Here is a 57,671-nt window from a genome sequence, read left to right as displayed (position 1 = left end):
CGCGAGAGGCAATGGGTGGATTTCGACCCATAAGCACCTATTCATGGGTGGAAATCCACCCACTACACCTCGGTCATGTGCCGGTGCAGCCCGTATTTCTGCATTTTTTCATAGAGCGTTTTGCGCGAAATGCCGAGCGCCTCATAGACGGATTTCAGATTTCCGCCGTGGGCGGCAATTGCATGTGCGATCAGGCTTTTTTCATAAGCCGCGACCCTTGCAGCAAGAGCCGCTTTTCCGTCAGCCTGAAACGGCAACGACCCTTCGGAAACGTCGCTTTCCAGGCCGAGAACGAAACGGTCCGCGGCATTGCGCAATTCACGCACGTTGCCCGGCCACTCACGAAGGGAGATGGCCGAGAGCAGATTTTGCGGCACCTCCATGTCTTCCCGCCCGTAGCGCGCAGCAGCTTCCCGCACGAGATGCAGGAAGAGGAGCGGTATATCGGCACTGCGCTGCGAGAGAGATGGCACGAGAAGTGTAGCCACGTTGAGCCGATAAAGAAGATCGGCACGGAACCGGCCAGCCGCGACTTCCTGTTCCAGATCCACCTTGCTTGTGGCGATGAAGCGAACATCGAGTTCGACCGTTTCATTCGAGCCCAGACGGGTAATCACCCGTTCCTGCAGGACACGAAGGAAGCGGCCCTGCAATTCGAAGGGCATGGAGCCGATCTCGTCCAGCAGGATGGTGCCGCCGCGGGCATGTTCGAACTTGCCGTAGCGCGGGCGAAGCGCGCCGGGAAACGCACCCGCCTCATGACCGAACAATTCGCTTTCGATCAACGTCTGCGGGAGGGCGGCGCAATTGATCGCAACGAAGGGCCGGTTGCTTCTGGCACTGATATCGTGAAGCGCGCGCGCCACGACCTCCTTGCCCGCGCCGGTATCGCCAACGATCAGCGTATCGGCGTCCGTCGCGCCAATCGCGCGGATGCGGTATCGCAGATCGACCATGATCTGGGTTCTGCCGGGCAGACGTGTTTCGAGATCGTCGTGCTTGCCCGCCACCGCCTTGAGGCGGCGGTTTTCCAGCACCAGCGCCCGCCGGTCATTCGCCCTTTTGATGATGCCGGCGAGATATTGCGGCGTGAACGGCTTTTCGATGAAATCATAGGCGCCGTTGCGCATGGCGTTGACCGCAAGCTGCACATCACCATGGCCCGTCATCAGGATGACAGGTATTTCCGGATCGAGCTCGCGCACCTTCTGCAGCAACGTCATGCCATCCATGCCAGGCATCCTGATATCGCTGACCACGACGCCATCAAAGCTGTAACCGATGAGTTCGAGCGCATGCTCGGCACTCGCGAGCATGGTGACGGCAAAGCCGGAAAGCTCCAGCGCCTGCGCGGTGGAAAAGCGCAGCTCCTCCTCGTCATCAATCAACAGAACCCGCGACATGGTCATTCCGCAGCCGCCTCCACGCGCCAGGCGGCGGCTGGCAATTCGATCTCGAACTCCGCCCCGCCCTCTTCATGGTTTCTCACCCGCAGCTGACCGCCAAAATCCTTGATGATGTTGTAGGAGATGGACAGGCCAAGGCCCAGGCCGCGTCCCACACCCTTGGTGGTGAAGAAGGGATCAAAAATGCGCTCCGAAATCGCCGCCGGCACGCCGGGACCACGATCGCGGATGAAAATCGATACCATCTGGCCATGCTGGACGGCTTGCAGCGCAATATGGCGATCCTCGCGCCCTTCCACAGCATCGGCCGCGTTGGAGATGATGTTGACGAGCACCTGCTGCAATCTCACCGGGCCGGCTTTCACCGCAAGCTGCACCGGCCCGAGATCAACATCCAGCACCGCATCGGCGGCCTTCAACCGCGCACCGACAATTTCGAGCGTATCCCGAAGCACCGCCTCCAGACCCACCGCTGCCATTTTTTCGTTGGGCTTGCGGGCGAAATTCCTGAGATGCTTGCTGATCGACGCCATGCGGTCGATAAGGCCTGAAATACGCCTGAGGTTTTCCGTCACCTCTTCCAGCCGCCCGCGCTCCACGAGAAGCGAAGCATTTTCGGCATAGTTCTTGGCCGCGGCAAGCGGCTGGTTGAACTCATGCGACAGTGCCGCCGACATCTGCCCGAGGGCTGCAAGCTTGCCGGCCTGCACCAGATCGTTCTGCATCTTGCGCAGCTGTTTTTCCGTCTGGCGGCGTTCGGCGATTTCGTGTTCGATCTCCTGGTTCACCCGCGCCAGATCGGCAGTGCGCTCCTCCACCCGGCGTTCCAGTTCCGCCTGCGCCTCTGCCTGATGGATCAGCCGTTCGCGCAGACGCCGCCGTCTTTGCAGCATGGCCGCAATCACGGCGGCGGCCAGACACAGGCACAGGATTATCGCGATCATCGCGGTCTTGACCTGCGTCCTGAGCGAACCTGTATCCATCAGCACGCTGACCGTCCAACCGGCATCGGGCATGGGCTGTGACAGGAGCATATATTCCCTCTCGCCGTCGTCCTGGACGATCGTCATCAGCTGATGCGAACCGAAATTGCCGTTTTTCAGCGGCAGTTCCTTGAGGGTGGCATTGGCATACCGGCGGGAAGCCTCCGTTCGTGCCAGCCGTTCGGGCGTCAGCGGCATCAGACCGGAATAAAGCCATTGCGGCGTTCCGGTCATGAAGATGATGCCCTCAGGGTCCGAGACCAGAATTCGGTTCTCACCATCGCCGAATGAGGCCTCTATGCCTTCAATATCGACCTTGAAGACGATGACGCCCTTGATTTCCTCATTGAAGAGGATGGGCGCGGAAAAATAATAGCCGCGCTTATGGGAGGTGGTGCCAAGCGCGAAGAACCGCGACTGCAAGCCCTTCGCGGCATCCTGAAAATAAGGGCGGTAGCTGAAATTCTCACCAACGAAACTCGTCGGACCATCATAGTTGCTGGCGGCGATAGTCTCCCCGTCGAGCGTGATGATGTAGATATCGGAGGATTCCAGCAGGGTGTTAATAGATTTGAGGTAGACATTGGCGCGCTGGCGCAGCTCGGCATCCTTGGGATGTGCGACCAGTTCCTCAATGTCGTCGTGATCGGCGATCAAGGCGGGCAGCGGCTCGTAACGGTTCAAAAGCCCGCCGAGAGCGGAGACAGCCAACCGGAGGGTCGTGCGGCCCTGCTCGGACATTTCGCCGAAATAGCTTTCCGCAATGATGCCGCCGCCTCTCGTCACGGCGCCATAACCGAGACCGAAGCTGAGAAGCATCAACAAAATCCAGCGATATTTCACCGAAGCTCCCCTCCTGTTGCAGGCATCAAACCTGCTCTCCCTAAAAGAGTGTAGGTGGAGCGGCCGAATTTTCCAAGTGAGCGGAAAAGGCAGCCAGACAGTCCCAAAAACAAAAAACCGGCCACGAGGACCGGTTTTTTGCAAAGATGATTTCAGAAAAGCTTATGCGCTTTCCTTCGGCGTCAGAACCTGACGACCGCGATACATACCGGTCTTCAGATCGATATGGTGCGGGCGGCGCAGTTCGCCGGAGTTCTTGTCTTCAACGTAGGTCGCAGACTTGAGACCGTCAGCCGAGCGGCGCATGCCACGCTTGGACGGGCTTGTTTTTCTTTTTGGTACAGCCATTTTTGTTACTCCACTTAAGCGGCGAAACAACGGAACCGGCCAGAACCAAAGGCCGAATGTCGGATGTCTCGATATCGGAAATTTGGCGCGCTTATACATGCCCAAACGGGCTTTGACCAGCCCTGACGCGCATTTTTTCCGATTCAGCGGAATAAGCGCAACAAGCGATCGTCAGGCATCGCAAATCATGGCTCACGTCTTATCGAAAATGACGCGCTCCTTGAAGTGGTTCATGTCCCGGAATTCACAGAAAGCTGGCGGACGCATCTCAATGACCGGCGCTGCGGCGCGCAGCTTTTCCAGTTCCTCGTCGAGCATCACCTGCCAGCGCGGCAAGCATTCCGGCTCGAACCAGCTGATGATGTAGGACAAGGTGATATGAAACTCATAAGTGCCGTGATCAGGATGTCGGTAGCCGAAGAAATCGGCGAATGTATCCCGCCAGAGAGCCACGATCCGATCGTCCTCTACGGTTGCACCCTTCATGACCAGTCCCACCGGGCGCAGACCCGTAACCTGCATGTTGAACGCCGGCAGGGCCGGAAAGGCGGAAAGACGCTGGCGATAATATTCCGTCATCACGTCGATCGGCGTATCGAGCGGCATGTTCTCCGGCCAGTAGGGCAAAGCGCGCCGAAATTCGATAATGCCCTGAAACACCGTCATGTGCAGGCTGGAAACCGGCGTGAAGGCAAGCTGCGGCGCCTCCGGCGTATCCAGAAAACGCTGGCGGGTTGCAATGATGGCTTTTTCGGTCTGCGACCCTTCGACAAGATGGCACACAACCGTATTGCCCGGCTCTGGCAGGAACTCACCATCAGCATTGTAGCGGCTACCCAGATGGCGCGGCGGCTGATCGTGATCAGCGGCAGAAATATACTCAAGATCTTTCGAGACGAGCGGGGCGTGCATGGGAAACTCCTTGTAAGAATTTCCCCCTAGTACCTGCACGCAACAAGGCAATGACATCGACCGCCTGAAGAGCGATCAGTGCGCCTCATCCCAATTGTCGGCCGCGCGGGCATCCACTTTCAGTGGCACCTTCATCGAAATCGCCGGCATGGCCGCGTTTTCCATGACAGAGACGACGACGGGCAAGGTCTTTTCGATCTCCGCTTCCTCGACTTCGAAGATGAGTTCGTCATGCACCTGCAACAGCATGCGGGCGGAAAGTTTTTCCGCCTCCAACGCGGGCTCGATGCGGACCATGGCACGGCGGATGATATCGGCAGCCGAGCCCTGGATCGGCGCGTTGATGGCCGCGCGCTCGTTGAATGCTTTTACCGAAGGATTGGAAGAGCGAATTTCCGGATAATGCGCGCGGCGGCCGAAAATCGTTTCGACATAACCGTTTTCGCGGGCGAAGGCCTTGGTCGCCTCCATGTAGTCGCGAATACCGGGAAAACGCTCGAAATATTTCTTGATATAGTCGCCTGCTTCGGAGCGGGCGATGCTGAGCTGATTGGCAAGGCCAAAAGCGGAAATGCCGTAGATGATGCCGAAGTTGATGGCCTTGGCGCGGCGGCGCACTTCCGACGGCATGCCTTCGACAGGCACGCCGAACATTTCCGATGCCGTCATCGCATGAATGTCGATGCCGTTTTCGAAAGCGTTGCGAAGCTGCGGAATGTCGGCGACATGCGCCAGCACGCGCAGTTCGATCTGGCTGTAGTCGGCCGACAGGAGCTTGTGACCCGGCGTGGAGATGAAAGCCGTGCGGATCTTGCGCCCTTCCGCCGTGCGGACCGGAATGTTCTGAAGGTTCGGTTCCGAGGAGGACAGGCGTCCCGTGGTGGTGGAGGCGAGCGCATAGGACGTATGCACCCGCTTTGTCTCGGGATGGATATATCCCGGAAGTGCATCCGTATAGGTCGATTTCAGCTTCGTCAGCTGCCGCCAGTCGACGATCTTGCGCGGCAGTTCGATACCTTCCGCCGCGAGATCTTCCAGAACCTGTGCCGATGTCGACCATTGACCGGTCTTGGTCTTGGAACCACCCGGCAGACCCATCTTGCCAAAAAGGATATCGCCGAGCTGCTTTGGCGATCCGATATTGAAACGCTCGCCTGCCAGCTCGTAGATTTCCTCTTCGAAGGACGCAGCCTTCTGCGCGAGTTCGCCGGAAAGGCGCGAGAGAATCTGCCGGTCGATGGTGATGCCGCGCTCTTCCATATGCGCCAGAACCGGCACGAGGGGGCGCTCCAGCCGCTCATAGACCTTGGTCAGCCGTTCCGACACAAGCCTCGGCTTCAGCGCCATCCATAGCCTTAAGGTGACATCCGCGTCTTCCGCCGCGTAGGCTGTCGCCTTGTCGATATCGACAAAATCGAAGGTGACGCTCGACTTGCCCGATCCCGCCACGTCCTTATAGGCGATCGGCGTGTGGCCAAGCCAGCGTTCGGACAGCGAATCCATGCCGTGCGTGGCCTTGCCGGCCTCGAGAACATAGGAAATCAGCATCGTGTCGTCGAAGCTCTGCATGACGACGCCGTGGCGTTTCATCAGCAGATAATCATATTTGAGGTTCTGGGCGACTTTCAGGACAGCTTCATCTTCGAGCAGGTCCTTCAGGCGCGCCAGCGCCTCGGCAAAGGGCACCTGCCCCTCCGCCATTCTGATGCCATCGCTGAAGAGATCGCCGCCGGAGCCGGTCTTGTGCGTCAAAGGAACATAAGCGGCCCGGATATCGGTGCCCGTGGCATCCTTGCCATTATCGGCAATGGCCAGCGAAAAACCGACAAGTTCGGCCTGCATCGGATCGAGCGAGGTCGTTTCCGTATCGAAGGCGACAACGCCCGTCTCCCGGGCCGCCGCAATCCAGCGGTCGAGCGTCGGAAGATCCCTGATCGTTAGATAGGCTGTCGTATCGATCTTGGCGGCGGAAAAAAGCGCCTGTCGCGCTGCGGCCAGATCGGCGGGCGCGCTGCCCTCCCCCGTTACTTTTCTTGCCGGAGCGGCGGGCGAAGCCGCGGCGCCAGCGGTGTTAGTGGCCACTTCACCAGCCTGAACGGCAGGGGCTGGCGCATCAAGATCGGGACCATGGGCATCGGCACCCCATTGCACTGGCACATTGGCAGGGTCGATGGCAGAAGCGTCGGTTTCGGTCGCCTCGGCCACCCGGCGTGTCAGCGTCGTGAACTCCATCGCCTTCAGGAAGGCGATCAGTTTCGGCCCGTTCTGCGGTTCGAGCACCAGAGCTTCAAGCGACTGCTCCAGCGGCACATCAGTCCTGAGCGCCACAAGCTGTCTGGAAAGGCGGGCAAGTTCCGCATTGGCGATGATATTCTCCCGCCGCTTCTGCTGCTTGATTTCGCCAGCACGGGTCAGGAGGGTATCGAGATCGCCATATTCCTCCAGCAACTGCGCCGCCGTCTTCGGGCCGATGCCGGGAATGCCGGGCACATTGTCGGTGGAATCGCCGGTCATCGCCTGCAGGTCGATCATCTTTTCAGGGCCTACGCCCCACTTCTCGATGACATCAGGAATGCCGATCTGCTTGTCCTTCATGGCGTCGTACATGTGTACATTGGCCGTGACGAGCTGCATCAGATCCTTGTCGGAGGAGATGATGGTGACATCGGCGCCGATCGCTTCGGCCTGCCGGGCATAGGTGGCGATGATATCATCAGCCTCGAAGCCTTCCGTCTCGATGCAGGGAAGGTTGAAGGCCCGCGTCGCTTCGCGGATCAGGCCGAATTGCGGCACCAGATCTTCCGGCGGTGCGGTGCGGTTGGCCTTGTAGAGATCATAAAGCTCGTTGCGGAAGGTCTTCGATGAATAGTCGAAAATCACCGCGAAATGAGTAGGCGTCACGCCGACATCGGTATTGCGCGCATCCCTCAAGAGCTTCCACAACATGTTGCAGAAGCCGGAAACGGCGTTGACCGGCAGCCCGTCCGACTTGCGGTTCAGCGGCGGGATTGCATGGAAGGCCCGGAAAATGAAACCGGAACCGTCAACGAGGAAGAGATGATCGCCTTTTTTCATGGGTAGCATGGATAGCGCGGGGCCGTTTTGACGTCTACCGAAACTTCGCACAACGCACCGTAAAGAGCGGGGAATGGGGCTCCAGCACAGACCTGCAAAATTCACCTGAACGTTACCGATTTGTAATCCGCCCTTCCCTTGAAAAGCCGCATTTGCAGACACATTTCATAAGGGACGGCGCCTGATCACGCCGTAGTCTGATAGCTGGCTCGTCCCCCGCCGCGTCAGACCGGACAAAGGCCTTTCCCCCTCTCCGGGCCTTTGTCCTCCAATATGACCGCCATGGCCGACCCCTCCCGGCCATGGCGGTTTTATTTTATGCGCCGTTTCGGGCTGGCCTAAACATATCATGCGATATATATCGCGCTATTGAATTGCCGGGCTGAGCCGGCCGTGATGTTTTATGGGCGGAAAAATGGGTTTTTCCCGGGACGAATCGGCGATCTATCTCGCCTCGAAAATGGCGCGGGAATTCACCATGGCGCTGCAGAAAAGAGCCGCCGCCCTGGGTTTCTCGCCCGGACAATTCCCCATTCTCATCGAACTTTGGCATGAGGACGGCCTGACGCAGCGACAATTGCTTGATAGAATCGATGTCGAACAGGCGACGCTCGCCAATACGCTCTCACGCATGGAACGCGACGGGCTGATCATCCGCAAATCCCATCCAAGCGACCGCCGTGCCCAGATCATCGAGCTGACACAGCGCGGCAGGGATCTGGAAGCCAATGCCATTGCAGCTTCCGAAGCCACCGAAGATGCACTGCTCAAGGATTTCCGGCGTTTCGAGAGACAGCTTTTGCTGGAATATATGCGCCGGGCGATCGAAAGCGCCAAAAAAGCGAAATAGCATTTACAGCCCGAAACCACTTCGCACTTTCCCTGAACTGCTCTATCGTTCCGGCGGCCGCACGTTTGCCGATTCACGACGCGCCGGCCCCCTTGTTTCCCGCGATGCGCGATGCCCGGATGTTTCGTCTTATCGCCGGGTCACGACAGACATGACAGGATCAGCGATGACAGACGTTTCCCCCATTCTTTCCACCGCCGACGACAATCTCACCTCCAGCCTTGAGCGACTGTTCGAGCTCGTACGCATTCCGTCGATTTCGACGGACCCCGCCTACAAGGCGGAATGCCGCAAGGCGGCGGAGTGGCTGGTCAGGACGCTTTCAGCGCTCGGCTTTACGGCCTCCGTGCGCGATACGGCCGGCCACCCCATGGTGGTGGCGCATCATGATGCGGCCACCAAGGACGCGCCGCATGTGCTTTTTTACGGCCATTATGACGTACAGCCGGTTGATCCGCTCGAGCTCTGGGAAAACGATCCGTTCGAACCCGCCGTCAAGGATATCGGCGCCGGCCGCCAGGTGATCACGGGACGTGGTACGGCAGACGACAAGGGCCAGCTGATGACCTTCGTCGAAGCCTGCCGCGCCTATAAGGCAGTGAATGGCGGCCTGCCGGTGCGCGTCACCATTCTTTTTGAAGGCGAAGAGGAATCCGGCTCGCCGTCGCTGAAGCCTTTCCTCGAAGCCAATGCGGAAGAACTGAAGGCCGATTATGCGCTGGTCTGCGATACCGGCATGTGGGACCGGGATACGCCAGCCATTGCTGCGGCCCTTCGCGGCCTGGTCGGCGAAGAAGTCGTCATCACAGCAGCCGACCGCGATCTGCATTCCGGTCTGTTCGGTGGTGCTGCCGCAAACCCCATTCACATCCTCACCGATATTCTCGCCGGCCTGCATGACGAGACCGGCCGGGTAACTCTTTCAGGCTTTTATGACGGCGTGGAAGAAACGCCAGCCAACATCAAGGCCTCCTGGGAGACGCTGGGCCGCACGGCCGAAGCCTTTCTCGGCGAAGTAGGCCTTTCGGTTCCCTCGGGCGAAAAGGGTCGCTCCGTGCTTGAGCAGACCTGGGCGCGGCCGACGGCGGAAGTCAACGGCATTATCGGCGGCTATACCGGCGATGGTTTCAAGACCGTGATCGCCGCGAAAGCCTCCGCCAAGGTGTCTTTCCGTCTCGTCGGTGAGCAGGACCCTGCGGCCATTCGCGAAAGCTTCCGGGGCTATGTGCGCTCGAAAATACCCGCCGACTGCTCCGTGGAGTTCCACGAACATGGCGGTTCACCCGCCATCCAGCTGTCCTACGACTCGCCCGTACTGACCAAAGCCAAAAATGCGCTTTCGGAAGAGTGGCCAAAGCCCGCCGTCGTCATCGGCATGGGAGGCTCGATCCCGATCGTCGGCGATTTCCAGAAGATGCTGGGAATGGATTCGCTGCTTGTGGGCTTCGGACTTACCGATGACCGCATTCATTCGCCGAATGAAAAATACGACCTGCAGTCGTTCCACAAGGGCATCCGCTCCTGGGTCCGCATTCTCGACGCACTCGCGGCAAAATAATCCGGAAAAAGAGGAGGCGCCGAATATTCGGCACCTCCTCGGTACATAAACAAAAAGGCCGGGCAAGCCCGACCTTTCCATCCGTTTTTCGTCAATGCCAGTACATCCGTGGTCAAAGCGTTCAAACGGTCTGATGCTCCAGAGCGCGCCAAAGATATCGACGCTGCTTTCCGGCTCAGGATCGGCTGCTTTGGTTAATCTTTGGTTAACGCAACAGCAGCGGCACTTTTAAAAGCGCCATTCCCGGCAGTTCCGATCCGGAGCACTGTTGAACCCTATATTGGTATGTCGTCCGGCTTTTTCAAGAGTGGCCGGCCCAGTCCCTTCCTGCAAAAGAAAAAGGCCGGAAAAATCCGGCCTTTCCATTCATGCGAATGACCCTTTCGGGCCAAAGCGCTTATCAGGCAGCAACGAGGTTGCCTGCGGACATCTTGCCCGAGCGACGATCCTGCATCAGCTCGTAGGAGAGCTTCTGGCCGTCGTTGAGGGCGGTCAGACCAGCGCGCTCAACAGCGGAGATGTGAACGAATACGTCCTGCGAACCGTCGTCAGGCTGAATGAAGCCGTAGCCCTTGGTTGCGTTGAACCACTTTACTGTACCAGTCGCCATAACGATTTCCTTCCGTTGGCAATTGTATTTGCACTGCGAGCAGTGCGGACTTAGGTCGAATTTGAAGGAAAGATCGTCGTGTGCACCCAAAAAGGCGCCGAAGCTCTGGTCGTCAAACAAATATCGATGGCCGAACACCTAGGTTGGCAGGGGCGAAAAGTCAAGTTTCTTTGAAAAACGCGGCGATCTTTGTGAGCCGCCGGCCACCCAAATCCGTTGGAAACAGGGCCCTAAACAGCAAAAACCCGGCGCGGGAGGAGGTGCGCCGGGTTCTTGAAACTGACTGACAATTGGGAGGAGGAGTATTGTCAGTCCAATCGGGCGACGCTGGGAGGAGGAGTGCGTCGCTTCGATGGTTTGAAGATACAGGATATCAGCTTAAAAAACAGACGTTTCATCGCAGCGCAGCATTGCGCATGATGCATAGCTACTTCAGGGTGACTTGAAGCTTCTCCGCGTAACGCCTAATAAATACGCATGTCTATCGAATCCGTCAGAGCCTTCTTCACCGAAAAGTCGCCCGAAGTGACCGTGATTGAAACGGAAGCGAGTTCAGCGACGGTGGCGCTGGCCGCCGAAGCACACGGCGTCGACCCCGACCAGATTGCGAAAACGATCTGCCTGAAGGCGGGCGACACCATTCTTCTCGTCGTCGTCGCCGGCACGAAACGCCTCGACAACCGGAAATTCCGCGATCATTTCGGAGCAAAGCCGCGCATGCTTGGACCGGATGAGGTGGTTGCGGTGACCAGCCATCCCATCGGCGGGGTGTGCCCTTTCGGCCTGCCCTCTGCCCTCCCGGTGTTTTGCGACATATCGCTGAAAAACTATCATGAGGTGGTTCCCGCGGCCGGCGCCACCAATGCGGCAGTGAAGATTTCACCCGATGTGATGGCCGAACTGACGGACGCGGAGTGGGTCGACGTCTGCCAATGACGCTGATTTGATGCGGCCGGGACTTAACCCCGCCTTAAATTGCCGCATTTAAACTCTTCATCCTGGATTAAGGATCGCGCAGGCATAGAAGCCTGAAACCCGAATGGGATGCGCGCGGTTTCGCGAATAGGAGCGACTTCGGCTGGATGGCAGGCAAGGGTAAATCACGCGAACGGGTAGAACCTTCCTTCGGGGATTTCCATGAGTCCGGTGACGACCTGCGCCTTGACGCCAGCGAGCGCATCAGCGGAACCACAAAGCAGCAGGCCAGGAAACCGAAGCCGGCATCCGGCCGCACCAAATCCAGCAAAAAAGAAAAGCGCACCCGCAGTTCCGGCCGTGGCGCGACGGGCTTCCTCCGCTCCCTCGTTTATTGGTGTATCGTACTCGGCATCTGGGGCGGCATCGGCGTTGCCGGTCTTGTCCTTTATTATGGTGCGCGCATGCCGAGCGCCAGCAGCTGGTCCATTCCCGAACGCCCGCCGAATGTGAAGATCGTTTCGGTGAATGGCAGCGTGCTTGCCAATCGCGGCACCACCGGCGGCGAGGCGCTCGCGCTGGAGGACATGTCACCCTATATTCCGCAGGCCGTGATGGCGATCGAGGACCGGCGGTTCTATTCGCATTTCGGCGTCGATCCGCTGGGTCTTGGACGCGCTATCGTAACGAATGTCCTGACGGGGCGAACGGTGCAGGGCGGCTCGACGCTGACACAGCAGCTGGCAAAAAACCTGTTCCTCTCGCCGGATCGCACGCTGGAGCGCAAGGTTCAGGAAGTGCTGCTGTCTTTCTGGCTGGAGCATGAATTCACCAAGGACCAGATTCTCGCGATGTATCTCAATCGCGTCTATTTCGGCTCCAATGCCTATGGCGTCGAGGCGGCCTCGCGGCGCTACTTCAACAAATCCGCGCGCGACGTCAATCTGGGCGAAGCGGCAATGCTGGCCGGGCTTCTTAAAGCGCCCTCGCGCCTTTCGCCGGCGCGCGATCCGCAGGCGGCGGAAGAGCGGGCGCAGGTCGTGCTGCAATCCATGCGCGATGTCGGCTTCATCACGGACGACGAAATCAAGACCGCCATGTCGCAGCCGCCAACCAAGGCGAAACGTTTCTGGTCCGGCGCCGAACATTACGCCGCCGACATGGTGCTGGAGGAGGTGCGCAACCTGGTTGGCGAGGTGAAGCAGGATATCGTCGTCGACACGACGATCGATCCCAATCTCGAGCGCGATGCCGAAAAGGCGCTGACCCACGTGCTGCATGGCGACGGCAAGAAACAGGGCGCCTCGCAAGCGGCCCTTGTTTCCATTGATGGCACGGGTGCAATCCGGGCCGTGGTAGGCGGGGCTGATTATGCCGAAAGCCAGTTCAACCGCGCCGCCAAGGCAAAACGGCAACCCGGCTCCGCATTCAAGCCCTTCGTTTACGTCGCCGCGCTCGAATCCGGGCTTACCCCCTATACCATCCGTAATGACGCGCCTGTTCGTATCGGCAACTGGACCCCGGAAAATTACGAGAAGAAATATCGAGGCGAAGTGACACTCGCCACCGCGCTCGCCAATTCGCTGAACACCATTGCCGCGCAGCTGGTGATGGAAGTGGGGCCTGATCGTGTGACCCAGGTGGCACATCGCATGGGCATCGAATCCGAGCTGCAGAACAATGCCTCCATCGCGCTCGGCACCTCGGAAGTGTCGCTGATGGAGCTGACGGCCTCCTACGCCCCCTTCATGAATGGCGGCTACAAGGCGACGCCGCATATCGTCAAACGCATCACCGACGCCGACGGCAAAGTGCTTTACGAAAACAAATATGACAATCCGCCTCGCGTTCTGAGCGAAGAGATCGCCGCGACCATGAACAGCATGCTGTCGCGCGTTATCACCGAAGGCACCGGCAAGGCGGCGAAGCTGCAGGGCTGGCAGGCGGCTGGAAAATCCGGCACGACGCAGTCCTTCCGCGATGCACTTTTTGTCGGCTACACAAGCAACCTGACCACCGGCGTATGGTTCGGCAATGACGACGGCACATCAATGAAAAAGGTCACCGGCGGCGGGCTTCCGGCAAAGGCGTGGAAAGATTTCATGACCGCCGCCCATTCGGGGCTTTCACCCTCGCCGCTCTTCGGGCTTGGCGCAGGCGGCGTGCCGCCGCTTGGGGAAATGCAGCAGCCGGCACCGGAAAACCCGCCCTCCTCCATCGGCGATATCATTTCCAATGCGCTCGGGGGCGGGACGCCGGATACGCGCGCCTATCCCCAAGCCCCCATTGCGCCGAACCCGAATCAGCCGGATGTGCCGATGCCGCCGGCAAATATCCCTTCCCGCGATATCGAGCCCGGCTATTCAGCCGGCAACGGGCCTGTACCACCCGCCGATATCGGCGGTCAGGCGCCATCCGGACCAAAGCAGACGACCCTGCTCGATATTCTGATGGGAAACTGACGGCATAGCGTGGCCGGCAGGCGCTGATCTCACGGGCGGTGACGATGACGTCATTGTCGCGCTAAATTCCCGATTTAGCAGGATTTGGCTCCATGGAGACTGGTCGTCTCGGCAGCTACGAGCGGAGAGGATGCTCGCCCTGCAACATCCGCGTGCAGTCGCATTAACCGTAGATTGCCATTTGCTCCAGAGCGGTTACATTTCGGATGACTTTTTACGGTAAATGAATTATTAATCGTTCATATAAATTAATTTTCTTCTATCAAAATAACTTTTCAGGGCTTTATATTATGCTGGGTACTAAAGGCTCATCGCATGCCGTTTTTTACGGTGCCTCCTATTCCGCAGCCACAACTTTCGAATCGCCGGAAACGCAACCTTCCTCTTCGGAAAAAACCGTCTCCGCATTTTTGCGCGGCCAGTTCGCGCTCAAAAGAACGATGGATATTGCAGGGGCGTCCATCGCCCTTGTCGCGCTCGCGCCGGTGTTGCTCACCGTAGCGGCTCTGGTCAAACTCGATAGCAAAGGGCCGGTCCTGTTTTCGCAGGTCCGCTGGGGTATGAACGGGCGGAAAATCCGTGTCTATAAATTCCGCTCCATGAGAACCGACCTTTGCGATGCCACCGGTGTGGCGCAAACGGTGAAGAACGATCCCAGAATAACCCGGATCGGCGCGATTCTTCGCCGCACGAATATCGACGAACTGCCGCAGCTTCTGAATGTGCTGAAAGGCGATATGTCGCTGGTCGGGCCCCGCTGCCACGCCATCGGCATGCTGGCGGCCGGCCGTCTTTATGAGGAACTGGTGCCGCACTACCATATGCGGCACCGGGTGCGGCCGGGCATTACCGGCCTCGCACAGATGCGGGGATTACGCGGCCCGACGGATCGCAGCGACAAGGCGCGCGCCCGAATCGTCTCCGATCTTTATTACGTCGAAAATTTTTCGATCTGGCTTGATATCAGGATCATGGTCGGAACGGTGATTTCCGAATTGCGCGGCGGCAAGGGTTTCTGATTTTTCAGACGCCATTCCCGCAGCTGCAGTCCATCCGTTATAAAAACAAAAGCCCGGCAGCGATGCCGGGCTTTTATCATGAAATCATCATGACAATCAGTTTGTCGGCGCGGGAGCCGCTGCCGGATCCGGAAGCGGTGCCGGGTTTGCCGAAAGCGTGCGCAGATAAGCGATGAGATCGGCGCGTTCCGTCTCCTTCTTCACACCCGCAAAACCCATGGCCGTGCCGGGAACGTGTTTCTTGGGGGATTCGAGGAAGTAGCTGAGATGATCGTAGTCCCAATGCACGGAACCGCCCTTGGAGAAATCCTTCATCCCGGCGGAATAGCTGAAACCTTCATGGCTGGCGATCGGCCGGTTGACGATATCGAAGAGATTGGGGCCGACCTTGTTTGCACCACCACTCTCTCCGGTATGACAGCTCGTACACTTCTTGAAGACTGTTTCGCCCTTGGCGGCATCGGCGCTGGCAAGCAATTGCGCGATCGGCGTCGCCGCGGCAGCGGCTTCACCGCCACCCGCTTCGCCGCCGCTCTCTGCCGCAGCAATGGCGAAACCTTCCTTTTCGGGCGCAGGCGCATGGAAAATGCCCTCAGACGCAATCGACACCGACATCAGGACGAAAACCGTGCCAAGCAACGCCCCAACGCCCATATTTACATAAGAATTCATCTATATGCGCTCCCTCGCATCCGCTTGATATAACGGGCATCTTGAAATTGCTCGAAAGCTATGGCTTTTGCACAGCCTGCGCAACTTGAATAATGCTCCCCACACCGTGACGTTTTGACACTTTTCGGGCGGGATTTGAAGGGTGTCGGATGAAGAATCGGGAATTCGAGAAAGCTGTCGTCCTCATACCGGCGCGGATGGCATCCACACGCCTGCCAGGCAAGCCGCTCGCCGACATAGGCGGCAAGCCGATGATCGTGCAGGTTGCGCTGCGGGCACGCGAGGCCGGTGCGGAACGAATCGTTGTTGCCGTTGATGACGAACAGGTGTTTTCGGCCGTGCAAAATGCCGGTTTCGACGTGATGATGACCCGCGACGACCACCAGTCCGGCTCGGACCGCATTTTCGAAGCGCTGCAAAAGGCCGACCCCTATGGAAAGGCGGAATATGTCATCAATGTTCAGGGCGACCTGCCGACCATTGAGGCGGAAACGATCCGCGCTTCGCTGCGCCCACTGGAAAATACAGAGGTCGATATTGCGACACTGACGGTCGAAATCACCGACGAGGAAGAAAAAACCAATCCTAACGTGGTGAAAGTGGTGGGCAGCCCGCTTTCCGAGACGCGATTGCGCGCGCTTTATTTTACCCGCACCACCGCACCCTATGGCGATGGCCCGCTTTATCATCACATCGGGCTTTATACCTATCGCCGCTCTGCGCTCGAGACATTCGTGAGCCTGCCGCCCTCGCCGCTTGAAAAACGCGAACGGCTGGAACAGCTGCGCGCACTGGAAGCGGGGATGCGCATCGACGCTGAAATCGTCCGTTCCGTGCCGCTCGGCGTCGACACGCCGCACGATCTGGAAAAAGCCCGCAAAATTCTCGCAAGCAGAACCCTCTAACGGACAGTCCCATGACCTTGAGCACAAATCGTATTGCCTTCCAGGGCGAATTCGGCGCGAATTCCGACATGGCCTGCCGCGACATGTTCCCGGATATGGAGCCTTTGCCCTGCCCGACCTTCGAGGATGCCTTCAACGCCATTGAAAACGGCGAAGCTGATCTCGGCATGATCCCGATTGAAAATACACTGGCCGGCCGCGTTGCGGATATTCATCACCTGCTGCCGGAATCGCGCCTGCACATCATCGGCGAATACTTCATGCCGATCCGCTTCCAGCTGATGGTGATGCCCGGCGTGAAGAAGGATGAGATTCGCACCGTCCACAGCCACATCCACGCGCTTGGCCAATGCCGCAAGATCATCCGTTCCAACGGCTGGAAGCCCGTCATCGCCGGCGATACGGCAGGCTCCGCAAGGCTCGTGTCCGAACAGGGCGACCGCAGCATGGCGGCCCTTGCGCCACGTCTTGCCGCCAGCCTCTACGGTCTCGATATTCTCGCTGAAAATGTCGAGGATTCGGACAACAACGTCACGCGCTTCGTGGTGCTTTCCCGCGATGAAAACTGGGCCAAGCGCCAGTCGAGTGACGAAATCGTCGTCACGACCTTCGTTTTCAACGTTCGCAATATTCCGGCAGCACTTTACAAGGCCATGGGCGGCTTTGCGACGAACGGCATCAACATGACGAAGCTCGAAAGCTACCAGCTCGGCGGCAAATTCGTGGCGACGCAGTTTTATGCCGATATTGAAGGCCACCCCGATGACGAGCCGGTGCGGCATGCGCTGGACGAGTTGCGTTTCTTCTCGGAAAAAGTCCGCATTCTCGGCGTCTACAACGGTCACGCGATGCGCGGCAAGCTCAACCAAAGCTGAGCCTGCCGCAGCCCATTATTTTAGCCATTCCACCCAGTCGCGCATCAGCCGATGCGCGATGGCTCCCATTGGCGGCGCGGAAAAACCTTCACCCGTCGGGGCCTCCAGCATCTTTGCTACCTCTTCCCGCGTGAACCAACGGCAATCCTCAAGCTCGATCTCGTCACGCGCGATCTCAAAAGAGAGCGCCTCGGCATAACAGCCTATCATCAGCGTATGCGGCATCGGCCAGGGCTGGGAGGCGTGATACCGCACACGACCGATTTCAACGCCGGATTCCTCATGCGTTTCGCGGCGGACGGCCTGTTCGATGGTTTCGCCCGGCTCCACGAAGCCGGCAAGGCAGGAATACATGCCCGGCGCAAAATGCGCACCGCGGCCAAGCAGGCAGAGATCACGCTCGATATCGATGGTCATCATGATGACAACGGGATCGGTGCGCGGAAAAATAGTGTGGCTGCAGGCGCCGCAGATGCGCTTGTAGCCGCCGATTCGCAGCTCCATGGTTCCGCCGCACTTACCGCAAAAGCGATTGTCACCATTCCAGTGCGTCAGGCTGACTGCCTGCGCAACCTCGCTCAGCAGTTCCTCGTCGAGAAGATGATCGCGATAAAGCGTGCGGGCATCGGCCAGCTTGTAATGGCTCGCCAGCTGATCCTCGGCCACGGCGACCGGCACCGCAATTCTCGGCTCGCCGGTTTCGCGGTATCCGAGCAGCACGGCATTGTCGAAATCCGGCTGCAATTCGGCCAGCTCATAGGCGGAAAACAGGGGATCGATGACCTGCTCATCATGTTTCAGGACCAGCCGGTTGCCCGAGAAGGCAAAAATATGGGTGCCATCGACTTTCAGTGCATCGGCAACACACTCCTCCGTCCGCTTTTCGGCGAAACGGTCGAGGGCATTTTTGGAAAAGGCCGTCAGCAGGCTTGCTTCAGGATGGGGGGCAGTGGTTTCAAAAATTTTCATGGAAATCATCAGAGCGCGCCGGAGATTTTTTTCATCAAAGTTTCCTTTTCGCCCGCAGCATAGGGCACCGCCGTTCCGTAACCCCAGATGGGGCCGGGCCAGCAGGTGTCGCCTTCATTGCGGGCGATAATATGGACATGCAATTGCCGGACGATATTGCCCAAAGCACCGACATTTATCTTGGTGGCCCCCGTGATCTCCTTCAAGGCGGACGCGACGAGATTGGTCTCGAATGTCAGCACGGCCTGATCAAGCGGGGTGAGATCGAACAATTCGCTGACGCCGTCTCGCTGCGGCACCAGCACCAGCCAAGGCCAGCGACTGTCGTTTTGCAAACGCAGTTCACATAGCCCCAAACGCGTCACAAGCACACTGTCGCGCGCCAGCCTGTCGTCCAGCCGGAATGTCTCCAAGGTGTCCTCCATGTTTGTTTTCATCGTGATAGCAGTTTTTTGAAGGCTTGGCTTGCATTTGCTGTCGATATTGCCGATATGTGGCCCCGGGAGGTTGGTGGTGGACGAGCCACTCGCCAACCGGGTCAGGTCCGGAAGGAAGCAGCCCTAACGAGCCCGGCACGGGTCGCCGTGCCAGCCTCCCACCTTTTTAAAAGACGTGCTCAGCTTTCGCCGGGCCAGTTCAGCGCCCCAAGACAAACTGGCAAAACAAACTGGCGAGGCAATGAGCGATACCGTACCCACCACAACAAGCGAATCCCAGGTCGGGACCGGCTACCGGGTACTGGCACGCAAATATCGCCCGAAAGATTTTTCCGATCTGATGGTCGGCCAGGAGCCGATGGTCCGCACGCTGACCAACGCGTTTGAGACCGGCCGCATTGCCCAGGCCTATATGCTGACCGGCGTTCGCGGCGTGGGCAAAACGACCACGGCACGCATTCTCGCCCGCGCGCTGAATTACAAGACCGACACCATCGACAAGCCGACCATCGACCTTCGGATCCCCGGCGAACATTGCCAGGCGATCATGGAAGGCCGGCATGTCGACGTGATCGAGATGGACGCCGCCTCCCATACCGGCATCGACGATATTCGCGAGATCATCGAACAGGTGCGCTATCGCCCGGTCTCGGCGCGCTACAAGGTCTATATCATCGACGAAGTGCACATGCTGTCGACGCAGGCGTTTAACGGTCTTCTGAAGACGCTGGAGGAGCCGCCGGAACATGTGAAATTCATCTTCGCGACCACCGAAATCCGCAAGGTTCCAATTACCGTTCTGTCGCGCTGCCAACGCTTCGACCTGCGCCGCATCAGCGCCGCTGATCTCGTCGGCCTGTTCACCGCCATTGCGGGCAAGGAAGGTTTCGAGGCCGATCCGCAGGCGCTGTCGATGATCGCCCGCGCGGCAGAGGGTTCCGCCCGTGACGGCCTTTCCCTGCTCGACCAGGCGATCGCCCATGGCGGCGGCCGGGTGGAGGCCGAAGCGGTGCGCGGCATGCTCGGCCTTGCCGACCGTGCGCGCATCGTCGATCTCTTCCAGCACGTCGTCAAAGGCGACGTCGCGGCCGCCCTTTCGGAATTCAACGGGCAATATGAGGCGGGCGCGAACCCTGTCGTCGTATTGAACGACCTTGCCGATTTCACCCATCTCGTCACCCGCATGAAATATGTGCCTGATGCGGCGGAAGACCCCTCGCTTTCGGAAATAGAACGCGTGCGTGGTGCGGAATTTGCCGAGACGATTGCGGTAACCGCACTGTCGCGCATTTGGCAGATGCTGCTGAAGGGCATTCCGGAAACGGAAAACGCCTCGCGGCCTGCCGGTGCTGCCGAAATGGTTCTGATCCGGCTTTCGCACGCCGCCAATCTGCCCGCACCTGAAGATGCCGCGCGGCGCCTGCTCGAGCTTTCGAGCGGCGACGGCGGCGGTTACGCCAATGGCGGACCTTCGGGCGGCGGCAACGGCGGCGGTGCGCGCGCCTATTCGTCAGGACAGACCGTGGCCGCGGGAAGACCTGTCGATCTTCCCGCCCAGCGCCAGACGACGCCGCAGACCTCCGCCGTGCTGCGCGCCGTTCCAGACAGCCGCCCGCAGGAGATGCAGGTCGTAGCACCCAAAACCGAGGAGCGGCCGGAGCCGAAGGTTCCCGTCAATTCGGTGCAGGATATTGCTGATCTCTGCCAGAAGAACCGCGATCCCGTCATGCGGGCAAAGGTGCGCAACTTTGTGCGGCTGGTGCGGCTGGAGCCCGGCCGGCTTGATATGCGCCTCGGCGAAGGTGCGCCCGGCTCTCTGCCCGGTGAGCTTGGCGTCAAGCTCAAGGAATGGACCGGTATCCACTGGATCATCAGCCTCAGCAAGGAGCAGGGGGAGCCGACCCTTGTCGAAGCCGAAGGCAATGCCCGGGATGCCCGCCTTGTCGATGCGCGTCAGGATCCTGACGTTGCCGCCATTCTGGCGCAGTTTCCCGGCGCAAAAATCACCGACGTGCGCATCCGTGCCGCCGCACAGGATGAGGCGGAGGATATCGCGCCGCCATCGGTTGCCGAATCGAGCGAAGGCGACATCCTTCCCGGCGACGACATCGAGTTTTAAACAAAAAGAACAGGAGATTGGCACATGCGTGACATCATGGGCATGATGGGCAAGGTCAAGGAAATGCAGTCCAAGATGGAGAAGGTGCAGGAAGAAATCGCCGCCCTTGAAGTCGAAGGCAGGGCCGGCGGCGGTCTGGTGACCGTCATTCTCAACGGCAAGGGCGAAATGCGCGGCCTGAAAATCGATCCTTCGCTGTTCAAGGAAGACGAGGTGGAAATCCTCGAGGACCTGATCGTGGCTGCCCATAAGGACGCCAAGGAAAAAGGCGAAGCGCAGGCACAGGAAAAGATGGCCGGCCTGACCGCGGGTCTGCCGCTGCCTCCCGGCATGAAATTCCCGTTCTGATATAATCAACCCGAAGAGGATGGCGACACGCATGGCGTGGTCGCCGTCCCTGTCTCGAGGCGAGATTCAGGCTTCCAGCATCGCACGGAACCGGCTTGCAAGCGGTGTTTCGAGATAGGTCCTGCGTTCGGCTGCGTCGAGCTGCATGGGGCGGAAGCGCTGCAGAATAGTTGGTATCGGCAGCTTCGTTCCCTGATAGGCTGCAAAGGCGATATCCTCCCCGGCAGCGAGCATTCCGCCCTTCAACACCCGGCAATAAAAACCCGGATGGCCTGCCTGCCGGAAGCGCGGTGCGAAATCGGGATCGCCGATCCGGGCCGACAGCGTGGCGCAGGGAATGCGGGCAGCGGTCACCTCCAGCAAGACTTCGCTTGCCGAGAACCTGTCACCCACATGGAGTTTCGCGCTGTCGACACCATCAAGCACGAGGTTCTCGCCGAAAAATCCGGGTTCGACCACGAAACCCAGAGCGCGGGACCAGAAGTCGAGATCAACGGAGCCCATCACGTAAATTGCCTGATCCGGCCCGCCGTGATGTTTGCGATTGCAGACGGCATCGCTGACGATACCTTCGGCATCCACCATGACCGGCCCGTTCACGGGATGCTTGAAGATGCCCGTCTTCGTCGTCTTTCCCGGCAGGCTTTTTGCCTCGCCCCGGCATACCGCCTGTATTTTCATGGCCTGCCCTTCGTGCTTCATGATTCCCGTTTCCCGTTTTATGCAGTAGAAAGCGCTCATGGCAAAACGAGTCACCGGTCCCGAAATTGAAAAACTCATCCAGCTTCTGGCAAAAGTGCCGGGGCTTGGGCCCCGCTCGGCGCGGCGGGCAGCGTTGCATCTCATTAAGAAGAAGGAGCAACTTCTCGGACCGCTAGGCCATGCCATGGGCGAGGCCTATGACAAGGTGAAGATCTGCTCCTGCTGCGGCAATGTCGATACCATCGATCCCTGCACCGTCTGCGCTGACGACCGGCGTGACCAGTCGGTCATCATCGTGGTGGAAGACGTGTCGGATCTCTGGGCGCTGGAGCGGACGGGCGCGATGAACACCGCCTACCACGTTCTCGGCGGCACGCTTTCGCCACTCGATGGCGTCGGGCCGGAGGACCTGAATATCAAGGGCCTGATCGACCGTGTCAGCGCGGGCGGCATTCGCGAGCTTATCATCGCCGTCAATGCGACGGTGGAGGGACAGGCAACCGCCCATTACATCACCGACCGCCTCTCCGGTCTCGACATCAAGATCACCCGGCTTGCGCATGGCGTGCCGGTGGGCGGTGAGCTCGATTATCTCGACGAGGGCACATTGACGGCGGCGCTTCGGGCGCGCACGACGATCTGAAGTCCCCCTCCCTCCCCGTCATTCAAAGAGGAGACCCAATGCGAAACCATTTTGCCCCGAAGGCACTGGCTGCACTTCTTTCCGTTTTTTCAGCAACGACAGCTCTAGCGCAGTCGGCACCGACAGGAGCAGCGGCAGCCCGATATGACGCTGAATTTAATGTCTGGCTGAAAAAGGAAATCTGGCCGGAGGCCCGCAAGGCCGGCATTTCGCAAAAGACGCTTGAAGCCACGCTCAATGGTCTCTCCATCAGCTGGAACCTGCCCGATCTCGTCATTCCCGGCCAGAAGCCGCCAAAGGAGCAGAGCCAGAGCCAGGCGGAATTTTCCTCACCCGGCGCCTATTTCTCCGAAAAGCGGCTGCAGGGGCTGGCCAGCACCGGCCGTTCGCTTGCAGCCACCCATGCGGCGACGCTGCGCAGAATCGAGGCGAAATACGGTGTGCCGGGTGATATCGTCGTTGCGATCTGGGGTCGCGAATCCGGGTTCGGCCGAGCAAAACTGCCGCATTCCGTGGTCGATGTACTCGCCACAAAAGCCTATATGTCGACCCGCAAGGAGATGTTCCGCGCCGAGCTGATCGATGCGCTGAAGATCGTCGAAAGCGGCGATATCGCGGCTTCGCGCATGATGGGTTCCTGGGCCGGCGCCCTCGGCCAGCCGCAATTCATGCCGTCGAGCTATCTCAAATATGCCGTGGATTTCGATGGCGACGGCCACCGCGATATCTGGAACTCAGTGCCGGATGCGCTGGCATCCATAGCAAACTATCTTTCCCAGCGCGGCTGGCAGCGCAATCGTGACTGGGGTTTTGAAGTCTCTATCCCCGCCAATGTCTCCTGCGCGCAGGAGGGCCCTGATCTTGCCCGGCCGGTGGCCGACTGGGCGAATATGGGCATTACCCGCATTTCCGGAAAAGCCTTTCCAGCCAACGACCTATCAGCCGACGGCATGATGCTGGTGCCGGCCGGGCGGCACGGGCCGGAATTCGTGGTGACGCCGAATTTTTACGTCATCAAGGAATATAACAATTCCGATCTCTACGCGCTCTTCATCGGCAATCTCGCCGACCGCATCACCCATGGCGCAGGACCGTTCAAGGGTGAATGGGGCAATGTCGGGTCGATGCTGCGCTCCGACGTTCTCGCCATGCAAAAGGCGCTGGTCACCAAGGGTTATGATGTCGGCAAGGCCGATGGGCTGGCGGGCTTCAAGACGCGCCGCTCGCTCGGCGACTGGCAGGCGAAAAACGGCTTGGCCCCCACCTGCTTTCCCGATTCGACGTTGAAGGCGAAGCTGAAATAGCAGGTTGCTGGCGAAGCACAAACCTCTCTTCCGTCATGCTCGGGCCTTTCCCGAGCATCTGCAACCGATTGATTTAACGACAGGTGATTGGATCCTCGGGACAGGCCCGAGGATGACGGCGCGTGTGGGGTAAAAGCCGCCGCCACTCTCCCAGCGCATCGTCTTTCAGTGCTGATCGGTATGCGGCTTGTGAAAGATATCGTCGGTCGGCGGGATGGTCTGCCGCTCGATCATCCGGTGTACCCGCGGCCGCGTCTTGCCCCGGTGAAGCTCAAGCAGCCGGTCCCAGGCTTCCGCATCCGCCTGGGTGCGGCGGTGGTTGTGGCGGACATATTCCACCCATGTCGGCACATGGTAGCTTTCCGTCCAGATGTCGGGGTTTTCGAGATCGCGCATCAGGTTCCAGTTGCGCGCGCCGTCGCGCAGGCGGATACGGCGGCGCTCGGCCATCAGCGGCAGGAATTCGCCGAGGTCCTCGTCATGGATTTCATAGTCGATGAGAATGGCGATGGGGCCGCTGCGCGGCTTGATGTCCAGTCTCAGCGGCGGTTCGACGAAACGGTTGAGCGGATCGAGATTGAGCGAGGCGAAGGCCGGCATTGCGAGCTTGAGGCCGACGACGACGCCGAGCAGCATCAGCACGCAGGAACAGAGAAGCGAATAGGAAATGCCGTAGTCTTCCGCCAACTCACCCCACAGCCAGCTGCCGACCGCAATGCCGCCGAAGGTCAGCGTCTGGTAAAGCGACAGTGCCCGACCCACCACCCAGCGCGGCGTGGAAAGCTGGACGATGGTGTTGAAGAGCGACAGCGCCAGAACCCAGCAGGCGCCGGCAACCGTCAGGACAAGCGAGGTGATGATCGCGCTCGTGCTCACCGCCGTCACGCCAGAGCTGAAAGCGAAGCCTAAAAAGGCGACGCGCACGATCCATTCGCTGGACAGGACCTCACGCAGTCTCGCACTGACCAGCGCGCCGGCTATCGCGCCGACACCGAATGCGCCGAGCATGACGCCGTAGGTCAGCGGACCGCCCTCGACCAGATCGCGGGCGACGATGGGCATCAGCGCCAGGATGGCGCTGGCGGAAAGGCCGAAAAGGAAACCGCGCACCAACACCTTGCCGATATTGGGCGACATCGCCACATAACGCATGCCGGCCGAAATGGCGGCCAGAAGCTGCTCGCGCGGCAATGTCGAGGCATATTTGGGCGGCTGCCAGCGAAACAGGGCGTAGATCAGGGTGAAATAGCTCAGCGCATTCACGAAAAACGCCGCGGCAGCACCGGCGGCGGCGACGATGATACCACCGATGGCCGGGCCGACGCTGCGGGTGATGTTGAAGCCGACGCTGTTCAGCGTCACGGCGGCGGGCAAGTCCTCGCGCGGCACCATTTCGCCGACCGATGCCTGCCAGGACGGATTGTTGAGCGCCGTGCCGCAGCCGATCATGAAGGTGAAGAAGAGCAGAAGCCAGGGCGTGAGCCAGCCGGACCAGGCAAAAACCGTGAGCAGCACAGAGGCCGTCAGCATCAGCAGCTGCGCCGAAATCATGATGCGGCGGCGGTCGAAACTATCGGCCAACGCGCCTGAAATCAGTGAGAACAGCATGATCGGCAAAGAGGTGGAGGCCTGCACCAGAGCGATCATGTTTTCCGAACTTGAGAGCGACGTCATCATCCATGCGGCGCCCACCGCCTGGATCAGTCCGCCGAAATTCGAGGCAAGGCTCGCGACCCAGATTCGTCTGTAAGTCAAATGCCTTAAAGGCGCGAGTGGCGATTTACGGTCAGGCACGCTCTGTCCACTTGATGCAACTGCGATTTGTCAAACGGCAACTATAGACAGTGCCGGTAATCATGCCAGCCTTTCCGACAAGGTAAGGGTGAAAATGTGGCGAAGGCGGCGACCGAAGCGGAGGAGCCCGCTAAAACCTTGCAATCCTGCCCCGATGGGTCTATATGACCCCTGAAATTCTTGATCGCTTGATGAAGAGTGGGGCCGCAAGGCTCCGCTCTTTTTCGTTAGGCGAACCGGAAACCACGGGCAGAAAGCCCGGTGAAAATCAAAGACCGGAAGGCCAGATGGCAGAGACCGCACAAGAACCGCGACTGATTACCGAAACAGGCATCGACCAGCGCATTGCCGAGATCATCGAACCTGTTCTGACGGGCATGGGCTATCTTCTGGTGCGCGTGCGGCTCTCCAACCAGAACGGCATGACGCTGCAAGTGATGGCCGAGCGCGAAGACGGAACCATGACCGTTCAGGACTGCGAAGCCATTTCGATGGCGATTTCACCGGTTCTTGATGTGGAAGATCCGGTCGATAAAGCGTATCATCTCGAAGTTTCCTCGCCCGGCATCGACCGGCCGATGGTTCGCAAATCGGATTTCACCCGCTGGCAGGGCCATCTGGTGAAGGTCGAGACCTCCATTCTGGTCGAGAACCGCAAGCGGTTTCGCGGCAAGATCGTTGAGGTTAATGCTGACGGCTTCAAGCTGGAACGCGACCAGATCGCCTACGGCGAAGAGCCGACAGTCATCATTCCGTTCAGCGCGCTTTCCGATGCGAAGCTCATTCTGACGGACGACCTTATTCGTGATGCGCTGCGGGCAGACAAGGCCGCCAAGGCCGCCGCCGCAAACCAGAACGACGAAAACGAAGCAGACGAAGACTAATTCCAACGTAAAGCCCGAAAAAACGGGCGATCAACGCAATTATGCGACTTACGGAGATAGAAAAATGGCAGTGAGTGCTAACCGGCTTGAGCTTCTGCAGATCGCCGATGCTGTGGCGCGCGAAAAGGTCATCGACCGCGAAATCGTGCTTGCCGCAATGGCCGACGCTATCCAGAAAGCCGCCCGCTCGCGCTATGGTTCGGAAACCAACATCCGCGCCGACATCAACTCCAAGACCGGCGAAATCCGCCTGCAGCGTCTTCTCGAAGTTGTCGAAGCGGCCGAGGACTATTCGACCCAGATCCCGCTTGAGTTGGCCCGCGACCGCAATCCGGACGCCAAGCTCGGCGACTTCATCGCCGACCCGCTGCCGCCGATGGATTTTGGCCGTATCGCCGCCCAGTCCGCCAAGCAGGTGATTGTGCAGAAGGTGCGCGAAGCCGAGCGTGACCGCCAGTATGACGAATTCAAGGACCGTATCGGCGAAATCGTCAACGGCACCGTCAAGCGCGTCGAATATGGCAATGTCATCGTCGATCTCGGCCGTGGCGAAGGCATCATCCGTCGTGACGAGATGATCCCGCGTGAAAACATGCGTTACGGCGATCGCGTGCGCGCTTACGTTTACGACGTTCGCCGCGAACAGCGCGGCCCGCAGATTTTCCTGTCGCGTACCCATCCGCAGTTCATGGTGAAGCTGTTCACCATGGAAGTTCCTGAGATCTACGACGGCATCATCCAGATCAAGTCGGTTGCCCGTGACCCCGGTTCGCGCGCCAAGATCGCCGTCATTTCGAACGACTCGTCGATCGATCCCGTCGGCGCCTGCGTCGGTATGCGCGGTTCGCGCGTTCAGGCCGTCGTCGGCGAACTCCAGGGCGAAAAGATCGACATCATTCCGTGGAGCCAGGAGCCGGCATCCTTCATCGTCAACGCCCTGCAGCCGGCAGAAGTCGCCAAGGTCGTTCTGGATGAAGAGTCCGAGCGCATCGAAGTGGTTGTTCCGGATGAGCAGCTGTCGCTCGCCATCGGCCGCCGTGGCCAGAACGTGCGTCTGGCATCGCAGCTGACCGGCTGGGATATCGACATCATGACCGAGCAGGAAGAATCCGAGCGCCGTCAGAAGGAATTCAACGAGCGTACGGCCCTCTTCATGGAAGCCCTCGATGTCGACGAAATGGTCGGTCAGGTTCTGGCTTCGGAAGGCTTCGCGCAGGTTGAAGAACTGGCCTATGTCGATCTCGACGAAATTTCGTCGATCGACGGCTTCGACGAAGACACCGCCGATGAAATCCAGACCCGCGCCCGCGAATATCTGGAGCGCCTGGAAGCCGAAATGGACGCCAAGCGCAAGGAACTCGGCGTTTCCGACGAACTGCGCCAGATCGACGGCCTGACCTCGCAGATGATGGTCGCCCTCGGTGAAGAAGGCATCAAGACCATCGAGGACTTTGCCGGCTGTGCCGCAGACGACCTGGTCGGCTGGAGCGAGCGCAAGGACGGCGAGACGAAGAAGTTCGAAGGCATCTTCTCCAAGCTCGACGTTTCGCGCGTCGAAGCCGAGAACATGGTGGTGCAGGCCCGCCTTCTGGCAGGCTGGATCACCGCCGAAGAGCTCGCTTCTGAAGAGGAAGCCGATGCGGAAGCTGCCGAGGAGGCGGATACCGCCGAACAGGAATGACATCGCAGGCGCATGAGCCGGACGAGCTGCCCGAAACGGATGACGACGGGCGGCTCAAAGGCGACGTCAATGGACGTATGTGCATTGTGACACGGCAAAGCGGATCGCCGGATGAGCTGATCCGCTTCGTCGCAGGCCCGGACGGCAGCGTCGTGCCGGATCTGAAACGCCAATTGCCGGGGCGCGGTTGCTGGGTAACACCCGAGCGCGCCCTGATCGAGAAGGCCATCGCGAAGAAGCTCTTCGCGCGGGCGCTCAAACGTGACGTCAAGGCCGGACCCGAGCTTCTTGCTATTCTCGACCGGCTGATGGCGCAGCATGTGGCTGGTATGATGAACATGGCGCGCAAGGCGGGCCAGTTCATCAGTGGCGCGACGAAGGTCGATGCCGCCGTCCGGTCCGGGAACGCGATCGCCGTATTCCACGCGACCGATGCTGCGGCCGATGGCGTGAGAAAACTGGACCAGGCCCGCAAGGCCTGGGCGCTCGGCAGCGATGCCGGCAATGAAATTCCGTCCTTCCGGCTCTTTAGCGAAGCCGAAATGGACGAGTTGATGGGCCAGAATGCTTTTATCCATGCCTGCGCGCTTGCAGGGCAGGCGGGTGAAGGTGTAGTGAAGCGCGCAACGATGCTTGAGCAGTACCGCCTTGGCGGTCGATCTCAGGCGGAACGCGACGCTGCCCGGACAGAACAATGACGCGGTTGCCCGACATGAACGGTCGCCGCGTTCCGATGCAGCAATTGAACGACGAGACCTGATGAACGTCATCCGGTTCTCGTCCGAAGGAACGGGAACGGAATGACCGACAACAACGACGACAAGACACTCAATGCGCCGGCCAAGAAGACTCTTACCCTGAAACCGGGCGGGATGAATCAGGGCACCGTGCGGCAGGACATGGGTCGAGGTCGCACAAACGCGGTTGTCGTGGAAACACGCAAGCGCCGCCCCCTGCGTCCCGAAGACGAGAAGCCGGTTCAGCCTGTTGCGGCAGCACCAAGGCCGGTGGTAGCAGCCCCTGCGCCTTCGGCACCGCGTCCGCAGGCTCCCCAGCAGCGTATTCACCAGCCAAGCGGCCAGCAGCAGCGTCCGGGCTCTTCCCAGTCGCAGCAGCGTCCAGGCTCGTCCGCACCCCAGCAGCGCCAGCCTGACCGACCGCGCGGCAATGTTCTGCACGACCTTTCAGCAGGCGAGATGGAAGCCCGTCGCCGCGCGCTGATGGAAGCGCAGGCTCGTGACGTGGTGGAAGCCAAGCAGCGCGCGGAAGATGAAGCGCGCCGCAAGGTCGAGGAAGAACAGCGCATCGCAGCCGAAAAGGAAGAGGCGGCACGCCGCGCCGTCGAAGAGGCAGCGGCTGCAAAGGTGGCTGCAAGCCAGCCTGCCACTGAAGCAAAATCCGAACCGGCCGATGAAACGCCGGCTGCGGCCGCAGCACCTGCGCCACGAGCCGACGCCCGTCCTCAGCCTGCAGCCGCCGCTCCCCGTTCTGCTCCTGCCACGCCTGACGCCGTCGCTCCGCGCGGACGTCGTACCGGTGGTGACGACGAGGACGATCGTAGCGCGCGCCGCGGTAGCAGCCTTCCGGCTCGCGGCAAGGTCGCGGCTCCGGTTCCGGCCAAGCCCGCTGCCCGCCTGAAGACGGAAGAAGAACGCCGTCGCGGCAAGCTGACCGTTACCTCGTCCAATCTGGATGAAGACGGAACGCCGCGTGGCCGTTCCATGGCATCCATGCGCCGCCGCCAGGAAAAATTCCGCCGCAGCCAGATGCAGGAAACCCGTGAAAAGGTCATGCGCGAAGTGATCCTGCCTGAGACCATTACCATTCAGGAACTGTCGCAGCGCATGTCCGAACGCGCCGTCGACGTCATCAAGTTCCTGATGAAGGAAGGCCAGATGATGAAGCCGGGCGACGTGATCGACGCCGATCTGGCGGAACTGATCGCGGTCGAATTCGGCCATACCGTCAAGCGCGTTTCCGAATCCGACGTTGAAGAAGGTATCTTCAACCAGGCCGACGACGCAGGCGAGATGGTTTCCCGTCCGCCGGTCGTGACGATCATGGGTCACGTCGACCACGGCAAAACCTCGCTGCTCGACGCCATTCGTCAGGCAAACGTGGTCGCTGGCGAAGCCGGTGGCATCACCCAGCATATCGGCGCCTACCAGGTCGAAAAGAACGGTCAGAAGATCACCTTCATCGACACTCCCGGCCACGCCGCCTTTACGGCCATGCGTGCCCGTGGCGCGCAGGCAACCGACATTGCAGTGCTGGTTGTCGCCGCTGATGACAGTGTGATGCCGCAGACGATCGAGTCCATCAACCATGCCAAGGCTGCCGGTGTTCCGATCGTCGTTGCGATCAACAAGATCGACAAGCACGAGGCAAACCCGGAAAAGGTGCGCCAGCAGCTGTTGCAACACGAAGTTTTCGTGGAATCGATGGGTGGTGAAGTTCTTGATGTCGAAGTTTCGGCCAAGAACAAGCTCAACCTCGACAAGCTGCTCGAGGCGATCCTGCTTCAGGCCGAAATCCTCGATCTGAAGGCGGATCCGAACCGCACCGCAGAAGGCACGGTCATCGAGGCCGAGCTGGACCGTGGACGCGGTGCCGTTGCGACCGTTCTCGTGCAGAAGGGCACACTGAAGCCCGGCCAGATCATCGTTGCCGGCGACCAGTGGGGCCGTGTGCGCGCACTCGTCAACGACAAGGGCGAACACGTCAAGGAAGCCGGTCCGGCAATGCCGGTCGAGATTCTCGGCCTTTCCGGCACGCCTTCGGCCGGTGACCGTTTCGCGGTCGTCGAAAACGAAAGCCGCGCCCGCGAGATTTCCGAGTACCGCCAGCGTCTGGCCCGCGACAAGGCTGTCGCCCGTCAGACCGGCCAGCGCGGTTCGCTGGAACAGATGATGAGCCAGTTGCAGACTTCGGGATTGAAGGAATTCCCGCTGGTCATCAAGGCGGACGTGCAGGGTTCGGTCGAAGCCATTATCGCTTCGCTCGACAAGCTCGGCACAGACGAAGTCCGCGCTCGTGTCGTTCACTCTGGTGCTGGTGCCATCACGGAATCGGATATCTCGCTTGCCGAGGCATCGAACGCCGCGATCATCGGCTTCAACGTTCGCGCCAACGCACAGGCACGTACGGCGTCCGAACGCGCCGGTATCGAAATCCGCTACTACAACATCATCTACGATCTGGTGGATGACGTGAAGGCGGCGATGTCAGGTCTGCTTTCGCCGGAACGTCGCGAGACCTTCCTCGGCAATGCCGAAATTCTCGAGGTGTTTAACATCACCAAGGTCGGCAAGGTCGCGGGTTGCCGCGTCGTCGAGGGCAAGGTGGAACGTGGTGCGGGTGTGCGTCTGGTGCGCGACAACGTCGTTATCCACGAAGGCAAGCTCAAGACCCTCAAGCGCTTCAAGGACGAAGTCAACGAAGTGCCTGTTGGTCAGGAGTGCGGTATGGCATTCGAAAACTACGAAGACATCCGCGCCGGCGACACCATCGAGTGCTTCCGCGTCGAACACATCACGAGAACGCTCTAAGCGTTCTCGCCGCAAAACAGGAATTTACTGTCGGGCGCCGGCTTACCGGCGCTCGCTCCGTTTGAGGCATAACCAATGGCAAAAGCTACATCATCGGCCCCTTCGCAACGCATGCTGCGTGTTGGCGAACAGGTGCGCGCCGCCCTGACCCAGATTCTCCAGCGCGGTGAAGTCCGCGACGATCTGATCGAAGGCACCGTCATTTCCATCTCGGAAGTGCGCATGTCGCCCGATCTGAAGATCGCGACCGCCTATGTGACGCCGCTTGGCGTTGCCGATCACACCGACATCATCACGGCGCTCAACCGCCATGCCAAGTTCATGCGCGGCCGCCTCGGCCCGCAGCTGCGGCAGATGAAATACATGCCGGAACTGCGTTTCCGCGACGATACGAGTTTCGACAATTACCAGAAGATCGACGCCCTTCTGCGCTCGCCCGAAGTGCAGCGCGATCTTGGACCTTCAAACGAAAAAGACGACGAACAGAACTGAAGCATGTCCAAACCACGCAAACAGCAGAACCGCAAACCCAAGGGCCGCCCGATTTCCGGTTGGCTCATCCTCGACAAACCGCTCGATTTCGGCTCCACCGAGGCCGTTTCCAAGATCAAGTGGCTGTTCAATGCCCAGAAGGCGGGCCATGCCGGCACGCTCGATCCGCTCGCTTCCGGCATGCTGCCGATCGCGCTTGGCGACGCTACCAAAACCGTGCCTTACGTCATGGACGGCCGGAAAATCTACGAATTTACCGTCACCTGGGGTGAGCAGCGCACGACCGACGATCTGGAAGGCGAGGTGCTCGATTCCTCCGAGCAGCGCCCGGACGAACAGGCGATCCGCGATATTCTGCCCAACTATACCGGCGTGATCCTGCAGACGCCGCCGCAATTTTCGGCCATCAAGATCGCTGGCGAGCGCGCCTATGATCTGGCGCGCGAAGGCGAAACGGTGGAAATCCCCGCACGCGAGGTCGAAATCCATCGCCTGACGCTGCTTGCCTGCCCGGACGCCAATACGGCCCATTTCGAAGTGGAATGCGGCAAGGGCACCTATGTGCGGGCGCTGGCGCGCGATATGGGCCGCGATCTCGGCTGTTTCGGCCATATTTCGGAACTGCGCCGCACCATGGTCGCTCCCTTCGGCGAAGACATGATGGTGCCGCTCGAAACCCTGACGGCACTGGAGGCCGTGGAGGACCGCGACGAACGGCTGGAGGCGCTGGACGCCTTCCTGATCGATACGGCCGAGGCGCTTTCCGCCCTTCCCCGCCTCATCATCAACGACGACCAGGCGCACCGGCTGAAGATGGGCAACCCCATCCTGCTTCGCGGGCGTGATGCACCGGCCAACCATCCGGAAGCCTATGCCACCGCGCATGGCAAGCTTGTCGCTATCGGCGAGATCGGTGAAGGCGAGTTCCGGCCGAAGCGGGTTTTCGGCTGAGCCGGGCAGCGCGGGCAGGAATCAATCGCCTCTTTCCATCGCACCCGGAATAGTTTATAGGCAGCGCCAGCTTGGGCTTTGCCTATGCTGCTGAATGGCCTGAGCTGGACGACATCCCGGCTCAAGGCGTCCCATTTTTCCTTAAAACAGAAAGGATCGTCCGATGTCGATTACTGCAGAGCGCAAAGCCGCCCTCATCAAGGAATATGCCACGAAGGAAGGTGACACCGGTTCTCCGGAAGTTCAGGTCGCTATCCTGACCGAGCGGATCAACAACCTGACCGGTCACTTCAAGGACCACAAGAAGGACAACCACTCCCGTCGTGGCCTTCTGACGCTGGTTTCGAGCCGTCGTTCGCTTCTCGACTATCTGAAGAAGAAGGACGAAGCCCGTTACAGCAAGCTGATCGGTGCTCTCGGCATTCGCCGCTAATAACTTCTCCGGCGGGTTTCGCAACGATGCCCGCCGGTTTTTATATCCGGCCTTTCAAAGGCTATATGAATTTCCGGGCGTTTGCCGCAGATGTGGCCCCCGGACGATAAGGTAGACCCGGATGGGCCGGTGTCGCCTTTTCAACCGCAGACCTGTCATGGGGCAGGATTGCCGGATGCTTGCTTGTCGAAAGCCTCCCGCTGTCTTGCCCGTGATTGAGTCACCGCGTTGCCACCGCCGGCACGATGCTGGAGCGGCAGCCACAACCAAGGACAAGATATGTTCAATCAACACTCCGTGGAAATCGAATGGGCAGGCCGCCCGCTGAAGCTCGAGACCGGCAAGGTTGCCCGTCAGGCTGACGGCGCCGTCATCGCAACCTACGGCGAGACGATGGTTCTCGCGACAGTGGTTTCCGCAAAGTCTCCGAAGCCCGGCCAGGACTTCTTCCCGCTGACCGTCAACTACCAGGAAAAGACCTACGCGGCCGGCAAGATCCCCGGCGGCTACTTCAAGCGCGAAGGCCGTCCGAGCGAAAACGAAACTCTCGTTTCCCGCCTGATCGACCGTCCGATCCGCCCGCTCTTCCCGGAAGGCTACAAGAACGACACGCAGGTTGTCGTCACCGTCATCCAGCACGATCTGGAAAACAACCCGGACGTTCTGTCGATGGTTGCGGCTTCCGCAGCGCTTACGCTCTCTGGCGTTCCCTTCATGGGCCCGGTTGGCGGCGCGCGCGTTGGCTACATCAACGGTGAGTATGTTCTTAACCCGCATCTGGACGAAATGGACGAGTCTGTTCTCGACCTCGTCGTTGCCGGTACGCAGGACGCTGTTTTGATGGTTGAGTCCGAGGCCAAGGAACTCAACGAAGAAATCATGCTCGGCGCCGTCATGTTCGGTCATCGCGGCTTCCAGCCGGTTATCGACGCGATCATCAAGCTCGCCGAAGTTGCCGCCAAGGAACCACGCGAATTCGAACCGGAAGACTTCTCCGCGCTCGAAAACGAAATGCTGGCGCTCGCCGAAGCCGAACTGCGCGACGCCTACAAGATCACTGAAAAGGCTGCGCGTTACGCCGCCGTCGACGCCGTGAAGGCGAAGGTCAAGGCGCACTTCCTGCCGGAAGAAGGCGAAGCGAAGTACACGCCGGAAGAAATCGGCGCTGTCTTCAAGCACCTTCAGGCGAAGATCGTTCGCTGGAACGTTCTCGACACCAAGAGCCGCATCGACGGCCGCGACCTGTCGACCGTTCGTCCGATCGTTTCGGAAGTCGGCCTGCTGCCGCGTACCCACGGTTCGGCGCTGTTCACCCGCGGTGAAACCCAGGCGATCGTCGTTGCGACGCTCGGCACCGGCGAAGACGAACAGTATGTCGATAGCCTCACCGGCATGTACAAGGAACGCTTCCTGCTGCATTACAACTTCCCGCCCTACTCGGTCGGTGAAACAGGTCGCATGGGCTCCCCGGGCCGTCGCGAAATCGGTCACGGCAAGCTCGCATGGCGCGCTATCCGTCCGATGCTGCCGACTGCGGAACAGTTCCCCTATACGCTGCGCGTCGTTTCCGAAATCACCGAGTCCAACGGCTCCTCGTCGATGGCAACGGTCTGCGGCACCTCGCTTGCACTGATGGACGCCGGCGTTCCGCTGGCAAAGCCGGTTGCCGGTATCGCCATGGGCCTGATCCTCGAGGGCGAGCGCTTTGCGGTCCTCTCCGACATCCTGGGTGACGAAGATCACCTCGGCGACATGGACTTCAAGGTCGCCGGCACCGCCGACGGCATCACCTCGCTGCAGATGGACATCAAGATCGCCGGTATCACCGAAGAGATCATGAAGATCGCTCTGGAGCAGGCACAGGGTGGCCGCAAGCACATCCTCGGTGAAATGGCCAACGCCATCACCGAAAGCCGCGGCCAGCTCGGCGAATTCGCACCGCGCATCGAAGTGATGAACATTCCGGTCGACAAGATCCGTGAAGTCATCGGTTCCGGCGGCAAGGTCATTCGCGAAATCGTCGAAAAGACCGGCGCGAAGATCAACATCGAAGACGACGGCACCGTCAAGATCGCCTCTTCTTCCGGCAAGGAAATCGAAGCGGCCCGCAAGTGGATCCACTCGATCGTTGCGGAACCGGAAGTCGGCCAGATCTACGAAGGCACTGTTGTCAAGACCGCTGACTTCGGCGCTTTCGTCAACTTCTTCGGCGCCCGTGACGGCCTCGTTCACATCTCGCAGCTCGCTTCCGAGCGTGTCGCCAAGACCTCCGACGTCGTCAAGGAAGGCGACAAGGTCTGGGTCAAGCTGATGGGCTTCGACGAGCGTGGCAAGGTTCGCCTGTCCATGAAGGTTGTCGACCAGGCCACCGGCCAGGAAATCGCTGCCGACAAGAAGAAGGAAGACGGCGAAGCCGCTGCCGAATAAGGCAGCGCCGCCAGACCCTATCGAGGCGCGGGTTTTGCCCGCGCCTTTTTTCTATTCTACCTTGAGGATGCTCCCATGAGCCGTGACGCTGTGAAAACCCTTTTCCACCCCTTTGCCTCGGAAATGCTTCCTATGCCGAAAGAGGGCGAGCGCGTTCTGTTTCTGGGAGCTGAGGCCGGTCCGCGCCTTGATGGTTTCGACGCCGAGATCGTCGCGGTTCAACATCTCCGGCCGCTCTACCGGGCCTTGCAGGCTCAGGGCGCAGAAGTCACCCCGGATGTTTCGGGCGAGGACTACGATGCGGCGCTTTTGCTGTGCGGCAAGCACCGTGGCGAAAACGAAAACCGCGTCGCCGAAGCACTTTCGCGCGTGAAGGCCGGCGGCCTGATCGTCGCGGCCGGATCGAAGGAAGACGGTATCGTGACACTGCGCAAGACGCTGGCGAAGCTTGGCATCGAGGCGGAATCGACACCGAAATATCACGGCGTCGCCCTCTGGTTCAAACGTCCGGACGATATTGCATCTGCCGTGTCGAAACTCGCCCAGAAACCGGCGACGGTGGAAGGCCGTTTCACCGCCCTGCCCGGCATGTTCTCGCATGACCGCGTGGATGATGGCTCAGAACTGCTCGCATCGCGCCTGCCGACCGATTTTGACGGCAACGCCGCCGATTTCGGCGCGGGCTGGGGTTATCTCTCAGTCATGCTGGCCGAGAAATCGCCGCGCACGGCCCGTATCGATCTGTTTGAAGCAGACTGGAACGCGCTGGAATTTGCAAAGACCAATCTTCTCGAAAACAATCCGCGACTGACGGCGCGTTTCTTCTGGCAGGATCTGGCAAACGAGCCGCCGAAGGAAAAATACGACCTTATCATCATGAACCCGCCTTTCCATGCGGCGGGACAGGCAGCAGAACCTGCCCTCGGTCAGGCCTTCATCAAGGCTGCCGCCGGCGCACTACGCAGCGGCGGCAAGCTGCTGATGGTCGCCAATCGCGGCATGCCCTACGAGCCAGTGCTCGCGGCTGAGTTTCGCACCAGCACTGAAGTGTGCCGCAACGCCCGCTTCAAGATTCTGAGCGCCCAGAAGTAATCAACGCAGCAGAATAATCAGCTCAACAGCCATGCCCATAGCGACACGGAAAGAACACCGGTCGCTGTGGAAATGCTGATGGTGGAGGCGGCAACGCTGTGGCCGATGCCGAAGCGGTTGGCGATAAGCCAGGCATTCACCCCAGTCGGCACCGACGAGGTAAGCACGAGCGCCGCGGTCCATTCCCGGCTAAGACCGAGCGCATGACCCATTGCCCAAACGCAGGCGGGCAGCAGCAGCAGCTTGAACACCGTCATGGTGACGGCAATGCCCATATTGCCGCGGATGGTGTATTTGGTCAGCGCCATGCCGAGCGAAATAAGCGCCGCCGGCCCCGCCATGGACGCGATCTGATCAACCACGGTTTTCAGAATGGGCGTCAGCGCTACACCGGAAACATTGGTCGAAAGCCCGATGACAAGCCCAATCACCAGCGGATTGGTAATGAGATTGCGGCCTACCTGCTTGAACACCGCAGCCATGCTGCGCTTTTCACCGCCGACCGCCTTATGAGTAGCATTTTCCATCAGGATCGTGCCGGCGATCATCATCACAGGCAGATGGATGGCGAGCAGGATGGAGAGAGCGACCAGCCCCTCATCCCCCACGGACCGCCCGACCAGCGGTAGGCCGATGAAGATATTGTTCGCAAAGGCCGAGGAAATGCCGGCAATGACGGCGATGCGGACATCCTGCTTGAAGACATAACGGGTGACGATATGCCCAACCGTCCAGGTGACGGCTACGCCGGCGAAATAGGTGATCCACAGTCGGAAAGGCGAAGCACCGTGAAAATTCGCTTCGGCAAGCGTGCGGAAGATCAAGGTCGGCACAGCAATCTTGAACACAAAGTCGCTGAGGATATCGCCGGCATCGGCCCTGAACAGACCGGCCTTGACGGTGAGCCAACCGATCAGGATGAGAATGAAAATCGGGGCGACATTCGCGGCAACGGCAGACATGGAGGGAAAGCTTTCGCGGCTTTTGCGGGGAGATACTCCGCTTTAGAGCCTTTTCAGCGGGAATGGAATCACGAATACGCTTTCGCTCCGCGTTTTCGTCCGATGAGGTATGCCGTGAAGGGGAAGAACGTGGTGAGGCGCTTGGGCGGAAACGCCCTTAGTGGCCACGTGGTGCCATGGGCGGGCGTTCTCCAAAAAGAAAAAGCGGGGTCACCCCCGCCTTTTATGTCCGTTATATACCGCCAGTACATCCGTGGCGGAGATAACGGTTGAGCCAGAAGACCATCATGTCTTCCATTCCGGTACGCGTTCACACACCTTTTGCTCTGGTAGAAGGAATAGCTTAACCACATTACAGGCAGATGACGCGTTTTCGCCCCATCCTGAGAACCGCATATTTTCTCTTTGGGCTTTTCTTGCCGCGAGAAATGTTTAAGACCTTTCGAAAAATATGCACACCCCGTGCGAAACGGATAGGGCCTATGACGAAATTCGACGTACTGACTGTCGGCAATGCCATCGTCGACATTATCTCCCGCTGCGATGATCGCTTTCTCAACGACAATGCCATTACCAAAGGTGCGATGAACCTCATCGACGCGGAACGCGCCGAGCTGCTTTATTCGCTTATGGGGCCGGCTCTTGAAGCCTCCGGCGGCAGCGCTGGCAACACGGCAGCAGGCGTAGCGAATTTCGGCGGTAAGGCCGCCTATTTCGGCAAGGTGGCGGAAGACCAGCTCGGAGAAATCTTCCAGCACGATATCCGCGCCCAGGGTGTCTATTTCGAAACGAAACCGGAAGGCACCTTCCCGCCGACCGCCCGCTCCATGATCTTCGTGACCGAAGACGGCGAGCGCTCGATGAACACCTATCTCGGCGCCTGCGTCGATCTCGGTCCGGAAGATGTCGAAGATGATGTGGTGGCGGATACGAAAGTCACCTACTTCGAGGGTTACCTGTGGGACCCGCCGCGCGCCAAGGACGCCATCCGCGAATGCGCCCGCATTGCGCATGAAAACGGCCGCGAAGTCTCCATGACGCTTTCCGACAGCTTCTGCGTCGGCCGCTACCGCGAAGAGTTTCTCGACCTGATGCGCTCCGGCACGGTGGACATCGTTTTCGCCAACAAGCAGGAAGCGCTGTCGCTCTACGAAACCGACGATTTCGAACTGGCGCTGACCAAAATCGCGGCCGACTGCAAGATCGCGGCGGTGACGATGAGCGAGGAAGGCGCCGTCATTCTGCGCGGCACGGAGCGTGTGAAGGTAGAGGCCTATCCGGTGCATGACGTGGTCGACACGACGGGTGCGGGCGATCTTTTCGCCGCCGGATTCCTGTTCGGTTATACGCAGGACCGGTCGCTCGAAGATTGCGGCAAGCTCGGCTGCCTTGCGGCTGCCGCCGTCATTCAACAGATCGGCCCGCGCCCCATGTCATCGTTGAAGGCGCTTGGCGAAAAACACGGCCTTATTTAAAGGCTTCGCCCGGGTAAGCACCCCAGATTTCGCCCTGCGAAACCCAGCCCGAGGCCTGACCGGCCTCGGCGCGGCACCAGTCGCCATTGCATTCGCCGATCCTGAAGACGACGCCCGGCTCAAGCCGTGCAACAACGGAAGCGCCCGACTGCGCTTCGCGGCGCATGTTCACAAAGACTTCCTTGCCCTTGCCACGCATCCACGGAGCCGCAACGGCCGTGCGCTCACCTGACAGCAGGGCCTGATTGACCCAGCCTTCCGTGCCGTCGGCATCGCGGATACGCCGCCAGTTTTCATATTCCTGGATGATTTCGACGGGCATTCCCGATTTCAAATACATCCATGACACGGCATAATCCGTGCTCGGGCCGATGCGCATATTGACGCGCTTTGATTTCAGGCTGACAAAACGCGGCAGCGGCAGACCGCTTGCGCCTTTTGCGGCACCCTGCGCCATGGCTTCGCCGGCCGCACCGAGAAGGCCCAGAGACAATGCAATGCAAACGATAGAAACCACACTGCGTATGCCCATTTCCGTTTCCCGCCTTCTGCAAACCGGATGATATTTAAGGAGGCTCGTTTCCACATGCCTCAAGCTTCAGCGAGTTTTATTTGTCTTCGCCGGTGGGTCTGGTAGAAACGCCCTGATTGAAAGAAATTATCGCTCTTTCTGGTTAATGACTTCTGAACAAGGCAGCGGCAAACGATGACCCACAAGAAGAGACCGACAGTCTATATCACCCGCAAATTGCCAGACGTCGTCGAAACCAGAATGCGCGAACTCTTCGATGCCGAGCTGAATATCGACGATACGCCGCGCCGCGAAGCGGAGCTTGTCGCCGCCATGCAGCGAGTGGATGTGCTGGTGCCGACCGTCACTGACCGCATCACCGCCGCGATGATCGATCAGGCGGGGCCGCAGCTGAAGCTGATCGCCAGCTTTTCCAACGGTATCGACCATGTGGATGTCGATGCCGCAGCCCGCAAGGGCATTACCGTCACCAACACACCCAATGTGCTGACCGAGGACAGCGCCGATATCACCATGGCGCTGGTGCTGGCCGTGCCGCGCCGCATGATCGAGGGCACACGCGTGCTCGCCAATGGCGCAGATGAATGGCTTGGCTGGTCACCGACTTGGATGCTGGGGCGGCGTATTTCCGGCAAGCGCATCGGTATTGTTGGCATGGGCCGCATCGGAACGGCGGTTGCACGCCGCGCCAAGGCCTTCGGGCTTTCCATTCATTATCATAACCGCAAGCGCGTCAATCCGGCCACCGAGGTGGAGCTTGAGGCGACCTATTGGGACAGCCTCGACCAGATGCTGGCGCGGGTGGATATCGTTTCCGTCAATTGCCCCTCGACGCCTGCAACTTATCATCTGATTTCGGCGCGGCGGCTCGCGCTGATGCAGCCGACCAGCTACATCGTCAATACTGCGCGCGGCGATATCATCGATGAGGCGGCGATGATCCAGTGCCTGCGCGAAGGCAAGATCGCCGGCGCCGGTCTTGACGTCTATGAGAACGAGCCTGCGGTGAACCCCAAGCTCATCAAGCTCGCCAAGGAAGGTAAGGTCGTGCTGCTTCCGCACATGGGTTCTGCGACGATCGAAGGCCGCATCGAAATGGGCGACAAGGTCATCATCAACATCCGCACGCTGTTCGACGGCCACCGTCCCCCGAACCGGGTGCTGCCGGGGCGGAACTGAGCCGGCTCAGGCCACCGTCGTTCGATCATAGGGAGGGAAAGTTCAATGGGTATCCAGGCGAAGTTCTTAACGGTGATCTCCATCCTGCTCATGCTGGTCGGCGGTTCGGCCCAGGCCGCTTCGCCCTCCCCTGAAGAGACTGCGGAACTCTATTATCGCGCCTGGCTGAATTTTGATCGCGCCAGCATGTCTCGTTTGAACAAGGAATGGGGATTCTCGGGTAGCAGCCCGCGCTACACGGATATGGAACTGGTTGCAGACCCGGTCGCCTGGCAACGCAAAAACAGAGGCATGCATTCACCCAAGGGGACAACGAACGAACAATCGGAGCAATTCGCAAAGCTCTGGGTGGCGAGTACGAAACGGGTGCGTTGTAAGGCGGAGCCCGCACGTATCGGTGCACAAACGCCCACGGGTGTTGTTGTGGCGCAAATCAGGATGAACTGCTCTCTGCCGGATGTCGCGCCAGCCTTCCAGCGGCTGAAGGCCAGTGCAAATGCAGACGAGATCGGCGACAGAACGCGCATGCCGTCCGCAAGACTGATGAAGCAGATGGTGGAAGCGACAAAGGCGGCTCCCCTCACCCACAAGGTCAGCACGGAAATCCAGCTCTTCAGCGGGCCGGAGAAAGCTGTGTGGCGGGTCGGATCGGCAGAAAACCAGTCGCAGACCGGCATTGACCGCGTCTCCTCGGTCTTTCTCTCCCAGATGGTGCAATCCGGCCTTTTGCAATAGGCTCTGTGATCGGCCAGGGAAGATAACTCCGGACTTTACGCAGCCGGATCGGCTGAAGACGATTTCAGCCGAGGACCTTGGTCATCTCGATCGAGGTCGTGCGATCGTAACCGGCATGGGCGTTTTCAGCAGTCTTGACGAAACCCCAGGCGGCGAATCTGGCGTGATTGGTGATCAGCTCGATGCGGGTTTCCAGCCGCAGCGCCGGCAGCGCCAATTCGCGCGCCAACGCTTCGGACCTCTGCAGCAGCATCTTGCCTATGCCCTTTCCCTGCGCCTGGGGTGAGACGCACAGCTTTCCGACGTAAAGACAGGCGGGTGGCTCCGGCCGGCAGAACAGGCAGCCCAACAGTTCGCCTTCGTCCACCGCAACGAAAGCAATTTCCGCCCTCGCCTTTTCGGAGAGATTATCCAGCGTCAGGCGATGGGCCGAGGACGGTGGATCGATGACGCCGTCCATATAGGCGAAGGACGACATGATGAGCGCCAGCAATTCCTGCCAGCGATCGAAGTCCTCTCCGATCTCGATAATCTCGGTCACGGCTTCCCTCCCGTTGCCCGCCGCTTGTATCGCACGGTTTCGAAACGGGCAGACAGGGCATCATAGAGGAGCAGGCGGCCGATCAGCGGTTCGCCGGCACCGGTGATCACCTTGATCGCCTCCATGGCCATAAGCGTGCCGATAACCCCGGTCAGCGCGCCGACAATACCTGTTTCCGCGCAATTGGGAATAAGCCCCTGCGGAGGCGGCTCGGGAAACAGGTCACGATAGCCGGGCAGCAGAATGCCCTCGGCATTTGTCTCGTAGGGTTTCAGCACCGTCACCGAGCCGTCAAAACGGCCGACAGCACCCGTTACCAGCGGTCTCCTGGCAGCCTCCGCCGCATCGGCGGCGGTATAACGCGTATCGAAATTGTCCGAGCCGTCGATAAGGAGATCGAAGGGTTGCAGATGGTCATGCGCCCAGACCTGCGAAAAGCGTTCCTCATAAACAAGAGTACGGACATACGGGTTGAGACGGGCGATGGCCTTGCGGGCGCTTTCCGTTTTCAGCTCCCCAATCGTGCCAGTATCGTGGATCACCTGTCGCTGGAGGTTGGAGAGGGAAACCACATCGTCATCGATCATGCCGAGCGTGCCGACACCGGCGGCGGCAAGATAATGAAGCACGGGCGCACCAAGACCGCCCGCTCCGATCACCAGTACGCGCGCCGCCTTCAGCCGCTGCTGTCCGGCGCCGCCGATTTCCGGCAGCAGGATGTGACGCTTGTAGCGTTCGATTTCTTCCGGGCTCAGCGGGTCCATGTCGCACTCCATCTCTCTGCCGTCATGCCGTGATGCTCCCGTGGGAGACATTGAAGAACTGCGCCCGCTCACCAAGGGCCGAGAACATGGCCGCATCCGTTCCCGTCATGAAGCTCTGGCCGCCAAGCGCGTGAATGAGATCGAACAGCGCCGCCCGCCTGCCCTCATCCAGATGGGCGGCGATCTCGTCCAGCAGCAGGACCGGCGCATGGCCGGTCATATTGGCGGTGAGCTGCGCATGGGCAAGCACCAGCCCCACCAGCAGCGCCTTCTGTTCCCCGGTTGAACAGCGTTCGGCCTCCATGTCCTTTTCCGCATGACGCACGAAGAGATCGACGCGGTGCGGCCCATCCAGCGTACGGCCGGCAGCGGCGTCGCGATACCGGCCATCGCGCAACATAAGCCTGTATTCATCCTCCAGATCGACGGCAGGGCGGTTGAGCCCATCGTCCATGAAACCGGAAAGCGAGAGCGCTGCCGACGGGAAAGCGGCATTGCCCGCCCGCCCTTCGATCAGGCTCTTCAGAAGGCCGAGCATCTCATAACGGGCAACGGCCATGGATATGCCGAGTTCGGCCATCTGCTTTTCGATACCGTCCAGCCAGACCGGATCAAAACGGCCTTCCGAAAGCAGGCGGTTGCGGCCGCGCATGGCCTTTTCAAAATCGCTTGCCCGCCGTCCATGAGCTGGATCAAGCGACAGCACCAGCCGATCAAGGAAACGCCGGCGATCCGATGATGAGCCGGTAAAGAGGCCATCCATGGCGGGCGTCAGCCACAGCACCCGCAGATGGTCGGTCAATTCGTCGACGGATTTGACGGGCGTGCCATTCAGTCTCAGGCGACGCGACACCACCTCTCCGTCACCTTCGATCCCGGTGCCGATGGCGACTTCGCCATCCATGCCTTCGACATCGGCAAAAATCGAGAAACCGGCAGCCTCCGCCCCCACCCGTGTTACGTCGGATAAAGTGGCCCGGCGCAGGCCTCTTCCGGGTGAGAGAAAGGAGACAGCCTCAAGCAGATTGGTCTTGCCGGAACCATTGTCGCCCGTCAGCACCACATGGCGGTCATCGAGCGTGAGCGCAGCCGCCGCATAATTGCGGAAGTCCGTGAGTTTCAGCCGTAAAAGCGACACCTTGTTCGTCATCTTTACGGCCTAAAACGAACATGTCCGGATAGCAAGGCGGGGAATGCCTCTCCACATCGAAGACCATCGCAGCAGCGCAATTCATTCTCCAGTAGCAACTTTTTTGACGGCCGGTTATTTATCAGCCGTTCCTTGTCATCGGTAGCCCATTCATGCGCCTGATTTTTTCGCTCCTTCTCACCCTCAGCGTTCTTTCATCCTGCGCGGGCAGACCGGGGGCGGATGTGCTGCAGGCTGTGGACACCAGGGCCAAAGGCACCAAAATCGTAACCGCCTATGTGGCGAGTACACGCGAGAGAAACAAGGACGCAAAAAAGGGCTTCGGGACGGAACGGGCGGCCGAGCCGAATTATGCGCGCTTCGATATTTCCATTCCTCCTACCCATAAAAGCGGAAAAATCGAGTGGTCCAGCGGCAAGCCGGACCCGAAGAAGGACTTCGTTGTTACCAAGGCCGATATGTTGACGAAGACGGCCTTCAACGCCGATCTCGGCGATATTGCCCGCTCTGGCAAGCAGATCGCACTTTTTGTGCATGGCTATAATTACAGCTATCAGGAAGCCCTTTTCCGCGCGGCGCAAATGGCTGCCGATGCCAATATGAATGGCGTGCCATTAGTCTTTTCCTGGCCTTCGCAGGCCAATGTCACCGGCTACGTCGCCGACAAGGAATCGGCGACCTATTCGCGTGATGCGCTGGCCGCCCTATTGACCGACCTCACCCGGCAGACACCACGAAAAAGCGTCGTCGTGTTCGGTCACAGCATGGGCGGCTGGCTGGTGATGGAAGCGTTGCGGCAATTGCGCTTCGAAGGCAGGAACGATGTCATCGCCAAGCTGCAGGTGGTGCTGGCTGCGCCCGATATCGACGCCGATGTCTTCCGCAAGCAGATCGAGGTCGTCGGCCGGCTCAATCCGCCACTCACCGTGCTGGTGTCCAAGGACGACCGGGCCTTAAAAGCATCCTCCATACTGGGCGCTGATGTCACCCGCATCGGTGCGCTTGACGTCACCGATCCGCAGGTTCAGGAAGCGGCCCTGAAAGAGGGCGTGCAATTCGTCGATATCTCCAATCTGGAGGCGTCGGACCCACTCAATCACGACCGTTATGCCGCGCTGGCCTCCATGGTTCCGCAGCTGGAGGCAAGCAGGCGCGGTGGTGATATCAATAGTGCAGGAGCCTTCGTATTCGATGCGATCGGCGCAACGGTCTCCAGCCCCTTCCGCCTTGCGAGCCAGGTGGTGAACCCGCAATAGGCTTTGCGGGTTCCTGCTGACATCAGGGTTTCAGAAATCCCAGTCTTCATCTTCAGTCGCGACTGCCTTGCCGATGACATAGGACGAGCCGGATCCGGAGAAAAAGTCGTGGTTCTCGTCGGCATTGGGTGAGAGTGCCGACAGGATCGCTGGATTGACCCGGCAGGCCTCGGCGGGAAACAGCGCCTCGTAACCCAGATTCATAAGGGCCTTGTTGGCGTTGTAATGCAGGAACTGCTTGACATCCTCGGTCAGGCCAACGCCGTCATAGAGGTCTTCGGTATATTTCGCCTCGTTATCGTAAAGTTCGAGCAGGAGATCGAAGGCGAAGTCCTTGATCTCCTGTCTCTCCTTTTCGCCGAGGCGCTCCACCGCCCGCTGGAACTTGTAGCCGATATAATAGCCATGCACGGCCTCGTCGCGGATGATGAGGCGGATCAAATCCGCCGTATTGGTAAGCTTGGCGCGGCTTGACCAGAACATCGGCAGGTAGAAGCCGGAATAGAACAGAAAGCTTTCCAGGAACACGCTGGCGATCTTCTTTTTCAGCGGATCGCCGCTGTCATATTCGCGCATGATCAGCGCGGATTTGCGTTGCAGGAACTCGTTTTCCTCAGACCAGCGATAGGCATCGTCGACATCAGGCGTGGAGCATAGCGTCGAGAAGATCGAGGAATAGGAGCGGGCGTGCACGGCCTCCATGAAGGAAATGTTGGAGAGCACGGCCTCCTCATGCGGCGTGGCCGAATCCGCCATCAGCCGCACGGCGCCGACACCGTTCTGGATGGTGTCGAGCAATGTCAGCCCGGTGAAGACACGGATGGTCAGCTTCTGTTCTTCCGGCTTCAGCGTTCCCCAGGAGGGAATGTCGTTGGAGAGCGGCACCTTTTCCGGAAGCCAGAAATTCGAGGTCAGGCGGTTCCAGACTTCGAGATCCTTGTCGTCCTCGATGCGGTTCCAGTTGACCGCGCGAATGCGGGACGCGGGTTTTACGGCGATGTTCATTGTCTTGTCCCTCAATTCAGAGCGTGCAGGAAACGCAGCCCTGAACCTGCGTGCCTTCCAGCGCCATCTGGCGCAAACGGATGTAGTAGATGGTCTTGATGCCCTTCTTCCAGGCGTAGATCTGCGCCCGGTTGATATCGCGCGTCGTTGCCGTATCGCGGAAGAACAGCGTCAGAGACAGGCCCTGATCGACATGCTGGGTGGCCGCCGCATAGGTGTCGATGATCTTCTCAGGACCGATCTCATAGGCATCCTGATAATATTCGAGATTGTCGTTCGAGAGATAGGAAGCCGGGTAATAAACGCGGCCGATCTTGCCTTCCTTGCGGATTTCGATCTTCGAGACGATTGGATGAATGGAAGACGTCGAGTGGTTGATATAGGAGATCGAACCTGTCGGCGGCACGGCTTGTAGGTTCTGGTTATAAAGACCTGATGCCATGACGTCCTGCCTCAGCGCCTTCCAGTCCTCCTGCGTCGGAATGGCAATGCCGGCCTTTTCGAACAGTTCCTTCACCTTTTCGGTCGCGGGCAACCATTCCCGGTCGGTATATTTGTCGAAATAGTCACCCGAGGCATATTTCGAATTTTCAAAGCCCTTGAAGCTCTGGCCTCTTTCCACCGCCAGCCGGTTGCTGGCGCGGATGGCATGATAGGTCACGGTGTAGAAATAGATATTGGTGAAATCGACGCCCTCTTCGGAACCGTAGAAGATGCGTTCGCGCGCCAGATAGCCGTGCAGGTTCATCTGGCCGAGCCCGATGGCGTGGCTCGCATCATTGCCCTTTTCCACCGAGGGGACGGAGGAAATGTGGCTCATATCAGACACTGCTGTCAGCGCCCGGATGGAGGTCTCGATGGTCTTGCCGAAATCGGCCGAATCCATTGCAGCGGCAATGTTGAGCGAACCGAGATTGCAGGAAATATCCTTGCCCATATGGCTGTAGGACAGATCGGCATTGAATTCACTCGCTTCGCTGACCTGCAGGATTTCCGAGCAGAGATTGCTCATGCTGATGCGGCCGGCGATCGGATTGGCGCGGTTCACCGTGTCCTCGAACATGATGTAGGGGTAACCGCTCTCGAACTGGATTTCGGCGATCACCTGAAAGAATTCGCGCGCCTTGATCTTCTTCTTGCGGATGCGGCTGTCGGCGACCATTTCGTGATATTTTTCGCTGACCGAAATCTCGGTCAACGGCACGCCATAGACCCGCTCCACATCATAGGGCGAGAACAGATACATGTCCTCGTTGTTGCGGGCGAGTTCGAAGGTGATGTCGGGGATCACCACGCCGAGCGACAGCGTCTTGATGCGGATTTTTTCGTCGGCGTTTTCGCGCTTGGTATCAAGGAAGCGCATGATGTCAGGGTGATGGGCATGTAGATAGACCGCGCCAGCACCCTGGCGTGCGCCAAGCTGGTTGGCATAGGAAAAAGAATCTTCCAGCAGCTTCATCACGGGAATAACGCCGGAAGACTGGTTTTCGATCTGTTTGATCGGCGCTCCGAATTCGCGAATATTGGTCAAGGACAGCGCCACGCCGCCGCCGCGCTTGGAAAGCTGCAAGGCCGAATTGATGGAGCGGCCGATGCTTTCCATATTGTCTTCCACCCGCAGCAGAAAACACGAGACCAGCTCGCCGCGGCTCTTTTTGCCGGCATTGAGGAATGTCGGGGTGGCCGGCTGGAAGCGGCCTGAAATGATTTCATCGACCAGATTGCGGGCAAGCTGCTCATCACCACGCGCAAGGGCCAGCGCCACCATGCAGACGCGATCCTCATAACGCTCCAGATAACGTTTTCCGTCGAAGGTCTTCAGCGTATAGGAGGTGTAATATTTGAAGGCGCCGAGAAAGGTCGGGAAGCGGAATTTCCGGGCATAGGCCTCGTCATAGAGGTCACGAACAAAATTGAAGGAATACTGGTCCAGCACCTCCTGCTCGTAATATCCCTCCGTCACCAGATAATCGAGCTTTTCCCTGAGGTTATGGAAAAATACCGTGTTCTGGTTGACGTGCTGGAGGAAATATTGCCGGGCGGCCAGCCGATCCTTGTCGAGCTGGATCTTCCCGTTCTCGTCGTAAAGGTTCAGCATCGCGTTCAGCGCGTGATAGTCCAGCCCCGCATCAAGCGGTTTCTGGCTTGCGGCTGCCGGCTGTTTGGCGTCCTTGCGCAGCGCGCTCGAGGTCAGCGTGTCCAAAATCGTTCCAATCCATGTTTGACGTTGGCGACGTCTTCTTCCGTGCCGAGAAGCTCGAAGCGATAGAGAAACGGCACCGCGCATTTGCGCGAGACGATATCTCCGGCGGATGCGAAAGCGGCGCCAAAATTCGTGTTTCCCGCCGCGATGACGCCGCGAATGAGATTTCGGTTGGAGGGCTCGTTCAAAAACCGGATGACCGGCTTAGGCACGGCCCCTTTGGTGCCGCCGCCCCCATAGGTGGGGGTGACCAGCACATAGGGTTCCGACACATGAGGCACGTCGTCCTCAGCGCCGAGCGGCAGGCGAAACAAACGCCGCCCCAGTTTCAGAAGGAAACGATGGGTGTTTTCAGAGCGGCTGGAATAGTAGACGATCAGGCCCATCGCCTTACCGCCTCAGCTGATCGAGCCGATCATATCCGGCCGGAAACCCGCCCAATGGCGCTCGCCGGCGACGACCACGGGAACCTGCATGTAACCAAGACCCCGGACGTGATCGAGCGCATCCGCATCTTCGGAGATATCGATGATCTCATAGGGAATACCAATGCGGTCGAGCGCACGATAGGTGGCGGTGCACTGGACGCAGGCGGGTTTGCTGTAAACGGTGACGGTCATGATTTCCTCTCTCGAAGCCGATTTCGGACACGGCTCAACATTGCCGATTACAATCGCAATCGGGTGGCGGTGGATCTGTCATTCAGGTGAGGCACGTAGCCCAGGCAACTCTTCGCATTTTCGGATAGAAACCGGGGTCCGGTTTTCCCAAAATGCTGCAAGCCGCACAAAATCACTCTCTACGCCGACGAGCGCAGCAACTTAAAGAAATGCACTGGCATGACTTCACCCCGAAGCTTGTTCTGGAGGGGGCAGAAAAGGGCGCACGCAAATCATTTGCGTCAACACCTTCCTCCGGACACCCCGCCCGTGGACGTTTGCGCTCAAGGCAGGTCTCCTGACTTGCGGGTCACAACATCTATTCCGGCCTTCCCGGAGCTTTTGGCTCCAGTGACCCAAATCGGAACGATGCTCGCCGCTTACAGTTGCGGGGGCAGTTTCGGCCTTGTTCCGCCATGATGGCGTTACGCACCGAATTCCCGTCTTAGCTCCCAATCCTTGCGAATCGGAAGAACCTTGAACACCACATATAGTATATAAGGAAATTTTTACGTCAATGAATAGACACACAAAAGCCCCACCCTGTGGATCAAAAAGATTCAACACATGGTCAACAAAGGCTTAACGGCAAACGCGCTTTGCCGGTAAAGAACTGGAAAGCGTTAATCTATTCCCAGATATCGATATGAATATCGGCTGGACGCGCGTTTTCGATCACCCTTTTTCCGTTGGGAAGATCGTTTTCGAAAAGCTTGGCATGGATCTGAGCGGCATCGAGACCATAACCCTGCCATCTGTTCCGCAGCCTCTCTTCCAGCACGGCGACGGACGGGCCCACGAAGATGGTGAGGTCAAAGCTCTCGGAAAGGCTTGTCCAGGGCGCTTCGTTCAGCAGCAGATAATTGCCTTCGGCAAGGACAAAGCGCGTTTCCGGCGCAATCGCCCGGGCGGACGCAATGGCAATTTCCCGGGAGCGGTCGAAAACCGGAACAAGCACCTCCTGCCCGCCCTTGCGGACGGCGGAGACGATATCCAGGAAGCCGCGCACATCAAAAGTTTCAGGTGCGCCTTTTCGCGGCAGCAGTCCCCGTTCCTCAAGAATGCCATTGTCCATATGGAAGCCATCCATGGGCAGGACGGCGGCCGTTTCGCCTCGCGCCCGCAAGGCCTCAAAAAGAGCATCCGCAAGCGTGGATTTGCCGGCCCCAGGGGGACCGGCAATGGCTATGATGAAACGGGATTGACCCTCTGCCCGCCGAAGAACGTCTTCGACGATCGTCTCAAGCTTCAGCGTCATGCGGCAAGCGTTTCCTTCGGCGCTTCCTTGGCGCCGGTCATGAAGGCGACGGCGTCGGACATGGAATAGTCCTTCGGATTGATGACGCACAGGCGCTTACCGAGCCGGTGGATATGGATGCGATCCGCAACCTCGAAAACATGCGGCATGTTATGCGAGATCAGGACAATCGGCAGACCGCGGGAGCGCACATCCAGAATAAGCTCGAGAACGCGACGGCTTTCCTTGACGCCGAGTGCCGCCGTCGGCTCGTCGAGGATGACGACCTTGGAGCCAAAGGCTGCCGCACGCGCCACCGCCACGCCCTGGCGCTGACCGCCGGAGAGGGTTTCCACCGCCTGATTGATGTTCTGGATCGTCATCAGGCCGAGTTCCGACAGTTTTTCGCGGGCGAATTTTTCCATGGCCGGGCGGTCGAGCGCCCGGAACAGGCTGCCCTGAATGCCGGGCTTGCGGATTTCACGGCCGAGAAACATATTGTCAGCTATGGACAATGCGGGAGACAGCGCAAGGTTCTGATAGACGGTTTCGATGCCCGCCTTGCGCGCCTCGATCGGCGAGCGGAACTGCACCGGCTTGCCTTCCAGCCTGATCTCCCCTTCATCGGGTGTCACCGCACCGGAAATCGCCTTGATGAGAGAGGATTTGCCGGCGCCGTTATCACCGATGACGGCAAGGATTTCGCCCGGATAAAGGTCGAAATCGGCATTGTCGAGGGCGGTCACACGACCGTAGCGTTTGACGAGATTGCGTGCTGTGAGGATAGGTTCTTTTGCCATCAGCCTGCTACCTTTCTGATCCACTGGTCGATTGCGACAGCCAAGATGATAAGGACGCCGATCAACAGATAGGTCCATTGCGGGTCTGTGCCGATAAGCCGGAGACCGAGTGAAAAGACGCCGACGATCAGCGCACCGAAAATCATGCCCATGATGGAGCCGCGTCCGCCGAACAGTGACAGGCCGCCGATAACCACCGCGGTGATGGATTCGATGTTGGCGAACTGGCCGGCGGTCGGCGAAACCGAGCCGATGCGGCCAATGAGGGCCCAGCCGGCAAAGGCGCAGATGAGACCGGACAGGGTATAAACGGTGGTCAGCATACGCTTGACATTGACACCAGCGAGTTCCGCAGCATCAGGATCGTCACCCACGGCATAAAGATGGCGGCCCCAGGCGGTGCGGTTCAGCACATACCAGAGCAGGGCGACCAGCAGAACCATGGCAATGACGCCATAGGTGAAGACCGCGTTGCCGAAACGGATATTCGCGCCGAAGAACTGCAGGATCGGCGCCTGCTGGGCGATGTCCTGAGCCCGGATCGTCTCATTCGCGGAATAGAGGAAGTTGGTCGCAAGCACGATCTGCCACATGCCAAGCGTGACGATGAAGGGCGGCAGGCGCATGCGCGAAACCAGCACGCCGTTGATGAAGCCGCAAAATGCACCGACGGCGAGGCCACAGAGAATGGAAAGCTCCGCCGGAAGACCGTAACGGAAGGTAAACTGCCCCATGACGACGGAGGACAGAACCATGATCGCGCCAACCGAAAGGTCGATGCCGGCCGTCAGGATGACCAGCGATTGCGCTGCGCCAACGATGCCGACGATCGCGACCTGCTGCAGGATGAGGGTTAGCGAGAAGGCGGAGAAAAACTTGCCGCCAAGGAGCAGGCCGAAAATAATCAGCGACAGCACCAGAACGATAAGCGGCACCGCCGCCGGGCTGGAATGGAGAAAATGCTGGAATTTTTCCAGCGCACTCTTGTCGTGCGTATCGAAAGCGGCGACCTGCGTCGAACTTCCCGAAAGCACCTTTTCAAATTCATTATGCGGCTGAGCCCGCACCGGCTGATCGCTCATTGGATTTTCCTCCCGATCGCTCTATCGCATCAGCCCTGACACCTGGGTCTATCTCCAAAGAGAATGATGCGTAGATTTCAAAGTGTTGTGAAGCGGCCTGTGTCATCCCCGCAGGGGCGCGCAACGCGCTCGTTTATTCCTTTGTCCGATCCCCCGGATCGTGCCTGATATTCATTCTGGTCCAAGGGCGGGGGCACGAATGCCCCCGCGGGTTTCAACGTTGAGGCATCATCCCCAGCACTTGTTGAGACCTTCCTTCGTATCGATCGAGTCGAGGCCCTTGACCGGCTTGTCGGTTACCAGCGTCACGCCGGTATCGACGAAGTTCTTGCCTTCGGTCGGCTTCGGCTTTTCGCCCGTATCGGCAAACTTCTTGACGGCTTCGACGCCGAGCGCCGCCATCAGCAGCGGATATTGCTGAGAGGTCGCGCCGATCACGCCTTCCGCCACGTTCTTGACGCCCGGGCAACCACCGTCGACGGATACGATCAGAACATCCTTTTCGCGGCCGACCGCCTTCAGCGCCTCATAAGCGCCGGCAGCTGCGGGCTCGTTGATGGTGTGGACGACGTTGATGGTGGGGTCCTTCTGCAGCAGATTTTCCATCGCTGCACGGCCGCCTTCTTCGTTACCATTGGTGACATCGTGACCGACGATACGCGGATCGCTCTCGTCGCCGATCTTGTTGATGTCCTTCACGTCGATGCCAAAGCCCTTCATGAAGCCCTGGTTGCGCAGCACATCAACCGTCGGCTGGGAGGGGGTGAGGTTGAGGAAGGCGATTTTCGCATCCTTGGCCTTGTCGCCGAGGCTGCCGGCAGCCCATTTGCCGATCAGTTCACCAGCGAGAAGATTGTCGGTGGCGAAGGTGGAATCGGCGGCATCAACGGGTTCGAGCGGTGTATCGAGGGCGATGACCAGAAGACCGGCATCACGCGCCTTCTGCACGGCCGGAACGATGCCCTTGGTGTCCGATGCGGTGATCAGGATACCCTTGGCGCCATCGGCAATGCAGGTCTCGATGGCGGCGACCTGGCTTTCGGAATCGCCGTCGATCTTGCCGGCATAGGATTTCAGCGTCACGCCGAGCTCTTTGGCCTTGGCGGTCGCTCCTTCTTTCATCTTGACGAAGAAGGGATTGGTATCGGTTTTGGTGATGAGGCAAACCGAAGTATCGGCTGCAGACGCAACGGACGCGAAAGAAACGCCAAGCGCAAGCGCGCCCAGAAGAGCGGAAACAGTGGTCTTCATGAGATCCTCCCAATGGATATTTGAGCACCGTGACGGTTACCCGACGATCCCGTCTCCTCCGAGAACAATGATCGTTGACCCAGATGGAACCACCAAAGGAAACGGCTGTCAATAAATAAATCCGATTGAATTATTAATTCTCTATGGCATTCTAATAGGCGGCAGGGAGGAATATCGCCGCGTCGTTTAACGTTGCGATAGCAAGATTGCCATAAAGCCTGCTGTATCGGTCGCGACGGATATTGCGGGCGGGAGGATGACATATGAGACAATCTGTCGAGACGGCGCCGCCGGCGTCGCCCACCACCATGGATATAAGCAGCGGCGCCAACCAGATCGGGGTGCGCGCCTATAATGAGCGGCTCGTGCTGTCCCTCGTTCGCCGCCACGGCGGACTGTCAAAAGCCGAAATATCAAGACTTTGCGGACTTTCGGCACAGACCGTCTCCGTCATCATGCGGTCGCTAGAGAAGGACGGACTTCTCATTCGTGGTGAAAGACTGCGCGGCAAAGTCGGCCAGCCTTCGACGCCGATGCGGCTTAATCCTGACGCCGTCTTTTCTTTTGGTGTGAAGATCGGCCGGCGCAGCGTCGATCTTGTGCTGATGGATTTTGTCGGCCGGATCAGGCTCAAGCTGCGCAAAACCTATCCCTATCCCATGCCGGAATGGATATTGCCATTTGTAATCGACGGCATAACGGAGCTCGAATCGAAGCTTTCGCCGGCCGAGCGAGAGAAAATTGCCGGCGTCGGCATCGCCGCGCCATTCGAATTGTGGAACTGGGCGCAGGAAGTGGGCGCTCCGCAGATTGAAATGGAGCGATGGCGGGGCGTGGATATCCGGTCGGAAATTGCCGAAAGCGTCAGCTATCCCGTTTTTCTGCAAAACGACGCGACCAGTGCCTGTGGCGCTGAACTGGTTTTTGGAACAGGCCAGCATTATCCGGATTTCCTCTACGTCTTCATCGGTTCCTTTATCGGCGGCGGCGTCGTTTTGAATTCGGCGCTGTTTTCCGGAAAGACGGGAACGGCCGGCGCGATCGGCCCGCTGCCGGTGCAAGGGCAGGACGGCAATACCGTCCAGCTTCTGAAAATCGCGTCGATCTTCGTTCTGGAAAACATGCTGCGGGACAGGGGCATCGATCCGCGTCCCCTCTGGTTTTCTCCAGACGAATGGATCGATTTCGGCGAACCGCTGGAAAGCTGGATCCGAAAAACTGCCGCAGCTCTGGCGCAGGCAGTCATTGCCGCCGCCTCCATCATCGATTTTTCGAGCGTCATCATCGACGGCGGTTTTCCCGATTGGGTCAGAACAAGGATCGTAGCCGCCACCCGCCTTGCCCTTAAACACCACGATTTGCAGGGTGTCACGCTGCCTGAAATCATCGAAGGTGCGGTGGGTAGCCAGGCGCGGGCAATCGGCGGTGCGAGCCTACCGCTGTTTTCGCGCTACCTCATCGATCAGAACGTTCTGTTCAAGGACACGACCGGCTGAGCCTTTGTCGGAGCCCACCGATTTTTGCTTACCCGGCTTTTCATTCGATTTCTGCCGGTCACTCGCCAGCGGCGTGCTGCATGATCGCCGCCAGAAAGGCTGGCCCGTAGCGCTCCAGCTTGGTGTCTCCGACGCCGGGAATCCCAGCCATTTCCTTCGCGGAGACCGGTTTTGCCGTGGCAAGTTCTATCAGGGTCTTGTCATGGAAAATCACATAGGGCGGAACGTTCTGCGCACGGGCAATTTCCATGCGCTTCGCACGCAGAGCCTCAAAAAGACTGCGATCAGCTTCAGGCAAAATCGTCGATACCGTGTTGCGGGGCGTCTGTTGCCGGGCAGAACGCGGAGCAGATGGTATCCTCAGCATCAACGCAGGTTTTTCGCGCAGGAACCGCCGTCCATCTTCGGAAATGGACAGACCACCATGCCCGGACAGATCCACTTCAATCATGCGTAACGCAACCAGTTGACGCAGAATGGCGCGCCAGGTGCGATTGTCATGTTCTTTACCTATACCGTATGTCGTGATGCGATCATGTCCGAAGCGGGAAATCCGCTCATCCTCGACCCCCAGCAACACACGGATGACATAGGCTTGGCCAAAACGTTCACCGGTGCGATAAATACAGGACAGAAGCTTCTGTGCGGCGATGGCCCCGTCAAACAGGTCCGGCGGCTCGGCGCAGGTATCGCAATTACCGCAGGGCTGACACCGGTCGCCGAAATAGGACAGCAGAACCTGCCTGCGGCAGCTCGCGGTTTCCGCAAGGCCGAGCAGCGCGTCAAGCTTCTGGCGCTCCATATATTTGCGCTGGTCCGCAGCATCCGACTCTTCGATAAAGCGGTTGCGCAGGGCGATGTCTTCGTAACCGTAGAGCATGAGTACGTCCGATGGCAGACCATCGCGGCCGGCTCGGCCCGTTTCCTGATAATAGGCTTCGATGCTGCCGGGCAGATCAATATGAACGACGAAGCGCACATCGGGCTTGTCTATGCCCATGCCAAAAGCGACGGTCGCGACAATGATGACCGCCTCGCCGTGCTGGAAACGGGTCTGGTTCTCCTCGCGGGCGGCCTTGTCCATCCCAGCGTGATAGGGCAGTGCATCGCGCCCCTCCTCCCGCAGCCATGCGGCCGTTTCGTCCACCTTCCGTTTGGAAAGGCAATAGACGATCCCGCTTTCACTGTCGCGGTCCTTCAAAAAGCGCTTCAGCTGCGCGCGTGGATTATCCTTTTCCATGATCGCATAGCGGATATTGGGCCTATCGAAGCCGGCGATGAAGGCGTCATCCTCTTCGATTCCCAGGTGACCGAGAATTTCGGTGCGCGTAGGCCCATCGGCCGTTGCTGTCAGCGCCATGCGTGGCGTGTCGGGAAAACGCTCGATCAGCGTATCAAGCTGGCGGTAAGGTGGCCGGAAATCATGCCCCCATTGAGACAGGCAATGGGCTTCATCGATAGCGATCAGCGACAGGGCAATGGGCTGGAGGGCGTCCAGGACATCCGGCTTGAGAAGGGTTTCCGGTGCGGCATAAAGAATGTCGACTTTACCGGCCCGCATATCCCGCCAGAGCGCGCGCCGCTCTTCAGGAGAGAGATCGGAATTAAGAGCCTCCGCACGCACGCCCGCCTGACGCAGGGCAGCGACCTGATCGACCATCAGCGCGATGAGCGGCGAGACGATCAGCCCCATACCGTCGCGTGCAAGCGCTGGAATCTGGTAACAAAGCGACTTCCCACCACCTGTCGGCATCAAAACGAAAGCATTATTGCCCGCCACCACGTGCTGGATGATTTCGGCCTGCCGCCCACGAAACACATCGTAGCCATAGACGGTCTTGAGGATATGCAAGGGATCAGCGGTCACGGCAGCTTTTATCCGAACTGGAATGATGGCGCATCATCACCGTTTTGGGGTCTATGGCAATCCCGAAGATGGAATTGGTCATGGAAGTGCGTAGCGGGATTGATTTTATGACCAGCAGCCCTGTTTTACCGTTGGCAGCGGTGCGGGTCCGCTTTTATATTCCGGACGCCAAAAAGGGCTCGGAGTTTCCCCGGAGCCCTTTGATATGTTTGGTAGGAAT

The 57,671-nt window shown here is 59.3% G+C and carries 50 protein-coding genes, 1 other RNA gene and 1 riboswitch; of the genes, 26 read left to right on the top strand and 25 right to left on the bottom strand.

Annotation, left to right across the window (positions count from 1 at the left end):
* Positions 1-62: 62 nt before the first annotated feature.
* The 5 genes from AC5I5B_RS11980 to polA form a co-directional block, all read right to left on the bottom strand.
* Positions 63-1,409 (bottom strand): sigma-54-dependent transcriptional regulator, encoded by a 1,347-nt coding sequence (locus tag AC5I5B_RS11980; protein WP_080865692.1) that lies wholly within the window; start codon positions 1,407-1,409, stop codon positions 63-65.
* Entirely contained in the window at positions 1,406-3,208 is a 1,803-nt protein-coding gene (locus AC5I5B_RS11975; RefSeq protein ID WP_060722720.1) for a sensor histidine kinase, read from the bottom strand. The genes AC5I5B_RS11980 and AC5I5B_RS11975 overlap by 4 nt, the downstream gene beginning before the upstream one ends.
* A 186-nt stretch (positions 3,209-3,394) precedes the next feature.
* Complete coding sequence (rpmF, locus tag AC5I5B_RS11970) at positions 3,395-3,580, bottom strand: 50S ribosomal protein L32 (protein ID WP_003507205.1); 186 nt, start codon at positions 3,578-3,580, stop codon at positions 3,395-3,397.
* A 192-nt stretch (positions 3,581-3,772) separates the two neighbouring features.
* Positions 3,773-4,492: a DUF1868 domain-containing protein gene (locus tag AC5I5B_RS11965; RefSeq protein ID WP_060727127.1), complete on the bottom strand. Its 720-nt coding sequence runs from the start codon at positions 4,490-4,492 to the stop codon at positions 3,773-3,775.
* 75 nt (positions 4,493-4,567) lie between these two features.
* Positions 4,568-7,567 carry a DNA polymerase I gene (gene polA, locus AC5I5B_RS11960; protein ID WP_060727128.1) on the bottom strand — a complete coding sequence of 1,000 codons (3,000 nt, stop codon included), beginning with the start codon at positions 7,565-7,567 and terminating at the stop codon, positions 4,568-4,570.
* 415 nt (positions 7,568-7,982) lie between these two features.
* Here polA and AC5I5B_RS11955 point away from each other — a divergent pair, with 415 nt between their 5' ends.
* Together AC5I5B_RS11955 and AC5I5B_RS11950 are read left to right on the top strand one after the other, a co-directional pair.
* Positions 7,983-8,417: a MarR family winged helix-turn-helix transcriptional regulator gene (locus AC5I5B_RS11955; RefSeq protein ID WP_035213110.1), complete on the top strand. Its 435-nt coding sequence runs from the start codon at positions 7,983-7,985 to the stop codon at positions 8,415-8,417.
* Between the two features lie 166 nt (positions 8,418-8,583).
* Entirely contained in the window at positions 8,584-9,975 is a 1,392-nt protein-coding gene (locus AC5I5B_RS11950; protein WP_080865688.1) for a dipeptidase, read from the top strand.
* A 400-nt stretch (positions 9,976-10,375) separates the two neighbouring features.
* Here the strand turns inward: AC5I5B_RS11950 and AC5I5B_RS11945 are convergent, their stop codons facing one another.
* The gene (locus AC5I5B_RS11945; RefSeq protein WP_003492998.1) at positions 10,376-10,585 is read right to left on the bottom strand and encodes a cold-shock protein; all 210 of its coding nucleotides are present in this window, start codon (positions 10,583-10,585) and stop codon (positions 10,376-10,378) included.
* A gap of 477 nt (positions 10,586-11,062) precedes the next feature.
* Here AC5I5B_RS11945 and AC5I5B_RS11940 point away from each other — a divergent pair, with 477 nt between their 5' ends.
* From AC5I5B_RS11940 to AC5I5B_RS11930, 3 genes are all read left to right on the top strand, one after another.
* On the top strand, positions 11,063-11,521 hold the full coding sequence (locus AC5I5B_RS11940) for a YbaK/EbsC family protein (RefSeq protein ID WP_111794268.1): 459 nt from the start codon (positions 11,063-11,065) through the stop codon (positions 11,519-11,521).
* Between the two features lie 146 nt (positions 11,522-11,667).
* The gene (locus AC5I5B_RS11935) at positions 11,668-13,962 is read left to right on the top strand and encodes a transglycosylase domain-containing protein (protein ID WP_111833793.1); all 2,295 of its coding nucleotides are present in this window, start codon (positions 11,668-11,670) and stop codon (positions 13,960-13,962) included.
* A 290-nt stretch (positions 13,963-14,252) separates the two neighbouring features.
* A complete protein-coding gene (locus AC5I5B_RS11930; RefSeq protein WP_111833794.1) occupies positions 14,253-14,981 on the top strand; it encodes a sugar transferase in 729 nt (242 codons plus the stop codon).
* Positions 14,982-15,077: 96 nt separating this feature from the next.
* Here the strand turns inward: AC5I5B_RS11930 and AC5I5B_RS11925 are convergent, their stop codons facing one another.
* The gene (locus AC5I5B_RS11925; RefSeq protein WP_003507191.1) at positions 15,078-15,653 is read right to left on the bottom strand and encodes a c-type cytochrome; all 576 of its coding nucleotides are present in this window, start codon (positions 15,651-15,653) and stop codon (positions 15,078-15,080) included.
* 149 nt (positions 15,654-15,802) lie between these two features.
* Here AC5I5B_RS11925 and AC5I5B_RS11920 point away from each other — a divergent pair, with 149 nt between their 5' ends.
* Entirely contained in the window at positions 15,803-16,558 is a 756-nt protein-coding gene (locus tag AC5I5B_RS11920) for a 3-deoxy-manno-octulosonate cytidylyltransferase (RefSeq protein WP_003507189.1), read from the top strand.
* A gap of 11 nt (positions 16,559-16,569) precedes the next feature.
* Positions 16,570-17,433: a prephenate dehydratase gene (locus AC5I5B_RS11915; RefSeq protein WP_111833795.1), complete on the top strand. Its 864-nt coding sequence runs from the start codon at positions 16,570-16,572 to the stop codon at positions 17,431-17,433.
* Positions 17,434-17,448: 15 nt separating this feature from the next.
* Here AC5I5B_RS11915 and nudC read toward each other — a convergent pair whose 3' ends face one another.
* The gene (gene nudC, locus AC5I5B_RS11910) at positions 17,449-18,411 is read right to left on the bottom strand and encodes an NAD(+) diphosphatase (protein ID WP_003507186.1); all 963 of its coding nucleotides are present in this window, start codon (positions 18,409-18,411) and stop codon (positions 17,449-17,451) included.
* Positions 18,411-18,839: an HIT domain-containing protein gene (locus AC5I5B_RS11905; RefSeq protein WP_035213077.1), complete on the bottom strand. Its 429-nt coding sequence runs from the start codon at positions 18,837-18,839 to the stop codon at positions 18,411-18,413. The genes nudC and AC5I5B_RS11905 overlap by 1 nt, the downstream gene beginning before the upstream one ends.
* Before the next feature lie 65 nt (positions 18,840-18,904).
* Here AC5I5B_RS11905 and ffs point away from each other — a divergent pair.
* From ffs to AC5I5B_RS11890, 3 genes are all read left to right on the top strand, one after another.
* Positions 18,905-19,001, top strand: an RNA gene (gene ffs, locus AC5I5B_RS11900) — signal recognition particle sRNA small type.
* A gap of 79 nt (positions 19,002-19,080) precedes the next feature.
* Positions 19,081-20,958, top strand: a complete 1,878-nt coding sequence (locus AC5I5B_RS11895; RefSeq protein ID WP_111794269.1) for a DNA polymerase III subunit gamma/tau — start codon at positions 19,081-19,083, stop codon at positions 20,956-20,958.
* Between the two features lie 24 nt (positions 20,959-20,982).
* A complete protein-coding gene (locus AC5I5B_RS11890; RefSeq protein WP_003507179.1) occupies positions 20,983-21,306 on the top strand; it encodes a YbaB/EbfC family nucleoid-associated protein in 324 nt (107 codons plus the stop codon).
* A gap of 66 nt (positions 21,307-21,372) precedes the next feature.
* Here the strand turns inward: AC5I5B_RS11890 and AC5I5B_RS11885 are convergent, their stop codons facing one another.
* Complete coding sequence (locus tag AC5I5B_RS11885; RefSeq protein WP_162691552.1) at positions 21,373-22,008, bottom strand: MOSC domain-containing protein; 636 nt, start codon at positions 22,006-22,008, stop codon at positions 21,373-21,375.
* A 37-nt stretch (positions 22,009-22,045) separates the two neighbouring features.
* On the opposite strand from AC5I5B_RS11885, the gene recR reads away from it, so the two are divergent.
* Positions 22,046-22,651: a recombination mediator RecR gene (gene recR, locus AC5I5B_RS11880; protein ID WP_003507177.1), complete on the top strand. Its 606-nt coding sequence runs from the start codon at positions 22,046-22,048 to the stop codon at positions 22,649-22,651.
* Between the two features lie 38 nt (positions 22,652-22,689).
* Complete coding sequence (locus tag AC5I5B_RS11875) at positions 22,690-23,955, top strand: lytic murein transglycosylase (RefSeq protein WP_111833796.1); 1,266 nt, start codon at positions 22,690-22,692, stop codon at positions 23,953-23,955.
* Between the two features lie 165 nt (positions 23,956-24,120).
* Here the strand turns inward: AC5I5B_RS11875 and AC5I5B_RS11870 are convergent, their stop codons facing one another.
* The gene (locus AC5I5B_RS11870; protein ID WP_060722713.1) at positions 24,121-25,749 is read right to left on the bottom strand and encodes an MFS transporter; all 1,629 of its coding nucleotides are present in this window, start codon (positions 25,747-25,749) and stop codon (positions 24,121-24,123) included.
* Between the two features lie 287 nt (positions 25,750-26,036).
* Between AC5I5B_RS11870 and rimP the strand changes: the two genes are divergently transcribed.
* The 9 genes from rimP (at position 26,037) to AC5I5B_RS11825 (ending at position 37,257) form a co-directional block, all read left to right on the top strand.
* On the top strand, positions 26,037-26,633 hold the full coding sequence (gene rimP / locus AC5I5B_RS11865; RefSeq protein ID WP_111791706.1) for a ribosome maturation factor RimP: 597 nt from the start codon (positions 26,037-26,039) through the stop codon (positions 26,631-26,633).
* Positions 26,634-26,697: 64 nt separating this feature from the next.
* The gene (gene nusA / locus AC5I5B_RS11860; protein WP_003507172.1) at positions 26,698-28,314 is read left to right on the top strand and encodes a transcription termination factor NusA; all 1,617 of its coding nucleotides are present in this window, start codon (positions 26,698-26,700) and stop codon (positions 28,312-28,314) included.
* Entirely contained in the window at positions 28,311-29,012 is a 702-nt protein-coding gene (locus AC5I5B_RS11855; protein WP_003507171.1) for an RNA-binding protein, read from the top strand. Before nusA ends, AC5I5B_RS11855 begins: the two co-directional genes overlap by 4 nt.
* A gap of 102 nt (positions 29,013-29,114) precedes the next feature.
* Positions 29,115-31,862, top strand: coding sequence for a translation initiation factor IF-2 (infB, locus tag AC5I5B_RS11850; protein ID WP_111833797.1), 2,748 nt, complete (start codon positions 29,115-29,117; stop codon positions 31,860-31,862).
* 75 nt (positions 31,863-31,937) lie between these two features.
* Positions 31,938-32,354 (top strand): 30S ribosome-binding factor RbfA, encoded by a 417-nt coding sequence (gene rbfA / locus AC5I5B_RS11845; RefSeq protein WP_003507167.1) that lies wholly within the window; start codon positions 31,938-31,940, stop codon positions 32,352-32,354.
* A gap of 3 nt (positions 32,355-32,357) precedes the next feature.
* A complete protein-coding gene (gene truB / locus AC5I5B_RS11840; RefSeq protein WP_003507165.1) occupies positions 32,358-33,305 on the top strand; it encodes a tRNA pseudouridine(55) synthase TruB in 948 nt (315 codons plus the stop codon).
* Between the two features lie 163 nt (positions 33,306-33,468).
* A complete protein-coding gene (rpsO, locus tag AC5I5B_RS11835) occupies positions 33,469-33,738 on the top strand; it encodes a 30S ribosomal protein S15 (RefSeq protein WP_003492949.1) in 270 nt (89 codons plus the stop codon).
* 279 nt (positions 33,739-34,017) lie between these two features.
* Positions 34,018-36,165, top strand: a complete 2,148-nt coding sequence (gene pnp, locus AC5I5B_RS11830) for a polyribonucleotide nucleotidyltransferase (protein WP_111781444.1) — start codon at positions 34,018-34,020, stop codon at positions 36,163-36,165.
* A gap of 75 nt (positions 36,166-36,240) precedes the next feature.
* Positions 36,241-37,257, top strand: a complete 1,017-nt coding sequence (locus tag AC5I5B_RS11825) for a class I SAM-dependent methyltransferase (RefSeq protein ID WP_020812795.1) — start codon at positions 36,241-36,243, stop codon at positions 37,255-37,257.
* A gap of 17 nt (positions 37,258-37,274) precedes the next feature.
* On the opposite strand, the gene AC5I5B_RS11820 is transcribed toward AC5I5B_RS11825, so the two are convergent.
* Positions 37,275-38,219, bottom strand: coding sequence for an AEC family transporter (locus tag AC5I5B_RS11820; RefSeq protein WP_003507159.1), 945 nt, complete (start codon positions 38,217-38,219; stop codon positions 37,275-37,277).
* Between the two features lie 482 nt (positions 38,220-38,701).
* On the opposite strand from AC5I5B_RS11820, the gene AC5I5B_RS11815 reads away from it, so the two are divergent.
* Positions 38,702-39,694 carry an adenosine kinase gene (locus AC5I5B_RS11815; protein WP_003507158.1) on the top strand — a complete coding sequence of 331 codons (993 nt, stop codon included), beginning with the start codon at positions 38,702-38,704 and terminating at the stop codon, positions 39,692-39,694.
* Here the strand turns inward: AC5I5B_RS11815 and AC5I5B_RS11810 are convergent.
* The gene (locus AC5I5B_RS11810; protein WP_003507156.1) at positions 39,687-40,226 is read right to left on the bottom strand and encodes an SH3 domain-containing protein; all 540 of its coding nucleotides are present in this window, start codon (positions 40,224-40,226) and stop codon (positions 39,687-39,689) included. The genes AC5I5B_RS11815 and AC5I5B_RS11810 overlap by 8 nt on opposite strands.
* Before the next feature lie 174 nt (positions 40,227-40,400).
* On the opposite strand from AC5I5B_RS11810, the gene AC5I5B_RS11805 reads away from it, so the two are divergent.
* Both AC5I5B_RS11805 and AC5I5B_RS11800 read left to right on the top strand, forming a co-directional pair.
* Complete coding sequence (locus tag AC5I5B_RS11805) at positions 40,401-41,405, top strand: 2-hydroxyacid dehydrogenase (RefSeq protein WP_495752732.1); 1,005 nt, start codon at positions 40,401-40,403, stop codon at positions 41,403-41,405.
* 45 nt (positions 41,406-41,450) lie between these two features.
* Complete coding sequence (locus AC5I5B_RS11800; RefSeq protein ID WP_111833799.1) at positions 41,451-42,140, top strand: hypothetical protein; 690 nt, start codon at positions 41,451-41,453, stop codon at positions 42,138-42,140.
* Positions 42,141-42,204: 64 nt separating this feature from the next.
* On the opposite strand, the gene AC5I5B_RS11795 is transcribed toward AC5I5B_RS11800, so the two are convergent.
* Genes AC5I5B_RS11795 through recF form a run of 3 tightly spaced genes read right to left on the bottom strand, consistent with a single transcriptional unit; the run spans position 42,205 to position 44,595 of the window.
* Entirely contained in the window at positions 42,205-42,681 is a 477-nt protein-coding gene (locus tag AC5I5B_RS11795) for a GNAT family N-acetyltransferase (protein WP_003507152.1), read from the bottom strand.
* The gene (locus AC5I5B_RS11790) at positions 42,678-43,445 is read right to left on the bottom strand and encodes a molybdopterin-synthase adenylyltransferase MoeB (protein ID WP_087743139.1); all 768 of its coding nucleotides are present in this window, start codon (positions 43,443-43,445) and stop codon (positions 42,678-42,680) included. Before AC5I5B_RS11790 ends, AC5I5B_RS11795 begins: the two co-directional genes overlap by 4 nt.
* 22 nt (positions 43,446-43,467) lie before the next feature.
* The gene (recF, locus tag AC5I5B_RS11785; protein ID WP_003507147.1) at positions 43,468-44,595 is read right to left on the bottom strand and encodes a DNA replication/repair protein RecF; all 1,128 of its coding nucleotides are present in this window, start codon (positions 44,593-44,595) and stop codon (positions 43,468-43,470) included.
* Positions 44,596-44,747: 152 nt separating this feature from the next.
* On the opposite strand from recF, the gene AC5I5B_RS11780 reads away from it, so the two are divergent.
* Entirely contained in the window at positions 44,748-45,851 is a 1,104-nt protein-coding gene (locus AC5I5B_RS11780; protein WP_099085770.1) for an alpha/beta hydrolase, read from the top strand.
* Between the two features lie 30 nt (positions 45,852-45,881).
* Here AC5I5B_RS11780 and nrdF read toward each other — a convergent pair whose 3' ends face one another.
* The 8 genes from nrdF to AC5I5B_RS11740 all read right to left on the bottom strand — a co-directional run bounded on the left by nrdF (position 45,882) and on the right by AC5I5B_RS11740 (position 54,088).
* Positions 45,882-46,856, bottom strand: coding sequence for a class 1b ribonucleoside-diphosphate reductase subunit beta (gene nrdF, locus AC5I5B_RS11775; protein ID WP_003507143.1), 975 nt, complete (start codon positions 46,854-46,856; stop codon positions 45,882-45,884).
* 16 nt (positions 46,857-46,872) lie between these two features.
* Entirely contained in the window at positions 46,873-49,059 is a 2,187-nt protein-coding gene (nrdE, locus tag AC5I5B_RS11770) for a class 1b ribonucleoside-diphosphate reductase subunit alpha (protein WP_099085772.1), read from the bottom strand.
* Positions 49,047-49,445 (bottom strand): class Ib ribonucleoside-diphosphate reductase assembly flavoprotein NrdI, encoded by a 399-nt coding sequence (gene nrdI, locus AC5I5B_RS11765; RefSeq protein WP_003507140.1) that lies wholly within the window; start codon positions 49,443-49,445, stop codon positions 49,047-49,049. Before nrdI ends, nrdE begins: the two co-directional genes overlap by 13 nt.
* Positions 49,446-49,457: 12 nt before the next feature.
* On the bottom strand, positions 49,458-49,679 hold the full coding sequence (gene nrdH, locus AC5I5B_RS11760) for a glutaredoxin-like protein NrdH (protein WP_111833800.1): 222 nt from the start codon (positions 49,677-49,679) through the stop codon (positions 49,458-49,460).
* A 310-nt stretch (positions 49,680-49,989) separates the two neighbouring features.
* A riboswitch (cobalamin riboswitch) is annotated at positions 49,990-50,213 on the bottom strand.
* Positions 50,214-50,346: 133 nt separating this feature from the next.
* Positions 50,347-50,976 (bottom strand): nucleoside triphosphate hydrolase, encoded by a 630-nt coding sequence (locus AC5I5B_RS11755; RefSeq protein ID WP_111833801.1) that lies wholly within the window; start codon positions 50,974-50,976, stop codon positions 50,347-50,349.
* On the bottom strand, positions 50,973-51,755 hold the full coding sequence (locus AC5I5B_RS11750; protein WP_003507135.1) for an ATP-binding cassette domain-containing protein: 783 nt from the start codon (positions 51,753-51,755) through the stop codon (positions 50,973-50,975). Before AC5I5B_RS11750 ends, AC5I5B_RS11755 begins: the two co-directional genes overlap by 4 nt.
* Positions 51,755-52,837, bottom strand: a complete 1,083-nt coding sequence (locus AC5I5B_RS11745; RefSeq protein WP_087743130.1) for an ABC transporter permease — start codon at positions 52,835-52,837, stop codon at positions 51,755-51,757. The genes AC5I5B_RS11750 and AC5I5B_RS11745 overlap by 1 nt, the downstream gene beginning before the upstream one ends.
* A 228-nt stretch (positions 52,838-53,065) precedes the next feature.
* Positions 53,066-54,088, bottom strand: coding sequence for a sugar ABC transporter substrate-binding protein (locus tag AC5I5B_RS11740; RefSeq protein WP_003507133.1), 1,023 nt, complete (start codon positions 54,086-54,088; stop codon positions 53,066-53,068).
* A 263-nt stretch (positions 54,089-54,351) separates the two neighbouring features.
* Between AC5I5B_RS11740 and AC5I5B_RS11735 the strand changes: the two genes are divergently transcribed.
* Positions 54,352-55,584 carry an ROK family transcriptional regulator gene (locus AC5I5B_RS11735; RefSeq protein ID WP_111833802.1) on the top strand — a complete coding sequence of 411 codons (1,233 nt, stop codon included), beginning with the start codon at positions 54,352-54,354 and terminating at the stop codon, positions 55,582-55,584.
* A 58-nt stretch (positions 55,585-55,642) separates the two neighbouring features.
* Here the strand turns inward: AC5I5B_RS11735 and recQ are convergent, their stop codons facing one another.
* Positions 55,643-57,451, bottom strand: a complete 1,809-nt coding sequence (gene recQ, locus AC5I5B_RS11730; RefSeq protein WP_111833803.1) for a DNA helicase RecQ — start codon at positions 57,449-57,451, stop codon at positions 55,643-55,645.
* Positions 57,452-57,671 lie beyond the last annotated feature (220 nt).

Source organism: Agrobacterium sp. (assembly GCF_059499945.1).
This window is presented reverse-complemented; position numbering and strand designations above follow the sequence as displayed.

Coding starts and splice junctions, on each gene's coding strand:
- nrdH (WP_111833800.1), bottom strand. CDS start 49,679: ATGACCGTCACCGTTTACAGCAAACCCGCCTGCGTCCAGTGCACCGCC.
- AC5I5B_RS11955 (WP_035213110.1), top strand. CDS start 7,983: ATGGGTTTTTCCCGGGACGAATCGGCGATCTATCTCGCCTCGAAAATG.
- AC5I5B_RS11940 (WP_111794268.1), top strand. CDS start 11,063: ATGTCTATCGAATCCGTCAGAGCCTTCTTCACCGAAAAGTCGCCCGAA.
- AC5I5B_RS11745 (WP_087743130.1), bottom strand. CDS start 52,837: ATGAGCGATCAGCCGGTGCGGGCTCAGCCGCATAATGAATTTGAAAAG.
- AC5I5B_RS11935 (WP_111833793.1), top strand. CDS start 11,668: ATGGCAGGCAAGGGTAAATCACGCGAACGGGTAGAACCTTCCTTCGGG.
- rbfA (WP_003507167.1), top strand. CDS start 31,938: ATGGCAAAAGCTACATCATCGGCCCCTTCGCAACGCATGCTGCGTGTT.
- nrdI (WP_003507140.1), bottom strand. CDS start 49,445: ATGGGCCTGATCGTCTACTATTCCAGCCGCTCTGAAAACACCCATCGT.
- AC5I5B_RS11855 (WP_003507171.1), top strand. CDS start 28,311: ATGACATCGCAGGCGCATGAGCCGGACGAGCTGCCCGAAACGGATGAC.
- AC5I5B_RS11980 (WP_080865692.1), bottom strand. CDS start 1,409: ATGACCATGTCGCGGGTTCTGTTGATTGATGACGAGGAGGAGCTGCGC.
- AC5I5B_RS11740 (WP_003507133.1), bottom strand. CDS start 54,088: ATGAAGACCACTGTTTCCGCTCTTCTGGGCGCGCTTGCGCTTGGCGTT.
- nrdF (WP_003507143.1), bottom strand. CDS start 46,856: ATGAACATCGCCGTAAAACCCGCGTCCCGCATTCGCGCGGTCAACTGG.
- infB (WP_111833797.1), top strand. CDS start 29,115: ATGACCGACAACAACGACGACAAGACACTCAATGCGCCGGCCAAGAAG.
- recF (WP_003507147.1), bottom strand. CDS start 44,595: ATGACGAACAAGGTGTCGCTTTTACGGCTGAAACTCACGGACTTCCGC.
- AC5I5B_RS11780 (WP_099085770.1), top strand. CDS start 44,748: ATGCGCCTGATTTTTTCGCTCCTTCTCACCCTCAGCGTTCTTTCATCC.
- rpsO (WP_003492949.1), top strand. CDS start 33,469: ATGTCGATTACTGCAGAGCGCAAAGCCGCCCTCATCAAGGAATATGCC.
- AC5I5B_RS11890 (WP_003507179.1), top strand. CDS start 20,983: ATGCGTGACATCATGGGCATGATGGGCAAGGTCAAGGAAATGCAGTCC.
- AC5I5B_RS11750 (WP_003507135.1), bottom strand. CDS start 51,755: ATGGCAAAAGAACCTATCCTCACAGCACGCAATCTCGTCAAACGCTAC.
- nudC (WP_003507186.1), bottom strand. CDS start 18,411: ATGATTTCCATGAAAATTTTTGAAACCACTGCCCCCCATCCTGAAGCA.
- recR (WP_003507177.1), top strand. CDS start 22,046: ATGGCAAAACGAGTCACCGGTCCCGAAATTGAAAAACTCATCCAGCTT.
- truB (WP_003507165.1), top strand. CDS start 32,358: ATGTCCAAACCACGCAAACAGCAGAACCGCAAACCCAAGGGCCGCCCG.
- AC5I5B_RS11790 (WP_087743139.1), bottom strand. CDS start 43,445: ATGGACCCGCTGAGCCCGGAAGAAATCGAACGCTACAAGCGTCACATC.
- polA (WP_060727128.1), bottom strand. CDS start 7,567: ATGAAAAAAGGCGATCATCTCTTCCTCGTTGACGGTTCCGGTTTCATT.
- AC5I5B_RS11950 (WP_080865688.1), top strand. CDS start 8,584: ATGACAGACGTTTCCCCCATTCTTTCCACCGCCGACGACAATCTCACC.
- AC5I5B_RS11815 (WP_003507158.1), top strand. CDS start 38,702: ATGACGAAATTCGACGTACTGACTGTCGGCAATGCCATCGTCGACATT.
- AC5I5B_RS11920 (WP_003507189.1), top strand. CDS start 15,803: ATGAAGAATCGGGAATTCGAGAAAGCTGTCGTCCTCATACCGGCGCGG.
- AC5I5B_RS11875 (WP_111833796.1), top strand. CDS start 22,690: ATGCGAAACCATTTTGCCCCGAAGGCACTGGCTGCACTTCTTTCCGTT.
- AC5I5B_RS11820 (WP_003507159.1), bottom strand. CDS start 38,219: ATGTCTGCCGTTGCCGCGAATGTCGCCCCGATTTTCATTCTCATCCTG.
- AC5I5B_RS11945 (WP_003492998.1), bottom strand. CDS start 10,585: ATGGCGACTGGTACAGTAAAGTGGTTCAACGCAACCAAGGGCTACGGC.
- AC5I5B_RS11735 (WP_111833802.1), top strand. CDS start 54,352: ATGAGACAATCTGTCGAGACGGCGCCGCCGGCGTCGCCCACCACCATG.
- AC5I5B_RS11885 (WP_162691552.1), bottom strand. CDS start 22,008: ATGAAGCACGAAGGGCAGGCCATGAAAATACAGGCGGTATGCCGGGGC.
- AC5I5B_RS11965 (WP_060727127.1), bottom strand. CDS start 4,492: ATGCACGCCCCGCTCGTCTCGAAAGATCTTGAGTATATTTCTGCCGCT.
- pnp (WP_111781444.1), top strand. CDS start 34,018: ATGTTCAATCAACACTCCGTGGAAATCGAATGGGCAGGCCGCCCGCTG.
- AC5I5B_RS11825 (WP_020812795.1), top strand. CDS start 36,241: ATGAGCCGTGACGCTGTGAAAACCCTTTTCCACCCCTTTGCCTCGGAA.
- AC5I5B_RS11925 (WP_003507191.1), bottom strand. CDS start 15,653: ATGAATTCTTATGTAAATATGGGCGTTGGGGCGTTGCTTGGCACGGTT.
- rimP (WP_111791706.1), top strand. CDS start 26,037: ATGGCAGAGACCGCACAAGAACCGCGACTGATTACCGAAACAGGCATC.
- AC5I5B_RS11805 (WP_495752732.1), top strand. CDS start 40,401: ATGACCCACAAGAAGAGACCGACAGTCTATATCACCCGCAAATTGCCA.
- rpmF (WP_003507205.1), bottom strand. CDS start 3,580: ATGGCTGTACCAAAAAGAAAAACAAGCCCGTCCAAGCGTGGCATGCGC.
- AC5I5B_RS11895 (WP_111794269.1), top strand. CDS start 19,081: ATGAGCGATACCGTACCCACCACAACAAGCGAATCCCAGGTCGGGACC.
- AC5I5B_RS11975 (WP_060722720.1), bottom strand. CDS start 3,208: ATGCTTCTCAGCTTCGGTCTCGGTTATGGCGCCGTGACGAGAGGCGGC.
- AC5I5B_RS11810 (WP_003507156.1), bottom strand. CDS start 40,226: ATGGGCATACGCAGTGTGGTTTCTATCGTTTGCATTGCATTGTCTCTG.
- AC5I5B_RS11755 (WP_111833801.1), bottom strand. CDS start 50,976: ATGACGCTGAAGCTTGAGACGATCGTCGAAGACGTTCTTCGGCGGGCA.
- AC5I5B_RS11800 (WP_111833799.1), top strand. CDS start 41,451: ATGGGTATCCAGGCGAAGTTCTTAACGGTGATCTCCATCCTGCTCATG.
- AC5I5B_RS11905 (WP_035213077.1), bottom strand. CDS start 18,839: ATGAAAACAAACATGGAGGACACCTTGGAGACATTCCGGCTGGACGAC.
- AC5I5B_RS11915 (WP_111833795.1), top strand. CDS start 16,570: ATGACCTTGAGCACAAATCGTATTGCCTTCCAGGGCGAATTCGGCGCG.
- nusA (WP_003507172.1), top strand. CDS start 26,698: ATGGCAGTGAGTGCTAACCGGCTTGAGCTTCTGCAGATCGCCGATGCT.
- AC5I5B_RS11930 (WP_111833794.1), top strand. CDS start 14,253: ATGCTGGGTACTAAAGGCTCATCGCATGCCGTTTTTTACGGTGCCTCC.